Raw genomic sequence first — 57,671 nt, 5'->3', positions numbered from 1 at the left:
CATGTTGCCTATGTGCGTTTTGCCTCTGTTTATCAGGACTTTCAGGATGTAGAAGCATTTCGTCGCCATATTGAATCCATGCAAAATGAGAACAATAAATAACATGTCTGAATATTCTGATCTTGATTATATGCAACGTGCGATTGCCTTGGCACAACAAGGACAATACTCGACCAAACCAAACCCGAATGTGGGCTGCGTGATTGTTAAAAATGGTCAAATTGTCGGAGAAGGATTTCATCCACGTGCAGGACAACCCCATGCCGAAGTGTTTGCATTAAGACAAGCAGCCGAACAAGCCAAAGATGCAACGGCTTATGTGACTTTGGAGCCTTGTGCGCATTATGGTCGGACACCGCCTTGTGCTGAAGCTTTGGTCAAAGCAGGGGTGAAAAATGTCATCATTGCTTGTTTAGACCCAAATCCGTTGGTGGCTGGAAAAGGCGTTGCAATTTTAGAAAATGCAGGCATAGCGGTTCGCTCGGGAGTATGCGATGAGCAGGCACGTCAGTTAAATTTAGGTTTTTTAAAGGCAATGTCTAGCCAAATGCCGTATGTGCGTTTAAAAGTTGCATCTAGTTTGGATGGACGAACGGCAATGGCATCGGGTGAGTCCAAGTGGATTACAGGTGAAAAAGCACGGCAGGACGTACAGCATTGGCGCGCAATTTCGGGTGCAGTTATCACGGGTATCCAGACAGTATTAGCCGATGACTGTCAGTTAAATGTACGTGCTTTACCCAATGTCGAGCTTGATCAGATAGTACAACCGAAACGTGTGATTCTGGATCGACAAGGGCGGTTGCCTTTAAATGCCAAAATTTTGGCACAAGCTCAAGATGTGATGGTGGTTGGCCCATTCAGACAAGAACTGGCAGATTTAGGTGTAACACAATTTGCAGATCAGCCTTTAGCGACACTTTTACAAACATTATGCCAACAACACCATATCTATGATGTGTTGGTGGAAGCTGGGGCGACTTTAAGCACAGCCTTTTTGCAACAAGGTCTGGTCGATGAAATGATTCATTACATCGCACCGACGTTGTTAGGGCAATCCGCTCGTGCCATGTTCCAAGCAGATTTTCAAACTTTGGCGCAACAACAACGCTTTAGACTCAAAGATGTGACCCAGTTGGGCAATGATTTGCGTTTAAGCTTAACGCCACAACAAGAGTCACTATGAATTCAGAGACAACGGTTTATCATAAACGTCGACATGCAGCCCGAACAACAGATGAATACCTGTTTCATCAGCTTGTGCCTTATTTAGGGAACAAGAGACGTTTGTTGCATTTGATTTTAGAAGCTCTTGAATTAACTGGAACACTCAACAACAAGTCAAACCGTGCGCCTATTTTTGCGGACTTTTTTGCAGGCAGTGGTGTTGTTTCGCGGTTGGCACGTCAAAATGGTTACCGAGTTATTGCCAATGACTGGGAACCGTATAGTCACGCCTTGAATCATGCGATTTTATCTTGTGTTGAAGCCCCTAAATTTAAAGAACTGGGCGGATATCAAAAAGCGATTGATTATCTAAACCGATTGCCTCTTGTCAAAGGTTGGGTAACACATAACTTATGCCCACGTAATGACGAAGAATATGACCCTGCACGAGACCGTTTGTTTTTTAAACGCCGTAATGGGATGCGGATTGATGCGATTCGTCAGCAAATTGCAACTTGGCAAGCACAAGGCGCAATTGACGATGTGGAAATGAGTGCATTGCTTGCACCGTTGCTATATTCGGCAAGTTTTGTGAGTAATACCAGTGGTGTATTTAAAAGCTTCCATCATGGTTGGGGTGGGAAAACCCAAACAGCATTGGAGCGTATCGAGTCATTACTCTGGTTAACACCAAGCCGTTTCTGTGAAACAGGAGATTTAAAAAATCCGATGGCAGAAATGTGGTGTGTTGATGCACAACATCTTGCAAATCAGATGAATGGCTTTGAAGTTGATGTGGCTTATCTGGATCCACCCTATAACCAACATGCTTATAGCAGTAATTACCACGTGTTGAATTCACTGACCTTGTGGGATCAGGTCGATTTACCACCGCCAGATACGAAAGGCTTTAAAAGCGGGATTGACCGTGCGTGGCGCAAAGAACGCCCTAGTCCGTATAACTCATCCAAACATGCTAAAGAGGCTTACGAAACGCTACTGTCGACTATCAATGCACGTTATATTTTGACCAGTTATTCAACAGATGGAAATATCGAAGCCAAGGATTTGTTAAAAGCAAATCTGGAAAGAGGGCATGTGACATTATTAACGCAAGATGTTCCGCGTTACCGTGTTAGTAAGCAACGTCAGTCGGAACGGGCACGTGTGCTAGAGTTTATTGTGATTACCGACACACATACCAAGTCTGGACCACCATTACGGCAATTGCTTGGGCAACTGTATCATTATGCCGAATTGGGCGGTGTAGATACGTCTGGTGTCAGCACCCAATTGGCACTTTGGTAAATTTGAGAGCGTGAGCAAATGTTTACAGGCATTATAGAAAGTGTAGGTCAGGTTGAAAGCTTGCAGCAGTTAGGTGGCGATGTGCGTTTGCGCATTGGCACAGATCTGGACATGTCCGATGTTCATTTAGGTGATTCGATTGCAACCAATGGTATTTGTTTAACGGTCATTGAATGGGGACAGGGTTGGTATAGTGCCGATGTTTCACGTGAAAGTCTGAATCGAACCACGCTAGGGCAATGGCAAGTGGGTCAATCTGTGAATGTCGAGAAAGCCATGTTACCGACGACACGTTTTGGCGGACATATTGTCAGTGGCCATGTCGATGGTGTTGGCGAAATTAGCTGTGTCCGTCATGATGCACGGTCATTATATTTTGAAGTGACTGCACCTGTAGAACTGGCAAAATATTTGGCTGAAAAAGGTTCGATTACAGTCGATGGCATTAGTCTGACCATTAATCACTTGCATGGAAATGTATTGAGTTTAAATCTGATTCCGCATACAGCCGAGCGTACCAATATTGGTTCGTGGAAAATGGGCACAAAGGTCAATCTGGAAGTTGATATTTTGGCACGTTACATTGAACGCTTATTGTTAGGCGAAAAAGCCGCGACTCAATCGAAAGAGTCAAAGCTGAGCATGGCATTTTTAGCAGAAAATGGCTTTTTAAAATAAAGCCAAAACCTCGGGGCAAGTTTCAATTTGCCCCGAGGTTTTTATTTTAAAGACTTATTTTTTATCTTGTTTGAGAAGATAAGCAATCTCTTCCTCAGCTGCTTGTTGAAGCTTTAAATTAAAGCCTTTGACCGCAGCTTCAATTTGTTCTATTAAACTTTCGGCTTCAAGTTCTAGACGAATTTTTAGATTATCCAATGCTTCTTGAAGTTCTGGCGTGACCACAGTGGCAGGCTTGGGTTGAACTTTAGGGATATTGACTGCAACCTGCTGGATCTGATTTTTTTGATAGCGTGTTGCATAGTCTTGAAATTCAGACAGTACCTGTTGTTGCAAGTGCTGTAGCGTTTCAGTTTGCGTATGCTGCTGCTGTTGCTCATCTTGTTGTAACTGCCGAGCAAATTGTTGTTGTTGCTCGCGTTTATTGGCAAGTGACTGTTCTAGTTCTCGTTGCTTGCGAAGACGCGCTTCTTCAATGAGTTGTGCTTTGAGATCCGCATAGGTGTTTTCAATGGTGGCATAAGACTCAAGTTGAGCCTGCTTGTTGTAACTTAACCAAGTATCCAGACGTGTGTCATGATTAAGTAATTCACAAATACGAGTGAGATCGTTCAAATAAGTTTGACGAACGGCTTGTGGGGCATTGAGCCAACGCTTTTTAAAATCTGCTCCAACGTCTAAAGCCACTATTTCACTCCTATGAATCTTCAATTCAATCTTTATAGTTTAAAAGTTCGGGGAGTTAACCCCAGTTTTCGATAGTGTTTAAATTTCTCGCGACCCACTATTTTAGTCGATTCCTCATTTTCAACAATTTCAATAATGTGTTCAAACGTATCTTGAGGTTTAAGTGCCTGTTTACTGAAATTGAAAATAATCCATTGACCCGCTTTAGGTAAATGTTCGGAAATACAAATACTTCCTTGCAGATCGTGAATTCCATGTGGAATAAAACTGCTCGGATCAAAACTCCACAATAAAGTATCTAGCTGTTTTTGCTGTGCAAAATCGTCACAAAACCACCAGATTTTTTTGGGTTGTTTGAGTATTTTACGACATAAACGACAAGCACTGTAGGCTTGTCGTTCAGGACTGTGTTCAAACAAATAAAAACTAATATCAGTCATGTTGACTACGATTAGCAATGAATTGCATGAGTAAAGGAACAGGGCGTCCTGTTGAACCTTTATTGGCACCAGATAACCAAGCAGTTCCTGCAATGTCAAGATGCGCCCAGCGGTAGTCACGGGTGAAACGCTGTAAGAAACATGCCGCTGTGATCGCTCCACCGTGTGGCCCACCGATATTGGCAATATCGGCAAATGGTGAATCTAGCAATTCTTGATAATCATCCATGACAGGTAAGCGCCAAACACGGTCAAAACTTTGTTCGCCCGCAGTTTGAATTTCCTGAGCCAAGTCATCATCACTTGAGAATAAGCCACTTACGACTTTACCTAAGGCAACCACACAAGCGCCTGTTAGCGTGGCGATATCGACCACTACAGCAGGGTTAAAACGCTTGATATAGGTAAGCGTGTCACATAAAACCAAACGACCTTCGGCATCGGTATTTAAGATTTCAACGGTTTGACCACTCATGGTCGTCACAATATCGCCCGGACGAGTCGCCTTGCTTGATGGCATGTTTTCTGCTGCTGCAATAGCACCCACAATATGAATTGGGAGTTTCGCTTCGCATAGTGCACGAATTGTGCCTAATACCGAGGCAGCGCCACACATATCGAACTTCATTTCATCCATGTTGGCACTTGGTTTGAGTGAGATGCCACCAGTGTCAAAAGTAACGCCTTTACCGACCAAGACCACAGGGGCTTCTTCACGATTTGGCAAATATTCAAGGGTAATGACGCGGCCTGCATGTGCAGAACCTTGACTTACGGCAAGGAAAGCATTCATGCCCAAGTCAGCCATTTGTTGTTCATCTAGCACGGTAACTTTGAGTTGGTCTGGAAATTCGTCTGCCAGTTCTTGCGCCAATTTTGCCAGATATTCTGGATAGCAAATATTGCCTGGACGATTGCCTAAATCACGTGCCAGATTTTGTCCTGATTGGATTGCATGAATTAACTCGATTTGGTTTTCAGACAAGGTACTGCCAATCAGGTGAATGTGTTCAAGTTGAGCCTCATTTTTTTTCGATTTGTACTCATCAAAAGCATAATTGGCTTGAGTCAGTGCCAAGGTAAACACATAATGCAATGACGCAGGCAGATGCGTGATATCAAGGTCAAGCGTTGCATATTTTCTCTGTGCAAGCTGAATGATACTTTGTGCCAACTTTGCCATTTTGCTGGCATTCAACTCATCGTCCTGACCTAAACCGATAAAACTACAAAATGGATAATGTTGATTTAGCCCAATTAAAGGTAAAATCTCATTTAAATTAGCTTTGTATTGAGTCGCTTCAATCAAAGTCGCAAGTTGAGGCAGTGCTGCGGTAAATTCTTTTGATTCGATTTGTTTTGCATCTGTTAAAACAATCAAGGCAGAACCAGAGGTCTGGCTGGTTTTTAAAGAAATTTTCATGCGCTGATAAATGCCTGTAGATGTAGATAAATATAGAGTTATTGAAATATTACACTTGATCACGTTGTAATGTGCAAGATGAGGATAGCTTTTTTATTCTACATATTCGGTTAAACTACGCAGTTATCTTGATTCTATACGTAAAATAGACGCATGGTTTCAAATTTCATTGCATTTAAATTTTAAGGAAGTTTCCTTTTGATTATTCGGCGTTATTTAGTCAAACAGGTTATAGAGACCTCGCTCGTTGTGATTGCTTTGCTCACATTAATCATGATGGGTGGGCGATTGATCAAATATTTTGGTATCGCAGCCCAAGGGCGATTGGATGCAAGTATCCTCTTTAGCATCGTTGGCTATCGTTTGCCCGAATTTTTGACCTTGATTTTGCCGCTTGGCTTTTTCATTGGATTAATGCTGGTTTTTGGACGTTTGTATATCGACCATGAAATGGCGGTACTCAATAGTAGTGGGATCAGTCGTAATCATCTTGCACGACTACTATTGCCATTAACCATTGCTTTTCTCGCACTTCAAATGATCCTCATGGTTTGGGTTTCACCTTGGGGCTTACGTCAATATGAACAACTGTCGAGTACACAAGCTGTACGCACAGGGTTTGACTTGGTGCGCCCAAAAGAGTTTGTTTCTTCGGGGGTTTACACTATTTATGCCAGTGATTTATCGGAAGACCGTAAAAATTTAAAAGACATTGTGTTTTATCAACGCGCTGAAAAAGAAGGGAAACCGAATGTGGTGATTTTGGCTCGTGAGGCAACTCGTGTCGAAATTCCAAACGACCCTGCAAGTGTTGTTGACCTGATTGATGGTCGCCGTTATGAGCTTTATCCTGGACAACCACGTTATACCCAAGCCGAATTTCAGCGTTATCGTTTAAGAATTGAAAATAATAAAGAAGAAGATGTCACAGGTACTCAGGCTGAAGCGATGCGGATTTCACAACTGTGGGAAAAACGTCAAGACCCTGTGATTGAGAGTGAGTTAGGATGGCGTGTTTTTGTACCATTTGCCATGATTGTTGCTTTAATGTTGGCTGTTGCATTGTCTGAAGTTAATCCACGTCAGGGGCGTTATTATCGCTTACTGCCTGCAATCTTAATTTTTGCCAGTTTGATTGTGGCATTAATGGCGATTAAGACACGTATTACCCGTGCCGAGTTGGGAATATGGGCATACCCAGCAGTCTTATTTACTTATGCTATTGTTACGTTATTTTTCCTGCGAAAGCCAAATTTAACGGCTAAGCTCAATTTAAAATTGAATAAGTGAGGTTGTATTAATGTTCGCACGACGCTTAATTGCAAAACATGTGACGACTACAGCCACCTTGGCAATGTTGGGCACAACGGCTGTTTTAGGGCTTTTACAGGCACTATTCACTTATTTGGCAGAGTTAAGTGCTCTTAAAAAAGGCTATACCGCAGTAAAAGCACTTGAATACGTTTTTTGGAATACACCACATTATTTGTATGAAATTCTACCAATTGCAGCATTAATTGGTGCAGTGATTGGTTTAGGGACACTTGCATCGAACAGTGAACTGATTGTGATGCGTTCAGTGGGCATTAGCTTATGGCGCATTGTGGGCTGGGTTATTCGTTCTGCCTTACTTTTGGTTATTTTATCTTTTGTATTGATTCAGTGGGTTATTCCCTATACCAACGAGCGCGCTGACAGTATCAAGAAACAGCAAGAAGTCAGTCGTTTAGGTGAAGTTCGTGGCTACTGGACACGAGAAGGGCAGCGTTTTATTTATATTGACTATGCCAACTCACAAGGTGAGTTACGTAATATCCAAATTTTGGATTTCGACCAAAATTATCGTCTGAAAGAAGATTTGCTCGCTGAAAAAGGCAGCTTCGGTCAACAAGCCGAGTGGAATTTACAGAACGTACAGCAAACCCAAATTCAACCGACAGGGGATGCAACACTGACACGTACTGTGCAATTACCTGTTGCATTGGCATTACAACCGAAATACGTACATATGGTAACGGCTGACCCTGATGAACTTGCACCGGGTCAATTGGTTTCATTCATGCGTTATCTTTCAGCGTATAGCCAAGTGCCGAAAACCTATCAATTGGCATTTTGGCAAAAAGTCGCCATGCCATTTTCAGTCATTGCATTGGTGGTTATTGCCTGTTCATTTATTTTCGGGCCGTTACGTCAACAATCGATGGGGTTTCGTTTAGTGATTGCATTGTTTGTGGGACTTGGTTTTTATTACATGCAAGACTTTTTAGGATATGCAAGTCTGGTGTATAGCCCATCGCCTGCTTGGTTTGTCTTTGTTCCGATTCTACTTATTTTTATGGTAGGTGGATATTTGCTCAACCGAGCCAAGTAATTTCTTTGATTAGGCGAGCGATAAGCTCGCCTAATTGCAATAGAGAATTGTATAAAAATTCGGTAAGATAACCCCCACTCAAGTCACAACAGAAAGAGAATAGAAAATGACGGATGCGAAGGCAGGTAAAGTTCCTCATGTCTTGGTGATCATGGATGGTGTTGGTCATCGTGAGGCTGTAGAAGATAATGCTTTTTTAGCAGCAAAAACCCCAAATCTTACAGCGATGCAAGCACATCACCCGCATAGTCTTATTTCTGGTTCAGGTGAGGACGTTGGCTTACCTGATGGACAAATGGGAAATTCTGAAGTTGGACACATGAACCTCGGAGCAGGTCGTGTGTTGTATCAGGACTTTACCCGTATTACAAAAGATATTCGTTCAGGTGCTTTTTTTGAGCACGAAGTCCTCATTGATGCAGTAGAAAAAGCTAAAGCTGCCAATGGTGCAGTCCATATTATGGGCTTGTTGTCAGAAGGTGGTGTGCATTCACATGAAGACCAGATTGTGGCAATGTGTCAATTGGCGTTACAACGTGGCGCACAGGTTTATTTGCATGCTTTTTTAGATGGTCGTGATACCCCGCCAAAGAGCGCAGAACCTTCATTACAAAAACTTGATGCACTATTTGCCCAATATCCAAACCAAGGGCGTATAGCGACCATGATTGGTCGTTATTTTGCAATGGATCGTGATAACCGTTGGGATCGTGTAGAACAAGCGTATCGTTTAATCACTGAAGGTGAAGCTGTTCGTGTGGTTGCTTCGGCTGAAGAAGGTCTACAACAGGCGTATGCGGCAGACGAAAGTGATGAGTTTGTAAAAGCGACTCGCATTGGCGATCTTGCAGCCGTTCAGGACGGTGACAGTGTGGTCTTTATGAATTTCCGTGCAGACCGCGCGCGTGAACTGACTCGTGCATTTGTTGAGAAAGATTTTGCTGGTTTCACGCGTAACGTCGTGCCAAGACTGTCTAAATATGTGATGTTAACCCGCTATCAGGCAACCATTGATGCGCCTGTCGCTTATATGCCAGAAGCATTGCACAATACGCTAGGCGAATACCTTTCAAACCTAGGTAAAACACAGTTGCGTATTGCAGAAACTGAAAAATATGCACACGTGACCTTCTTTTTTAGTGGCGGGCGTGAAGATGAGTACCCGGGTGAAAAACGCATCCTGATTCCATCTCCAAATGTTGCAACTTATGATTTAAAACCAGAAATGAGTGCATACGAAGTCACCGATCAATTGGTGAATGCAATCAATTCAGGTGAATATGATCTTTTGGTTGTGAATTATGCCAATGGTGATATGGTCGGACATACAGGTGTTTTTAACGCAGCAGTCAAAGCAGTTGAAGCTGTTGATACCTGTTTAGGTCGTGTTTATGAAGCAGTTATGGCACAAAAAGGTCATATGCTCATTACAGCCGATCATGGTAATGTTGAACAAATGCAAGACTACGACAGTGGTCAGGTACATACACAACATACAACAGAGTTAGTTCCTTTTATTTATGTTGGCCCAACCCAAGCTGAAATTGCTGAGGGTGGGGTATTGGCAGATGTTGCACCAACATTATTGCATTTGATGCAATTGCCAATCCCGACAGAAATGAAAGGAAAAAACCTGATTACATTAAAAGGATAAAAGGTGAGTGGATGGGTCAAATCGTAAAACAGCTTCTATTTGGAATGTTGCTTTGTGGCTATTTGAGCCATCCTGTATTTGCGGCGAATAACGATCATCCGTCTGTAGAAGCAGATTATGATACGGATGAAGCAGATAGCCATAATAATGATGAAATCCCCATAGAGGCGATACAAAAATTTGTTCAGATTTATGGCATTGTCAAAGATAACTATGTCAGTGAAAAATCGGATGATGCACTTTTTGAGCAATCTATTAAAGGTTTGGTCGGTGGACTAGACCGCTACTCACGTTATTTATCTCCTGAAGATTATCGACAACTGGTGCAATATACTGAAGGGGATGTTGCCTCGGCCGATTTCGATTTGACGTTTGATAAATCACATCGTCAATGGATGATCAGCAGCCTTCGCGATGATGCGGACTCGGTTAAGTTAGGGCTACGCAATGGCATGGTGGTTTATAAAATTGATAATCAGGAACTGAAAGATTTAAACCATGAACAAGTGCGTAATTTACTTTATGGTTCTGTCGGAACGGTACTGACGGTACAAACCAGTTTAATTGGGCAGCCAATTACAGTGGTTCGTAACAAAAAAGTTGAAGTTGAAGTGTCGGCTGTAATGTTACACAACCAAGTGTTAGTCATTAAAGTTCCTGTATTTCAACAAGAAACAGCCAGTGAAATCAAAAGTATTATTGAGCAGTACCCAGAAAGAAAGCTCAAAGCAATTTTAATTGATTTAAGAAACAACCCCGGTGGATTACTGTCTGCCGCTGTGGAAACTGCCGATTTATTTTTAAATAATGGGGTGATTGTGACCACGAAAAGTCGTTCGGAAGGTAATCAGACTTTTCAGGCACTTCCGGGAAGTGAGTTTAGTAAAGTAAAGCTTGGCATTTTAATTAATGGACGTTCAGCTTCGGCCGCAGAGGTCTTTACTGCGGCACTCAAAGAGCATAACCGTGCATGGGTTATGGGTGAAAAAAGTTATGGAAAAGGTGTGGTACAAAAGCTATTTCCATTGCCGAGTGGTGCTGCGCTACAGATGACTGTTTCCCACTACTACACACCCAAAGGTAATATGATTGATGGGCAAGGGATTCAACCAAACCAAATTTATGCGTTGCCTATCGATATGAAAGACGAACTGTATATCGACAATGTGGTTGATTTATTGCTGAAGCACAAATCATAAGTGAGAACTCTTCCAAACTGGTTTAATCGCTGGTTGGAAGAGTTCTATGCTATGCGTTATTCATTGCTCTGATCATCATCAAGGCCAAATTTTTTCAGCCGATAACGTAAAGAACGAAAAGACATTCCCAACTTTTTCGCAGCAAGGGTACGGTTCCAGTGTGTTATTTCAAGTGCATTGATCAGGATATTTTTTTCAACTTCTTCAAGATATGCCTCTAAGCCTTCTTCGGGTAATTTTTGTTTTTTATTTACGGCTAAAGAAGACTGTATCTCCATTGGTGATGTTGCGATGGTTGCGTCTGTGGCGTGTAGCATGCTAGAACGACCACCTTGTAAATGTGCAATATCAATTTTTTGATCATCACACAAGGTGATGGCACGTTCAATCATGTTCCTGAGTTCTCGTACATTGCCTTTAAACGGCTGTTGCATCAGAAATTGTTGTGCAGAAGTTGTCAGTTGTTGGGGAGGTATTTCCCACTCCTGACAGATTTTCCGAATAAAATGTTGAGCCAACTCTAAAATATCTTGTCCACGTTCACGCAAAGGCGGTAGTTGGACGTCAATGACATGTAAACGAAAGAATAGATCCTGACGGAATTTACCTTGTTGAATCATGTTTTCAAGGTTCTGATGGGTCGCGCTGATAATACGAAAATCGACAGCAATTTCGGTATCACCTCCAATTGGGCGAATCTTCTTTTCCTGTACCGCACGTAGGAGTTTGACTTGCATATTAATCGGGAGTTCGGCAATTTCATCCAGAAACAAACTGCCGCCATGCGCAGCCTGAATTAACCCCTGTTTGTCGTGGGTTGCATTTGTAAAACTTCCTTTTTTGTGCCCAAATAGTTCGCTTTCCATCAGTTCAACAGGAATTGCGCCGCAGTTAATGGCAATGAATGGCCCGTTGTTACGGTTGCTGAGTCGGTGAATCAGATTGGCAACCACTTCTTTTCCTGTTCCTGACTCACCTGTAATAAAGATGGGTGCTTGCGTTTTGGAAATTTTACGTAATGTTGTTTTGAGCTGCTGCATAGGCATAGAATGCCCAATCAGCATCTGTTCATCCAGCTGATTACCTTCAACCACAGGCGTTTCATGTGGAACAATGGCCTTTTCGAGAAGTTGCTGCAATGCTTCAGGTAAGATGGGTTTACTAATAAAATCAAAAGCACCAGCTTTTAATGCATTGACTGCAATTTCCATATTGCCATAGGCTGTAATGACGGCAATGGGTGTATTGGGATAATACTCAGTGACGTATTGGACTAAACTAATGCCATCAGCATCGGGAAGATTGAGATCTGTCAGGCAGGCATGAAAATGCCGGGATGCAAGTTTTTGCTTGGCTTGAGCCACATTATGTGCAAGCTCAGCATTAATCCCCATGCGTTTTAAGTTCATTTGCATAAGCAAACAAAGATCCTGTTCATCATCGACCAGAAGAACACAAGTAGGTTGCGTTATCATAATTCCCCAAAAATATTTATTGTGCTTGAATGACGTTGCATTCGATTCGGAAACAAGTTCCGTTTTGTAATTTGCTATAGGTTAATTTTGCCTGATTTGCTTCACAAAAACTATGAGAAAGATATAAACCTAAGCCAGTTCCTTTGACTTCTGTGGTAAAAAAAGGCGAAAACAGTTGTTTAACCTGATTTTCAGGAACACCTTGCCCAAAGTCGACCACATCGATATAGGCATCATCGTCCAGCACATAGCCGTAAATGTGGATATAGTCATATTCAGGTGAGTTGTGACGTAACGCATTTTGAATCAGATTAATCAGCACTTGACGCAGTTGTGCTTCATCAAAAGAAATATGGATGTCATTGCGAAGGTCGATTTGAACCTGATGGCGAAATTCATATAAATCTTCGGTAATGAGACGTGGCAAAAAATGATTTAAGTGAATATCGATCGGTAATGTTGCCTGATTGTGTGCCATATTTAGGGTTGAATGAATGATTTGATCAATACGTTGGGATTGGCGTTGAATCATCTGGTGGAGCATTTGGGTTTGCTCGGCATCGGCATCTACAATCAGACTATTGGCCTGTACGATACTGGCGAGAGGATTGCGAATCTCATGTGCGATACTGGCAGAAAGTTGTCCTAATGCGGCGAGTTTAAGTTGTTGCACATGTTGGTTGAGTCGCTGGGCATCTTGCATGATCAGTAGCGTGAGCATGGATTGAGGAAGATTGAGTTTTTGTACCCGAATTAAAATACTGTTACGGGTAGATGGCATCTCAAAAACAAAGCGTTCCCCTTGTTGGAGTTGCCGTTGCTGTAAATAGGCATATAGTTCGGGCTGTAAAGTGCTAAGAGGCGTTTGCTTAAAAATAAGCATGGTTGGCATGCCAAATAATGCATGTGCAGCAGGGTTGCTTAATACGACATCTTGTTGTTCATTTAAAACCAGATATCCCATATCAATTTGTTCGAGAATATAACGATTGATATTTTGTAGTCGAATCAGTTCCTGAGATTGCTCAATGTTTAGATTTTCTAATAGTCTGAAGCGTTGAACCGAAAACTGTGCAGCAAGGTACATGACAAAAAATAAGAAGGCTAGAAGTACACTGTTACCGATATTGCGTAGATCGGTAAACGCGAGCCATGAACCAAGAAAATGTAAATATAAAACCGCAATGATGGAACATAATGTGAGGACTAAGGCCTGCCGTTGACTGAGCAGTAAACTGGCCATGAAAATAGTCACGACAAACAGTAGGCTAATATGTAAATTTGGTGTACCAATAGCAAAGTTAAGACTGGTAAAGCAAATAATATCAACGGTGTTCAGTAAAATGAGCTGTTGTGATAATCCTGTTGGAAATATTTGTAAAGTTACAAGTTGTAGCAACCCCAAAAGGCAGTAAACAATCAGTGTGAAAAAATATAAGCTTTGATGCTCATAATTTTCTTTTATCTGTGAAAAGGTGAGCAGAAAAATCAGTAGTAAGCTAAAGGCAATAATAAGACGATAAACACTATACCAGACTCCCAAACGGTATAGTGTCGCGTGCTGTTTTTCCAAATTGATCGTCATACGGATTGGTCAAATCATGGTTTGATTAAACCATAACGCATTGCCAAATGCGTTAATTTGACATCACTATCAATTTCGAGCTTTTCAAAAATACGATAACGGTAAGTATTCACCGTTTTGACACTGACAAAAAGCTTATCAGCAATCGCTTGGGCACTATGACAATTGACCACCATCATCGCAACTTGCATTTCCCGTTCCGATAACAGGTCAAATGGAGATTGTTGAGTTTCGGAAAGGTAAGAGCTGGCAAGTTGTTCAGCAATATCTGCACTGAAGTATTTACCACCTTGCATAACCTTATTAATGGCACGTACCATTTCTTCAATTGGAGCGCCTTTGGTGATATAACCTTTTGCACCTGCTTTTAGCAATAAAGACGGATAAGGTTCTTCTGCTAAGCCACTTACGGCAATCACGCGCGTATCGGGTACAACCTGAAGTAAACGTCGAGTTGTCTCTACACCGCCAATACCTGGCATATTGACATCGAGTAAAACAATATTGGGGTGATGTACTCGCGCAAGCGTAAGTGCTTCTTCGCCAGATTCAGCCTGACCAATGACATTAAGATCGGCATGGTCGGCTAGCATACGACAAATGCCAGTACGTACCAATTCATGATCATCTACCACTAAAACTGAAATCACCGTCAGATCTCCCATAAAAAAATCGGGTTTTTTGTTACATAAAGCAAATTAGGCTTGCAATCAAACCACAAAATTAGCAATGCTACTCTAAAATATAACTTAAAAGTCGTGCACAATTACTGAACTTTATATAAGTTACACGATTGTGCAAATGTAAGGCATATTCGTGGTAATACGCAAATGTATCTTACCGCCACAGAGTTGAGTGTAATATCGTGAAAAGTTTAAAGAAATCTTTAGTACATGCGCTGAGCATGTCAATGCTTATCGGTTTTAGTGCCAATAGTTTTGCTGAACTGGTCGTGAATAGTGGCTCTGGGGGCGCATCCCAAGCAAAAGCATGGACGACAGCAGATGCACAACAATATTTTAATGAGGATGATGATTCTGAATTGTCTCCGCAAGGTAGTACCAGCATTTCTACTTCTTTAAGAAGAGGTGCTGCGGTTCATACGCCTAAAACTACACCAAGTGTAGGGCAGGTTTTTGATACACGTTATTCAAATAATGCACCTGCAATTAGTGCAGGTTCAGCTTTGGTGATGGATGCGCACACGGGTGAGGTTCTGTATAGTAAAAATAGCAGCATGTCTCGTCCAATTGCATCGATTACCAAGTTGATGACGGCAGTCGTAACAGCAGATGCTCGTTTAAATATGTCTGAAACCATCACTTTACAGCCTATAGACTTTGATGGTCCGAAAAAAGCAAGTTCAACTCTGCGTGCAGGCGATAAGATGAACCGGGCTGAGGTATTGTTGGTTGCATTGATGAAATCTGAAAATCCAGCCGCTGCTGCATTGGCACGAACATATCCAGGTGGAAAACCTGCATTTGTTGCAGCAATGAATGCAAAAGCACGTCAGTTGGGCATGGTATCTACCCATTATTATGAATCTACAGGCTTAGATCCACGTAATGTTTCATCGGCACGAGACCTTGCAATTCTGGTCAGCGAAGCCTCGAAATATGGTGTTATTCGTCAGTTTTCATCTACTCCACATTATGACTTTAACTTGGGATATCGTGTGTTAAAGTCAAATAACACCAACGCTTTGGTGCGAAATGGTGCTTGGAATATTAATTTGTCTAAAACAGGCTTTATTAATGAAGCAGGGCGTTGTGTGGTGATGCATACGACGGTCAATGCACGACCTGCTGTTGTTGTGTTATTGGGTGAGCCGACAACACAATCTCGTAATAGTGACGCAACGAATCTATTGACTTGGTTAAATAATTTGCCAAAACGAATTTAAGCAATTTGTCGATGTTTGAATTTAAAAGAACGAGTTAATGCGCTCGTTCTTTTTCATTTTTAGGGGGGCATGAACGCTACTAGTTGGGGTAGAACTTTAATAATAAGCTCTTTGAAGTTCTTTTTTGCTTTGCTAATCCCCTTAGTAAAATTTCTCACATGGGATAAAAATAAGAGAATTGATGATCATTTGAAATTATTTTTCTAAGATAGTCACCGTTTTGGCACGAAATCTTAGAGGTAATGATGTGGCTAAGTTAGATAAAGATGAGTGCGGGAAAGTTTTGATTTAAAAGTTTGTTATAAATCAAAAAGAAAAAGGCACCTATCTTTCGATAGGTGCCTTTTGAATTTGGAGCGGGAAACGAGACTCGAACTCGCGACCCCAACCTTGGCAAGGTTATGCTCTACCAACTGAGCTATTCCCGCATATTGAGCAGTTTTTACTAAAACTTACACTTAAAAAACCAAATCTGGAGCGGGAAACGAGACTCGAACTCGCGACCCCAACCTTGGCAAGGTTATGCTCTACCAACTGAGCTATTCCCGCGTGCTGCATATATTACCTTAATTCATTCAGGAATCAAGAAGTTTAAATAAAAACTTGATTCGATTGCATAAAATACCAACAAATTGATATTTTTTGCTTAAATAAAGCCCATTTTAAGGCATGGAATCAGCAAAATGGACAAGAAATGATTGTTTATAAGAAAAAAATTCAATTCTTGATATACTTTAAAAAATGGAAAATTTAGAAATGAGAGAGCCAATGAGTCTAGAACAGCAGCTAATTGAACGCTTACAAGCATTACACCCTACACATTTGGCGGTGATGAATGAATCTTCAGGTCATGGTGGGTATTATCCTGGCAAAGAGTCACATTTTAAGGTGATTATTGTGGGGGATGTATTTGATGGGTTACGTCTGGTACAACGCCACCAAAAAGTTTATAGCCAAGTAGGAGACCTACTAGCGGCTGGTGGAGGCGCAATTCATGCACTAGCGATCCATGCGTATGTGCCAAATGAATGGGATGGAGAAGCACCTGCTAGCCCTGAATGTGCACATGCACCAAAAGCGTAGGCAAATCTTATGGATCATTTCTCTATTTTAAAAATTGTTCATGGTACGGCAGTATTTCTCTTTTTTATTACCTTGATCTTCCAAAGCCTGATTTTATTTAAAACCAAGCTGCAAGATATTTCAAACTTGCCTTATCGCCGTGTATTCATGGCCTTACAGCATAGTTTATTTACGATTTTGCTTGTGACAGGAGGAAGTTTGCTTTATTTGAAAAATTTTCAGGTAGAGCATTGGTTTTATGCCAAAATTATTTTGTTCATTGTTTTGATTTCTTCGGTGATTAAAGCTTTTAAAAGACAAAGAAGCCAACAAATTTTGCTTGTGCAACGAAAAGGAGGCATGGTGCTGGCATGGATTGCATTCATAGCCATTCTTTGTCTAGTAAAGTTTAAACCTGCACTTTTTTAGTAAATGGATTGTTATTACAAATCAGTACGATGATTCTATAAACATTATTGCAAGATTGTATTAACGTGATGGGAAGTAAGAAAATAGGGTATTTATTTTATGTCTGTTTGGAAGCTTATTTTGCCTTTAAGCACGGTACTATTTCTGAGTGCATGTGCAACGACAGCAGTGAAACCGACTTATGTTTCACCAACCCAATATCAATCCTTGAACTGTGGACAGTTACAGGGTGAATATAATCGATTACAGCAATATTTAGACCAAGGTGTCCAACCTGCAAAACGTACAGGCATGGGCATTGGGCTTGGCTTAGGTGGTGGCTGGGGACGTGGAGGATGGGGCTTTGGGCCTTCTCTGTCCGTGAACTTAGGACAGTCATCGAACACCAAAAGAACTGAAATCTCTCGTTTAATGGGGGAGCAGGATGCAGTTGTGCAAGCAGCTCGATTTAAAAATTGTCCAATTATTGTCCGTCGATCAGTAAAATAATAGAAGAATATAAAAGGTCGAAGTGTTTAAGCTTCGACCTTTTACAATGCGTGATTAGATATTATTTACGACGTTTATTACGGATAAATTCAAAAACTGCTGGGAGTAGACTAAAAATAATAATCCCGAGCATGAGGTGACTAAAATTGTCTTTGACAAAAGGGCGCGAACCAAAGAGATATCCTACAGTGACGAATGAAGCGACCCAAGCGAAGCCTCCCATTGCATTAAACGCCAAGAATGACTTGTAATCCATTTTTCCTGTACCTGCGACAAATGGTGCAAAGGTACGAATAAAAGGCATGAAACGCGCAATGATAATGGTTTTACCGCCATGTTTTTCAAAAAAGGCGTGTGTTTTAATGAGGTGTTCTTTATTAATAAATCTTAGATTCATTTCGAATACACGTGGGCCAATATAACGCCCTAGGTGATAATTTACGGTGTCACCTAGCACAGCCGCAGCAAATAATAAAATAATCAGTAACCATGGGCTCATGACCCCTGTAGACGCTGCTAAAGCGCCAGCAGCAAAGAGTAAACTGTCCCCTGGTAGAAATGGCATAACGACAAGTCCAGTTTCTACAAAAATAATCAGGAACAAAATCGCATAAACCCATACGCCATATTGACGGATAAATTCTAATAAATGTAAATCAATATGTAGGATAAAGTCGATCAGTTCCATGGTAACCGCACAAGTAAAATAGTTAATCGATGCTAGCAGTCTGTATTTTGAAAGTCAGTAACAATGCTGCTATTTTTTAGCTAATATTTTTTGAAATGGAATTAATGTTTGATATAGATTTGTCCATTAATAATCATTTTCCATTTGCCTTGTTCCTGATAGGGGAGTTTGTTGATTTTGAAGGAGGTTGCAAAGTCTCCTGTACCTACCTGAATATGTTGATTATCTAGTTGTGTAATTGGTGCTTCAATCTCAGATTGATAATTGGATTGCTCTGCAAGACTTGCAGTTTTTACTTCTTGGTGTTCAGTTTCAATATATTTCAATTGACCATCTTTTAAGATGATGAGTTTATGTTGTGGATTTTCCCAATAACCAACCATATCTGCTTTCTCTGTAAGCAATGGATTGGTTTGTGTACAAGCAATGAGTGGAAGTGAAGCACCACAAATGATGAGGGCAAATAAGCGCATCTCTATCCTCTTCGTGTGAAAAGTCCTAAATTCTGTATGATAAAAATAACTGAATAATAAACAATGGATTTTTTGATATAAAAATTTATTTTATTGCATTTTTTAAGTTGCCGTTAAGACAAAAAAAGGATGCGCAAGCGCATCCTTTTTGAATGTTCGATTCTAAATTAGATTAGAAACGTACAAGAGCATTTAGACCATATGTATCTGTATCTAAAGTGTTGCCGTTTTTAGCATTTGCTTTTACATAAGATGCGCCAACAGCGATTGCTGGAGTAATGAAGTAATTTACATTAGCACCCCAAACATGATCAAAGTCAGAATGAAGGTTAGATGTATCAGCAAAAGAAACACCAACGCTTAGAGCAGGGTTCAAATATAAATCAGTTTTTAAACCGTAAGCACCGCGATCGTTATTGAAGATACCTTTTGCTTCAAAACCAAGCGCCATGTTTGTATTGTCGATAGCACCTACGTATTTTGCACGTGCTGTAACGAAATCTTTATGATCGCCGCTATAAGTTGCTTCGCCATAAGTCTTAGCAATGCCATAAGTCAAGATATCAGTTGTATCTAGAGCAATAGGGTTTGCACGTGTATAACCTACAGCAACCAAGAAGTTTTTAGTTGGTTCAGCACCAACTTCAAGTGCGTAACGGTCGCCATTGTCGTCAGGAGAAATCGCGTTTTTACCATCTAAATGAGTGTGGTTATAAGACGCACTTGTATAAAGTGGTAAAGAACCTGTATATGGTGTAGTGAAGTAAGCTTCACCTTTTACACCAAAACTGTTGTCTTGGTAGTTGAAGTTCGGGTTGCCTTCAGGACGGCTATAGTTAAATTCGCCGTAGTGGTAGCCTAGTGATACGTTAGATGCTTTATTTAAGAAAGCTGCTTCAGCTAAAGGACCTTTAGATGAGTCAACATCTTTAAAGTAGTAAGTACCTTTCAAATCACCAGTATAGTTTTTGTTGTTCGCAGAACTATTGATGTCTAAATATTCAGACTGACCTTGAACTTCTACTTGGTATGCATGTGCACCAGTCATTGCAAATAATACAGCCGCAGCTAAACCGATTTTTTTCATGTTAATTTCCAAATTATCTCTATGGACATACCGCCTATTCTATTGTTACAAAATATTAAGTCAATGAATTTGGATGAATTACAATGTTTCAAAATTGTAGTTGTTTTTAACATAGTTGAAACAAACGTTAAAAAAAGTCATATTATTGAACGATAATTCTGCAAAAAATACTGTTTTAACAAGGCATTATAAGAAACAATAAAAACGTTAAAAAAACATTTGTATAAAAAGTAATCTGTTGGTTATTAAAAATACAAATCAGTATTATATTTTTTATTTGTATAAACTATAAAAATGTTTTGTTAAATGAAAATCATTGTATTTTAGTGTTGTGTAATGTGTCAAATCTTTCTTTATTGTTGTGATTTTTCTTCAAAAATGGGGTTGGTCTGTAAATATAATTAAAAAAAAGGATCAGGATATTTTTTTTCCTGATCCTATTTATTTTATTGTTTTAACAATGGTTTTAAGAAATGTCCTGTATGTGACTGCGGGTTTTCTGCAACCTGTTCTGGGGTGCCTTCAGCAATGATTTGTCCACCTCCAGAACCACCTTCAGGACCGAGATCCACAATCCAGTCAGCCGTTTTAATGACATCTAGATTGTGTTCAATGACAATGATGGTATTTCCCTTGTTACGCAGCTCGTGCAGGATGTCGAGCAATTTGGCAATATCGTGGAAATGGAGACCCGTTGTTGGCTCATCCAGAATATACAGGGTTTTACCTGTATCTCGTTTTGCCAATTCACGCGCCAGTTTGACACGTTGTGCTTCCCCACCTGAGAGCGTGGTTGCAGCTTGCCCGAGGCGAATATAGCCAAGTCCAACTTGAATCAGGGTTTCCAAACGACGATGGATTATGGGAATGGCGCTAAAAAACTCTGCTGCATCTTCAACCGTCATTTCTAAGACATCGGAAATATTCTTGCCTTTATAGCCAACTTCCAGTGTTTCGCGGTTGTAGCGTTTACCATGACATACATCGCATGGCACATACATATCAGGTAAGAAGTGCATTGCAACTTTAATCATCCCATCGCCTTCACAGGCTTCACAACGTCCACCTTTGACGTTGAAGGAGAAGCGACCTGCGCTATAGCCTCGTGCTTTGGCCTCAGGCGTCTGTGAAAATAGCTCACGAATAGGGGTGAAGAGTCCAGTATAGGTTGCAGGGTTAGAGCGTGGTGTACGACCAATGGGGCTTTGGTCGATATCAACCACTTTGTCGAGGTATTGCAAACCATCAATGGAGTCAAATTTTTCAGCCGTTTGAGTGGTTGCACCATTGAGCTGTGTTGCTGCTAAAGGAAGCAGCGTTCGGTTAATCAGGGTTGATTTTCCAGAGCCTGAAACACCTGTGACACAGGTCATAATGCCAAGTGGAATGTGTAAATCTACATTTTTCAGGTTATGTCCACAGGCACCCGAAAGCTTGATTTGTTTGTCTGGTTCAGGTGGGGTTGTCCGTTCGGGAATCGCAATTTTGAGCTTACCTGACAGATATTGTCCTGTTAATGAATTTTTGTTTTTGATCAGTTGCGCAGCGGTTCCCTCAGCAATAATTTGCCCACCATGGACGCCAGCACCCGGGCCAATATCAATAATATAATCAGCCGCACGAATCGCGTCTTCGTCATGTTCAACAACTAAGACTGTATTGCCCAAATCACGCAGGCGAATTAGGGTTTGTAAAAGTCGATCATTGTCACGTTGATGCAGTCCGATCGAAGGTTCATCTAGAACGTACATGACTCCCATTAAGCCTGCACCAATTTGTGAGGCCAAACGGATTCGCTGTGCTTCACCACCAGATAGTGTTTCGGCAGAACGGGCAAGGCTGAGATAGTTGAGTCCTACACTGACTAGAAAATGAAGGCGTTCACGAATTTCTTTAAAGATTTTATCGGCAATTTCACCTTTAGCACCCTCAAGATTTAAGCCTTGATAGTAGTTTTCAGCATCACCAATCGACATTTGGGTGATTTCACTAATGGTTTTATCTTTAACACGAACATGGCGTGAAATTTCATTTAAACGTGAACCACCACAAGCATCACAGGCTGCATTTGAAAGATATTGAGCAAGGTCATCGCGGACATAGTTGCTTTCAGTTTCACGATAACGACGTTCAAGGTGTGGCAGGATTCCTTCAAAGGCTTGAATACGTTGATGATTGCGTCCACGTTCATCAATATAGCTGAGGTCTATTTTTTCACGGCCTGTACCATATAAAAATTTCTTTTGTGTATCTTTGTCTAGTTCATTCCACGGTGTATCTAGGTCAAAGGCATAGTGGTCAGCGACTTTTTGTAGCATCGAGAAGTAATAAGGACGTTGTTTGTCCCAACCGCGAATGGCACCTTGATGAATAGATAATTCTGGATTTGGAATCAGTTTTTCGGCACTAAAGTGGCTGCGTGTCCCCAAACCATCACAAACAGGGCAGGCACCAAATGGGTTGTTAAACGAGAAAAGACGTGGTTCTAGTTCACCTACGGCACGTTCACATTTCGGGCAAGAGTGTTTTGCTGAAAAAACACGGTCAGGTTGTTCATCGTTCATCCATGAAAGCACGGCAATGTCACTGCCGAGGCGTAACGCTGTTTCAAAGGATTCTGCAATACGGTTGCCTAGGTCTTCACGGACTTTAAAACGGTCAACCACAACTTCGATGGTGTGTTTTTTCTTTTTATCGAGTTCGGGAGGTTGATCAATATCCAGAATTTCCCCATCGACACGGGCACGAACAAAACCTTGTCCTTGTAATTGTTCAAAAAGCTGGCTGTATTCACCTTTACGCTCGCGCACTACTGGGGCAAGTAACATCAGAGCAGTACCTTCTGGGAGCGATTTTACTGCATCAACCATTTCAGAAACGGTTTGTGCCACCATTGGCAGGTCATGTTCTGGGCAATATGGTGTTCCGACCCGTGCATAAAGTAGGCGAAGATAGTCGTAAATTTCGGTGATTGTCCCCACGGTTGAACGTGGATTGTGACTTGTTGATTTTTGTTCAATGGCAATGGCAGGTGATAACCCTTCGATCGCATCGACATCAGGTTTTTCCATTTGTGATAAAAACTGACGAGCATATGCAGATAACGATTCAACATAACGACGCTGACCTTCTGCATATAAGGTGTCAAATGCCAATGAAGACTTACCTGAGCCCGAAAGTCCCGTAATGACCACAAATTTGTCACGTGGGATATCGAGTGACACATTTTTTAAGTTATGGGTACGTGCGCCTCGAATACGGATATGACTTAGGCTCATAGGGAGAAGAATCCTGTAGATCTGATTGATTTAAGTAAAGAAGCCTAGTGTATATGGAGATGAAGCAAAAATGTTCAAGTTGATACAAAAATGATGATCAGTAAAAAAAAGCACAGTGGTGAAACTGTGCTGAGGAGTAAATCATGGCAAAACAGTGCTGTGTCTGAGTTAGCAGGCGACAGAAAAGGTGTTTTCAAATATGGACTCGACTTCTTCAAATCGTAACTGACACGGCTGTTTGGCAAATTGAAATGCGTAATGAATCACGTGTTTTTCTAATTGGGAAAGAAACTCATCGTATTGTTGTTCAAAGTGTTCAATATCTAAAAGATCAAAATGGGACGGGCGATTGCAGTTATATTTGGCAATAAAATCAAGAATGAGGTTTTGAATCATTCGATTGGTAAAATAGAGCAGGTAGGTTGCAGCCGAACCACAGTGCAAACAACCTTGATTAAGATAAACTTCTTCATTGGTTAACCAACATTTTCGGAGTGTAATCATGGCGCGTATGGCTTCAGTACCTTGAGTATCATATTGCATGGCTTTTCTCGTAAATGGGTGTTGGAAATAATCTCTGAACCGATCCTTTAAATAATAACGATTATCATTACTGATTTATAATGTGAGATTTCACCTCAAAAATCAAGTTTTTTTTATTAGGTTGGTATTAACTGTGGGACGGAGAGATTTTTTCATTTCTTTTTTAAAAATTTTCACTATTCAGCAATGATTTATGGCATTTTATTTAAGCTTTTATAAATGGATAGGGTTCATGCTGGGACTGTTTTTTAAATGCTTACTGGGTGCAGCGGTTGTTTTATTGATTTCGATTTTGTCAAAGAGTAAGGCATTTTATATTGCAGGATTAGTTCCACTGTTTCCGACTTTTGCTTTGATTGCGCATGTCATTGTGTTTCAGCAAAAAGGTGCTGAAGCTTTACAGAAAACAGCATTATTTGGATTATGGTCACTGATTCCTTATGCCGTTTATTTGCTTATGGTTTATGTATTGGCAACCAAAATGCCGATGTGGTCATGTTTGGGACTTGCAACCGCGTGTTGGATAGTTGCCGCTACGGGCTTGATTTATGGCTGGCAGATGTTTCAGCATTAAAAGATTAAGAGAAAGAAAGCCCTTAATCTTCTAAATTTGACGATATTTATGACGACTGAATAATGCGATTTCTAAGTATACGTTCGACCAGATGAATCATTTTATTTCGAGAAAGAATACGTGGCAGTTGAGCGGTTAAATAGTTGCTACATCCCACAATAATTGATGTTTTATCTTTATCTAATGCTGCAACTGTGGCTGAAACAACTTCCTTGACGCTAGAACTTTTCATACCATTCGTATTGGCATTTGCGACTTGGGTAAAATTGGTTTCAGTATTGCCCGGACAAACCGCTAAAAATTTAATACCCGAAGAGACATATTCACCAGCAAGGGCTTCGGTAAAGTGTAATACGTAAGATTTGCTCGCCCCATAAACAGCAATATAGGGGAGAGGTTGGAAGGCACCTGTAGATGAAATATTGATTACGATGCCTTTTTTTGTGGCAAGCATATGAGGTAAAAATAAATAGCATAAAGACGTTAAACTATTCATGTTGAGCGTCATCATTTCTTGATAGGTTGCAACAGATTGGTCTAGAAATTGAGTCCATTTTCCAAATCCAGCATTGTTAATTAAAATTTCTACGGATAATTTTCGTGCCTGTACCTCGTCAAAGAGCATTTGTGCTGAATTGTGTTGAGCGAGATCTAAAACAATGACGTCAATAGTGACATGATATTTTTTTCTAAGTTCATTGGCTAAGTCATGCAACTTTTGCTCGGAACGTGCGGTTAAAATTAAATGAATACCTAAAGAAGCAAGTTTTTCAGCATAAGCCTGACCTATTCCTGAAGATGCGCCTGTAATTAATGCCGTTAAATTTTTAAATGTAGAAAGATGCATACTCATTTTATCAATCCGTAATAAACCAAGTCATTACGATAAACCTTGCCCTTAAGGGCAGAGTCAAGCATTAATTTTAAATGCTATTTTTAAATTTTAATGATCTGTTTCAGCAGAAATATGACGGGTCACATAAGTATTGGTAATCTCGTCTTCAAGTTGTTTTAAATTGTCCTGCAAACGGTTTAATGCTTCTTTTTGTTCAATAATTTGTTGATTCTTTTTCTGAATAAGTTGCCGTGCAATTTCTACAGGAAAATGCTTATGTTTATATTTTAAAGCAGAGAGTTCATGCAGTTCCGCTAGGCTAAATCCAACAGTTTGGGCTAAGCGAATCATTTTGACGGATTGGACATCAATCTCGGTATAAATACGATAATTGCCTTTTCTTTTTGCAACAGGCAACAAACCTAATTTTTCATAATGTCGGATGGCTTTAGGAGTTGCCCCTGTTAAAGATGAGAGTTCTCCAATATACATATTTTCCTCAATATTTTTTAAAATCGATCATTTAGCCAAATATGTCTATGATCCAGTTTCTTTTGTTATTTAATCATGAATGATTAAAGTCAACACTTTGTTTTTATGACGAATATTCTCCCCCAAAGATGATGCTGACCTTCTGCATATAAGGTGTCAAATGCCAATGAAGACTTACCAGAGCCCGAAATGACCACAAATTTGTCACGTGGGATATCGAGTGACACATTTTTTAAGTTATGGGTAGTGCACCTCGAATATGGATATGATTTAGGCTCATAGGGAGAAGAATCCTGTAGATCTGATTGATTTAAGTAAAGAAGCCTAGTGTATATGGAGATGAAGCAAAAATGTTCAAGTTGATATAAAATGATGATCAGTAAAAAAAGTACATGTACCACACAGTGATAAACACATTTTCAGAAAGGTGGAGTTGAGCATTTCTAATTCTTAGGCGGTGGTGACTTCGTTTTAGAAAGTTCCAGTAAGTTTTTTCAAACTTCTGAAAAAAATCATCAATCACGCAGAATAATTGGGTACTATCAAGCATAAGGGCTAGGGTTATGAATTTGTGTCTGGTAACTCAACTAATGGCTCTAGTCCCTCTCTTTTTCAAGTCAATTTCTTATCCGTGATTCGGGTTATTTATTTTAATAATTCATAAAAATGAAATAATTCTTATTTAATTTATTTTGAATAAGAATTTTAGGTTTTATTTCTTCAATAAACCTAGTAGAGAGATTAAAATGAAAGATATTGAAATTATCCATTCAAATACGTCAGGTCTTCAATCACTTTCAACGGAAGATTAAAGAATCAGGATGTAGTTTTTGTTGTGATATGGATATTATTGACATTGGTTTTGTTTAATTTTAACTCACAAAAAGTACGACTAAACTTCAATATAAATTTTATACAAGATTATGGATTTCAATATATCATTGAAAGAAATGATATATCACAATATTATGAATTACTAAATATCATATTTAAGGCTTACCTACATATTATTTGTGCATACTATGAAATTGATTTTTTGGGATACAGATACCATGATCATCGTAAAAACAAGATACCCACAGAATGCTTAAAATTTGAAAATGACTTTGACTACCCTTATAAAAATTCAGACTATATAATCTAATAGATAATATTTAAAAATATTCAAAATAGCGAAAATATTATGATTTTAAAAAATATAAAAACCACAACTAAACCATTAATTATAGCAAATATCTTAGGTTCGTCAGGTGAGTTTTTAAACATCATCATTTGTCTTTTATTTTCACCAAAATACCAATCAATGTTCACTTATCAATATAGAGCAAATTTTGTATTAACTGCACTATTAACATCCATAACTATTGCAACATCTATACGAAGTTACAAGTATTTTTCAGATCAAAAAAAATATCAGTACACACTTGAACTTGCAAGGCATAAAAAGCTATGTTATTGCATTGCAATAATATCAACAGGCGTAATGATATTACTCACATGGCTATATATTTTAACAGCGAATATTCAAGAGATGTCTATCTCTGTTATTTGGGAATATGCCATCTTATACATTCTAGCTGGTATCATTACTTGCTTTTCACAAACAGCTTATCTCGACCTATTAGCTAGGAAAAAAGCAAATACTGTTAAAAAAATCAGTTTCCATGCTTTTTTTATTAACTTATTTTTAAGTTTACTACTCTCATATTATTTAGGAGTAATTGGAATAGCAATTGGTTTTCTAATATCTAGATTTTACAGTTGTATCTCTCTTAACAAAGAAAAAAAATTATCACTAAAAAATATTAAAAATATTCCTGATTTTATATCTGATAAATCATATATCCAGGATTCAATAAATACACTCTCTACCCTTATAATTGGAGTTGTAACTACAATTTTAATTTATATCCCAATATCTAAAGATATTGTTAATGCGAAAATTTATGGACTTACAATAGCTATTTCAGCAGCTTTCAATGGGATTTTTTTAGCTATTGGCACTGGAATATCAACTAACTTTTATTCTTTATTAAAGTTAAATATACAAAGCAGGCAAGCTGAAAAAAAACAAACCGATCTATGGATTATGAAATTTTCAATTCTGCTATCATTTACTGCTTTCTTACTATTTTTAACAATCAGTATAATAAATAATATAGCCCCTATTAATATAATCTTATCAATTGGAATTTTATTTTTCTTAACCAATATAATCAATAATTTTTCCACAACTCAAAGTAAAGGCTACATCAGAACTAGTGGTCACACTTTATTTAACTTAAAGATGAGTTTAATTATGTCGCTATTGAGAATAATTCTCATAATTCCTGCATACATATTCCTCAATGGATACATTTTTTTAATTGTTTTTTATATCATTTCATTCATACCCTCGCTTATCTATTTTATAAATATAAACAAAAAAACTATAAATATATTAAATACAAACCAAGTCACTTAGGATTAATAAGAATGCTTGAAAATACATTAAATCCAAACAAGTTAGATATATACAGCAATAATAACACAAAGTATATATCACATTTAAAACCTCAAATTCTAAATTTATCATGTTTGAACCCCATTTAAAAAATATAAGGGTTATTAGAAACAGTAAAGTTTGTGAGGAAGGTGTATATCGTGAATATGATGGTAGCTTCAATATAAACACATTACTTAATCTTTATTCAAAAAAATAAAGTAACCATTTACATTCACAGCAATCAAATAAACCTACTGCAAATAATTATCCTTGATATATTGCACCAATCGCATTGGTTTGATTCTTGAGTTGCCAATTATATTGGTTCAAGCACGGGGTTCTCTTTTTAGAATATCCCCTCGGTCTATGCTTATGGAACTTAAATCCACTTTCGTCAATATAAACAATAGGATGGCTGGCCACTAGCTTGATGAGTTTTTTGTGGGATTGTTCTCTGAGTTCAAGTTTGTTTGCGGATGACGTAAGGTCTTTTTTAACGTTTGTTTTGATTGCACATATAACTGTTTTTCAACAACAAGGTGCAGAAGCGTTACGCAAAACAGCACTATTTGGTTTATGGTCACTGATTCCTTATGCTATTTATTTGATTATGGTTTATGTGCTGGCAACGAGGATGTCGATGTGGTCTTGTTTAGGGCTTGCAACCTTGTGCTGGTTAGTGGCTGCGGCAGGTTTGATTTATGGTTGGCAGATGTTTCAAAACTAAAAGAAGAGCGCTAATATTAATTTCAGCTTAATTTTTTATGAAAAATAGATAAAAAATATCCTCATTTGAAAGCAAAACCCGCATAATAGGCACAAATTTTTAATCTCATAATTTGATGAAAATAGGCTCCTGTAAAGATGAAGCATTTTAGATTTTCCATCTTTTTTTCGATGGTGTGTTTGGCACTTGCAGCATTTTGGGGCTATACCCATGGGCCTGATGCAGGTGTTTCGACCATGCTCAAAGCACTTTCCATAACCGCAATTCTTGCGATTATGGAAGTGTCTCTTTCTTTTGACAATGCTGTGGTGAATGCATCTATTTTACGGGGATGGAATCATTATTGGAAAATGATCTTTCTGACCGTTGGGATTTTAATTGCTGTCTTTGGAATGCGTTTGGTTTTCCCAATTGTGATTGTTGCTATGACGGCAAACATGGGCATGGTTGATGTGGTTCAAATGGCGCTGAATGACCCTAAAAATTATTCAATGCGTTTGATTGAGCATCATGCAGAAATTTCAGCTTTTGGCGGTGCTTTTTTACTTTTGGTCTTTTTAAACTTCTTTTTGGATGAAGGGAAAGACACGCATTGGTTCAAATGGCTTGAAAAACGAGTCGCGAATTTAGCCAATGTTCCTGCCATGTCCGTATTTTTGACGCTGATTGGTCTGCTGATCATGGCCGAATATATTGATGAAGCCAAACGCTTAGCTGTTGTGCTTTCAGGGATCTGGGGCATTGTGATTTATATCGGTGTGCAAGTGATTGGTCATTTGTTGGGTGGAGAACCTGAAATTGATGAAAATGGACAAGCAATCGCACATGATGCCAGTGGTGCTGCAACGGGTGTTGTCAAAGCAGGCTTGGGTGGTTTTTTATATTTAGAAGTTTTAGATGCTTCGTTTAGTTTTGATGGGGTGATTGGTGCGTTTGCTATCACCAATGATGTCGTTATTATTATGCTAGGGTTAGCTATTGGTGCGCTCTTTGTACGGTCAATGACCATTTATTTGGTCGAAAAGGGCACGCTTGATGCTTATATTTACTTAGAACATGGTGCGCATTATGCAATTGGTGCTTTGGCATTGATTATGCTGGCAAGCGGTACAGGGGTACATATTCCAGAAGTGGTAACGGGATTAATTGGAGTGGCCTTTATTGCATGGGCAATCATTGCATCGATACAATATAACAAACGACAGGTCTCGCTCGATTAAGCCTATTTTCAGGAAAAAACATAAATGATGGGGTACAATTGCAGTATCCCATTTTTTTTGTGCTTCATTGCACCGCATCACTGGGCGTTGGTCTGTCACCAAGATGATTGGTAGACGAATGATCAACACCAATGGATTCGCTATTTGACGTTATTAGAGACCACAGATTGATATGATGAATGCTTTAGAACGACGCTCCACTTTTGCTTTAAGCAGTATTTTTGCACTACGAATGCTGGGGTTGTTCATGATTATTCCTGTTTTTTCCGTAGCAGGACAGTCATATCAATATGCAACACCTGCATTGCTCGGTTTGGCGGTTGGCGTGTACGGTTTAAGTCAGTCTATCCTTCAAATTCCGTTTAGCTTATGGGCAGACCGTTTTAGCCGTAAACCATTGGTGATTATCGGGTTATTGCTTTTCGCGATTGGCGGTGCAATTGCGGCAATGTCACATACGATTTATGGTGTGATTTTAGGTCGTGCAGTGGCAGGTGCTGGAGCTGTTTCGGCAGTGGTAATGGCGTTGCTTGCCGATGTCACCCGTGAAGAACAACGCTCTAAAGCCATGGCAGTTATGGGAATGAGTATTGGCTTATCATTTGTGGTGGCCTTTAGTTTAGGGCCTTGGCTAACCAGTTTAGTTGGTATCTCAGGTTTATTTTGGGTGACGACATTGATGGGGCTATGTGCCATCTTTATGTTGTTTCTAGTACCAAAAACGACCCGCCATCATCGTAATTTTCAACAAGGCTATTTACCGCAATTAAAAGCGGTATTGAAAATGCCCGATTTAAACCGCTTACATGTTTCTGTGTTTTCGCTGCATCTTTTGCTGACAGCCATGTTCATTTATGTACCATCACAACTGATTGAATATGCAGGCATTCCTTTATCTAAACATGGTTTGGTGTATTTGCCATTGCTATTGATTGGCGTATTACTGTCATTTCCAAGCATTATTGTGGCGGAAAAATATCGCAAAATGCGCGGGATTTTCCTTTTTGCCATTACAGGTGTGGTGCTGGGGCTTCTGATTCTTATTTTTGGTTATACCTCTAAATATGTGATTTTGCTTGGATTAGGTCTGTTCTTTGTCGCCTTTAATGTCATGGAAGCTTTATTGCCATCATGGTTGTCAAAATCTGCACCGATTCAGTCCAAAGCGACAGCGATGGGGGTCAATGCAAGTGCCCAGTTTTTAGGTGCATTTTTTGGTGGGACTTTGGGTGGTCAACTTTTAATGTTACATAATACGACAGTAGGTTGGAGCATTTTAACGGTCATCTCAGTCGTTTGGTTATTGATTGGCTTGGGTTTAAAACAACCACGTTATTTATCATCCGTGATTTTAAAACTCCCTGAGCAAAAACAAACAGACGAATGGACTACCCAGTTGCTTGCAATTCATGGTATTGAAGAAGTAGTTGTTATGCCTGATCAACAAATTGCCTATGTGAAGTTAGACAAAAAGCAATTAAATGAAGATGGGCGACAACATTTAACGCACTTGTTGGGTAAAGAGCTAGTCATTTAAGCACAACTCTTATAAAGTAAAAGACAAAGAAGCATAGGAAGATAGTAGCGAATGCGTGGTGTAAATAAAGTTATTTTAGTGGGAACTTTAGGTCGAGACCCAGAAACCAAGACTTTTCCAAATGGAGGCTCTTTAACGCAATTTTCTATTGCAACGAGTGAGTCTTGGTTAGATAAAAATAGTGGTGAAAGAAAAGAACAAACTGAATGGCACCGTATTGTATTGCATAATCGTTTAGGTGAAATTGCACAACAATATTTGCGTAAAGGTTCTAAAGTGTATATTGAAGGTTCATTGCGTACACGTCAGTGGACTGATCAAAATGGTCAGGAACGATACACCACAGAAATCCGTGGTGAACAAATGCAAATGCTTGATTCGGGTCGTGGTCAGGCTGATCAAGGCGAGACAGGCGGTTATAACCAACCACGTTTTAATAATAACCAAGGTGGAAACTTTGCTGGTAACAACAATAATGGTTACGGGCAACAAAACACGGGTTATCAAGGCGGTGGATATAATAACAATGCTGGTCAACAAGGTGGTTATGGAAATAATGCACCCCAAGGTGGTGGCTTTAGCCCAGCACCAGCAGCGAAACCTGCACAACCTGCTGCGCCAGCACCAGCCGATTTAGACGATGATTTACCGTTCTAAGATAGATGTTGAATAATGATTTAACAAAAGCCTGACACCCGTCAGGCTTTTTTATGCTTAGATTTAAAGAATGATGTTGGTCAATCACTTGAATACTATTGTTTGAATAAAAAAAGCCCCCGATCAAGTGTCGATAGGGGGCTGTAAAGTGAGAATGGTTGAAACCAATAGGTTTAACCAAAACGTCCAGTAATATAATCTTCTGTTTGTTGTTGTTTAGGGTTGGTAAAAATCTGGTTAGAGTGATCTAACTCAATCAATTCACCTAAGAACATAAAGCCTGTGTAATCTGAAATACGCGCTGCTTGTTGCATGTTATGCGTCACAATCAGTACGGTATATTGCGCTTTAAGTTCTTCAATTAGTTGTTCAACTTTCGCAGTCGAGATTGGATCTAGCGCTGAAGTTGGTTCATCTAACAATAAAACTTCAGGTTTTAATGCAACTGCACGAGCAATACATAAACGCTGTTGCTGACCACCTGAAAGACCTAAAGCACTTTGATTGAGTTTGTTTTTAACTTCATCCCACAAAGCAGCATCACGCAATGCTTTTTCTACACGGGCATCCATGTCGCTTTTAGACAGTTTCTCAAAATGACGAATTGCATAAGCAATATTTTCATAAATGGTCATTGGGAATGGAACGGGTTTTTGGAACACCATGCCAATTTTAGCGCGTAGTTGATGCGTTGAAATATGATCTGCAAGGATATTTTCACCTTCAAAAATCACTTCACCTTCAGCACGAAGTTTAGGATAGATATCATAAATTCGGTTAAACACGCGTAATAAGGTCGATTTACCACAACCAGAAGGCCCGATGAGAGCAGTTACCCGATTTTCAGGAATGACCATGTTGATATTTTTAAGTGCTTGTGTGTTGCCATAGTAGAAATCTAAATGGCGAACATCAATTTTAGCCACTTCTTGTTGAGGAGATTGTTTCATGGGTTCATTAAAAAGCGCAGATGATGGTGGTGGTGCATACGTAGATGCACCCTGATTTGTGTTGGCCTGAGACGCTGAGACAGAAAGATTCATTAGAATTTATCCTTTTTAAGGAGTATCGCACGCGATACAATGCCGAGTACGAGGACAAAGAAGGTCATAATAAAAGCCCCTGCCCATGCGAGCGCATGCCAGTCTTCATATGGACTCATTGCATATTGGAAGATCACGACAGGCACGTTTGCCATTGGTTGGAATAAATTGCTTGACCAGTACTGGTTGTTCAAGGCAGTGAAGAGCAGAGGAGCTGTTTCACCTAAAATACGGGCAAGTGCAAGTAAAATGCCGGTAATAATCCCTGAAAGTGCTGCACGATATAAAACCTGCTGTACAATTTTCCACTGAGGAAGACCAAGCGCTTGAGCCGCTTCTCTCATGGTATTTGGAACAAGTTGTAGCATTTCATCCGTTGTACGTACGACGACGGGTAGCACTAGAAAAGCGAGAGCAACTGTTCCTGCCAATGCAGAAAAATGCCCCATTTGTCGAACCATTAATTCGTAGACGAATAAGCCGATCACAATCGATGGTGCTGAAAGTAAGATGTCATTAATAAAACGAATACAAAAACCAAGCTTGGTACTACGTGCATATTCAGAAAGATAAGTTCCTGCTGCAATACCTACAGGTGTTCCAATCAGTACCGCGAGGGCACTCATCAAGATACTACCGAAAATGGCATTGAGTAAGCCGCCTGTTTCACCCGGAGGAGGGGTCATTTGTGTAATCAGGCTTAGATGGATAGCGGGTAAGCCATTTTTTAGGGTTGTCCATAAAATCCAGACAAGCCAGAACATGCCAAAAATAGCAGTAAAAAGTGAGAGTACCTTAGCCAGAAAGTTTTTAAATTTCCTGATTTTCCACAGTGTATTTGGATTAGACATGATTACACTCCCTCACGACGTGACAAGCGGGTGAGCATGAGACGTGCCAGCGCCAAAACAACAAAGGTGACAAGAAACAGAATAAAACCAAGTGCTAATAATGATGATAGATATAAACTAGAGTCTGCTTCGGTAAACTCATTGGCAATCGTTGCTGAAATCGAGTTACCCGGTTCGAGTAAAGACAGGCTTAGTTGGTGTGCGTTTCCAAGGACGAAAGTAACCGCCATGGTTTCACCCAGAGCGCGGCCCAAACCAAGGAATATGCCACCTAAAACAGATGAACGGGTATACGGTAAAACGATATCCCAGATCACTTCCCATGTTGTGTTTCCGACCGCATATGCAGACTCAATGAGTTGGGTTGGCACAGTCGCAAAAACTTCCCGCATGATGGAAGATACAAAAGGAATAATCATAATGCTCAGGACAATACCTGCAGTGAGCATCCCCAAGCCAATAGGTGGGCCTTGAAAAAGCGCTCCGATGATTGGCCATGACCCCATATGGTCATTCATCCATGGATATACATGGTCTGCCATAAACGGAACAAATACAAATAAACCCCACATCCCATAAATAATAGAAGGGATTCCGGCTAACAATTCAATTGCGATAGAAATAGGAGAGCGGATCCATGTTGGAGCGATATTGGTAATAAACATGGCAATACCAAAACTTACAGGTACTGCAATAATCATTGCAATAAGTGAAGTAACGAGCGTGCCATAGATTGGAACAAGGGCGCCAAATTGTTTTTGTACAGGATCCCAAGTTTCATTCCATAAAAAAGATAATCCAAAGGTCTGAAATGCCTCTTTCCCACCCATCACCATAGATATTGCAGCTGCAAGCATGCTTACCAATACAAAAAGTGCGCAGCTTTTGACGGTTAAGCGGAACAGCCGATCATTTCGCTGGTCTGTAGTGTCAGATTTGCTTTTCGTTTTCATCATCGAAGGTCTTCAATCTATTAAAAAAAAAGATTGAATCCGACAGAAATGACTTCTGTTGGATTCAATAATATGCATCTATCAAGTTTTACTTAATATTTTTAGACCAATAGCCTTCGATTTGTTTTACGAGATTGCCTGGTAGAGGAATGTAATCTAAAGTTTTAGCATCTTTTTGACCGTTTTCTAAAGACCATTTAAAGAATGCTAAGGCTTCACGGCTTGCTTGAGCTGATTTACCTTGTTGATGCATGATTACAAATGTAGTTGCCGTGATCGGCCAAGATTGTGGACCTGAAGCATTGGTAATGACGTTGTAAAAGTCAGGAGATTTTGACCAATTTGTTCCAGCAGCCGCAGCTTGGAAGCTTGCAGTGTTTGGTAGAACAAATTTACCTGATTTGTTTTGCAACGCAGTGAAGCTCATTTTGTTTTGTAAAGCATATGCTAATTCAACATAGCCAATTGAGCCTTTGATTTGTTTTACGTAAGCTGCAACACCTTCGTTACCTTTACCGCCTACACCTGTTGGCCATGAAATTGATGTACCTTCACCAATTTTGCTTTTCCATTCAGGGCTTACTTTAGACAAGTAGTTTGCCCAGTTGAATGTTGTACCTGAACCATCAGAACGGTGAACAACTGAAATGCGTTGGTCTGGTAAACGTAAAGTTGGGTTTAGACGTTGAATTTCAGGTGCATTCCATTTATTGACTTTACCTAAAAAGATGTCTGCCAAAACTGGACCAGTTAAACGTAGGGCACCAGGACGGACACCTTCAACGTTTACAACAGGAACCACACCACCAATAATCACAGGGAACTGTTTTAATCCAGCTGCTTTAAGATCTTGTGGAGTCAATGGCATATCTGAAGCACCAAATGTTACTGTGCCAGCTTTGATTTGTGCGATACCACCGCCAGAACCAATAGATTGGTAGTTAATTTTGTTGCCAGTTTTCGCATGGTAAGTTGCAGACCATTTTGAAAGTACTGGGTAAACAAATGTTGAACCTGCTCCAGTAATGTCGGCAGCGTGTGCGATACTAACAGCTAAAGTGATAGGTGCAATTACTGCTGCGTAAAGTGCCGACTTTAGTGTTTTTTTTGAAAAATAAGTCATAAATAGTCCTTGTGTTTGATCATTTTTTGTTTGATTTTATCGTCTCGAACAAAAATGCGAATAAACGGAATTGGCTTTAAATTAAGCTTGCTTTATGACAAATTCATGACTGAAATATTTCTGTTTTATGAATTAGAAAGTTTAAATCAATGGTTTATGCGCTAGTTTGTTGTAATATCGTGTTTTATTTTAAATTTTTATAAAGATTTAAATGCCATAAAAATGGGAATTTTTTATTCCCATTTTCATGCTTTGAAACAATTTATGATTTTATGCGTAATAATCGCAGTCCATTGGCAACAACCAATAAACTTACACCGACATCGGCAAAAACAGCCATCCACATCGTCCCAATATTGGCAAAAGTAAGCAGTACAAACAGAAGTTTGATACCTAAAGCTAAAACAATATTCTGGATTAAAATACGATGCGTTGCTTGAGATAACTGAATAAATACTGGCAACTTACCTAAGTCATCATCCATCAATGCAATGTCTGCTGTTTCAATTGCGGTGTCGCTGCCCATCGCACCCATGGCAAAACCGATATCCGCACGGGCGAGTGCAGGGGCATCATTGATACCATCACCGACCATGGCAATTTTCTGGTTTTGTGCAAGACTGTGGATAACTTCGAGTTTATCCTCAGGGAGTAATCCACCTTTTGCAGAGTCAACACCCACTTGTTCAGCAATCACCTGTGCAGTATGCGGGTTGTCACCACTGAGCATCAGGGTTTGAATGCCCATCTGATGCAATTTTTGAATCGCATCTTTACTGCTTTGTTTAATGGTGTCGGCAACGGCAACAATGGCAAGGACTTGTTTTTGGTTTGTTAATAGAACAACCGTTTTACCTTGTTTTTCAAGCTGTTCAATTTGTTTTTCAAGGTCAACAGAACAGCGGTCTAATTCATGAATCAGACGATGATTGCCTAACCAGTAGGTTTGACCTTGTATTTCAGCTTGTGTGCCGCGTCCAAGTAACGCTTTAAAATCTTGAAGTTCAAGTTGCGTTTCTTCACGGTGTGCCTGAGCAATCGCTTGTGATACAGGATGGTCGGAACGGTTCGCCAAGCTTGCCAAAAGTGGGCGAATTTCGTGTTCATTACCGTCACATACAATGAAATCGGTGAGTTGCGGTTGTCCGTGGGTAATGGTTCCTGTTTTGTCGAGTGCGATAACTTGAAGTTGATGTCCTGTTTCTAAAAAAACACCGCCTTTAATTAAGATGCCTTTTCGTGCTGCGGCAGCCAGTCCACTTACCACAGTCACAGGAGTAGAAATCACTAAAGCACAAGGGCAGGCAATCACTAGTAAAACCAGTGCTTTATAAATCCATACAGACCAACTTGCAGCAAACAACAGTGGTGGAGCAATTGCGATGATGACCGCCAAGACAAATACAACAGGGGTATAAATTTGTGCAAAACGATCTACAAAGCGTTGGGTAGGAGCTTTTTCGCCTTGTGCTTCCTCGACTGCATGGATAATTCGAGCCAGTGTCGTATTCTCTGCATTGGCCGTCACGCGATATTCAAATGATCCAGTCTGGTTAATGGTGCCTGCAAATATTTCATCATCAACATTTTTTTCAACAGGCAAGCTTTCACCTGTGATAGGTGCCTGATTAATATTGGAGTGTCCTTGCGTAATCACACCATCCAGACCAATCTGTTCACCCGGTTGCACACGCACGATGGCACCAATGGCAACATCTTTGGCATCAACACGTTGCCATTGACCATCTTGCTGAAGCACCATCACTTGTGCGGGCATTAAATTGACCAATTCGCCAATGGCATTTCTGGCACGGGCAAGTGATTTGGCCTCAATAATTTCAGCAATGGTAAATAACACCATCACCATCGCCGCTTCTGGCCAAGAACCAATCAGTACTGCACCTGTCACAGCAATGCTCATCAGGGCATTGATGTTAAGGTTGCCATGACGAATTGCAATCCAGCCTTTTTTGTAGGTTCCAAGTCCCGAAAGCACAATGGCAATCAGGCTACAGCCAAGTACCAGCCACATTGACAAATCTAGCCAACTGGCCATTTCTGCAAAAGCAGCCAGCACAGCCGCAATAATGAGCGGTGTTAATGGCTGTTTTTTTTCCGTTTTGGGTGCAGCAAGTTCGCCTTGCACATCGGGCAGTTCTGGTTCAAAGCCCAGTTCTTTGATGGCACTCACGATTTTTGGCAATGTGTCAGGTTCGTGAACCACTGTGAGGACACGTTGAATTAGGTTGAATTCCAGACTTTGAACGCCGTCAAAATGTTGGAATTTTTTACGAATAAGACCTTCTTCGGTTGGACAATCCATTTGCATAATGCGAATAGCTGTCCGCTGAAAACCATTTTCTATCTGGCTTTCGGGTAAATCTGTGGCTGGCGTTTCATGAACGGATTCATGTTTGCAGCTGCAACAGCCACCGGTCTTGACCGGTTTGAATGGCGTGTTCATTGTTTATACTCATATCCTGTTATACTACTATTTAACACCCTAAAGTAACTATAGACTCAAGTGGTAAAATGAAAATAGGTGAACTCGCAAAACAAGTTGGCTGTTCTGTCGAAACGATTCGTTATTATGAACAGGAAGGTTTGTTGCATAAGCCTTTAAGAAATAGCCAAAACAACTATCGGCAATATGATGCAGGTCATCTTGAACGTCTGCATTTTATTTGCCGTTGTCGCTCTTTAGGAATGACGCATGAGGAAATCCGTCTGTTACTTTCAGCACGGGCAGAAAACCGAAACTGCCAGATTGTGAATGAACTGGTCGAAGGGCATATTCAGCATGTTCAAAAAAGAATTCTTGAATTGCAGGTACTTGAGCAAGAATTGAATGTACTTCGGGAACAATGTCAGGGCGTGACCAATACCGAATGTTGCGGTATTTTGCGGGAACTGGATAAGTCAGAACAACATGCCGAGCATCGGGATATTATTCATTCCTCACAAATTTGTGGGCATAAGCATTAAAAAAAGCGATGTTGTGGGGAACATCGCTGAGTACAAGGAACGGCTTTTTTAATTATTATCTGGGATTATTGATCCATCGTTTTACAGAGTGAGCAGATCGCACCGTCATGTTTATGGGAGAACATGATGTCTGGGCGTTCATAGTCTTGGTCACAGACCACACATTGGTAAATGGTTGCGACAGGTGTACCTTCCACATCGTAACGAGGTTCATTGATGCCGTCATTTGCTGACTTGATGTAGTATTTGCCTTTGGTGACAAGCCCCATGATTGGTGTGAGAACAAAAGCAACAATCAGTGCAATTAAAGGTGAGTATGCCGCCAAGAAACTTCCGAGTAATCCAAAGAATGCTGCGATAGATAAGCCTGCTGCAACAAGGAATGACACCATACCGACAGGGTTAATGTTGTAGAGCATGTCACGGCGATATTCAGGTTCTTTTGGCGATAACTTGAGGACGTATTTGTTAATGGCAATATCGGTTGCAACTACCACAACCCATGCAATGGCAAAGTTAGAGTAGAAACCCAAGATTTTACCTAATACAGCAAACATGTTGCCTTCCATAAGTGCGAGTGCAATGGCAAGGTTGACAATCACAAACACAATACGACCAGGGTAATGTTTGCTGATACGTGTGTATGCACTTGTCCATGCCAAAGAACCTGAGTAAGCATTGGTCACATTAATTTTGATTTGTGAAATCACCACCAAAATCACGGCAAGTGCCAGTGCTGCCCAACCCGGAATCATGTCGTGAAAAGCGGCATTGAATTGTTGAACTGGTTCAGTGCTATTTACACCCGGAACTTTGGTAAGTAAATAAAAACCAAGGAATGCACCAATAATTTGTTTGATTGCGCCTAATACCACCCAGCCTGGTCCTGCTGAAATCACAGCTGCCCACCAAGATTTACTGTTTTCTTTGGTTTTTGCAGGCATAAAACGCAGGTAATCAATTTGTTCGCCAATTTGCATGATCAGTGATAAACAAACCCCAGCGCCAAGCATAATTGCCGCCATATCGACAGTTGCATAACCTTCTTTGCCCGAAAATGCTGCAAACTGACTGACCAAATTCGGTTCTTTATGAATGAGGTAGGCGACAGGCCCAACCATTAAAATAAGCCAAATTGGGGTTGTCCAAACTTGAAGTTTACTCAAGGCTTTCATGCCATAGATCACCAGTGGAATCACCATAATGGTTGAGACCAGATAACCTGCCCAAAGTGGAATGCCTAAACCCAGTAATAAACCTTGCGCCATGATGGAACCTTCAAGCGCAAAGAAAATAAAGGTGAAACTGGCAAAAATAATACTGGTGAGTACCGAACCGAAATAACCAAATCCAGCCCCACGGGTAATTAAATCAAGGTCGATGTTATAACGTGCAGCGTAATAGGCTAGTGGAATACCTGTTAGGAAAATAATAATTGCTGCAAACAAAATCGAAAAAATCGCATTGGTTGTCCCATAAGACATGCCGATACTGGCACCAATTGAAAAGTCTGCCAAATAAGCAATGCCCCCTAAGGCAGTAATGGCAACAACTTTTGGACTCCAGCGACGGAAACTATGAGGTGCATAACGTAATGTATAATCTTCTAATGTTTCATCTACGGCTTTGCGTGAACTACGCTCGTCTGTGAGTCCGACATTTGGATGTTCTGATACGCTCATAACATCGACCCTCCAAAATGATTTTAATGATTGGCGTTTTAACGAATAAAGTCAGTGTGTTGGGCAAGTGAAAAATTAGAAATACGTTATTTTGCGTATATCAAACTATTCTCTAAAAAAGATATTTAAAATCATATTGTTAAAATTAAATAAAACAAATAAAAAGAGCGAAAAAGATAAAATATGGCATTTTATGCCGAGTGGTATAAAACAGATGAAGCAAGGTTTTGGATGAATACTGTATGATGATGAGACCCTCTGCATAGTCAGCAGCCTATCTGTGACCAAGCCCCATGATTGAACAACCTAAACCGAAAATTGCGCCACAACGTGTGATTCGTTCAAGGCGGGATTACAACACGTGGGTCGCTAACGAAAGTATCGAAGATTATGCGCTGCGTTATGCGCCCGAATCTGTGCGCCGTTGGCGGTTGAAAACTATTACCAATACTGCATTTTCGACAGTCAGCTTTATGGCCATGGAAGCCATTGGCGCAATGATGTTGTGGCAATATGGTTTTCACAATGCAATTGCGGCTTTGCTGGTGGTCACTTTTCTGATTTTTTTAACAGGATGGCCCATTAGTTACTATGCTGCAAAATATAATGTTGATATTGATTTACTGACCCGTGGGGCTGGGTTTGGTTATTTAGGTTCAACAATTACCTCTCTGATTTATGCCAGTTTTACCTTTATTTTATTTGCCTTTGAAGCCTCAATTATGGCAAAGGCACTTACGTTGGCATTTGATCTACCAATCGCTGTAAGTTATTTGCTCTCTGCATTAATTATTCTACCTCTGGTCATTAAAGGCATTGGTTTTATTAACAAAGTTCAAGCATGGACACAGCCGATTTTTTTAGTCCTGTTATTTTTTCCGTGGTTGTATCTTGTTTGGAAACACCCTGAAATTTTCTTAAAAATACAGCAATTTAATGGCGTTCAGTCGGGGAATAATCAGTTCAATATTGTCTATTTTGGGGCATCTTGTACGTTACTTTTTGCTTTTATTACCCAAATTGGAGAGCAGGCGGATTATCTTCGGTTTTTGCCAAAAATTAAACATAAACAAGGACAATGGCGTTTAGCTGTATTTTTGGGTGGGCCAGCATGGGGAATTTTTGGTTTTTTAAAAATCTTCATGGGGATGATGTTGGTGGTGCTGGCACTACAATATGCAATTCCTGTGGCACAGCTTGATAATCCGACCTATTTGTATTGGATCACGTATCAGCAATTCATTTCTTCACCACAAATCGCCTTGCTGTTGACCGTTTTATTGGTTTGTTTGGCGCAAATTAAAATCAATGTCACCAATGCGTATGCGGGTTCCTTAGCATGGTCGAACTTTTTTGCACGGTTAACGCATAGCCATCCTGGGCGCATTGTCTGGCTTATTTTTAATGTATTGATTGCCGTTTTGCTTATGGAAATGGGGATTAGCCATGCGGTTGAACGAATTTTAGGGCTCTATAGCAATATTGCTTTGGCGTGGATTGGGGCTGTGGTTGCTGACCTAATCATTTGTAAACCACTCGGTTTAAGTCCCAAAGGGATTGAATTTCGCCGTGCGTATTTATACGACATTAACCCAGTAGGTGTCGGGGCACTGTGTATTGCCTCTGTTATTTCAATCTTGAGTTATTTGGGTTTTTTTGGCATTGGGGCAAAAGGTTTAGCTAGTTTTATCGCATTGGGCTGTTCAATGCTATGCGTTCCGCTCATTGCTTATTTGACCAAGGGTAAATATTACATTGCACGGCAGCCTGAAAAAATTGCGAATACAGCCGTAGCAACCTGTGTGGTCTGTGAGCGTGAATATGAGTTGGCAGACATGGCGGGTTGCCCTGCTTACAGTGGTCAGATTTGCTCATTATGCTGTTCACTCGAGGCACGTTGTCATGACTTATGCAAGCCAGAAGGTCGTTGGTCAGCACAGCTCAAAGCGTTCAGTTTACGTTATTTGCCGACCTCGTGGGCACAGCGTTTAAATACGCGAATCAGTTTATATTTATTGATTACGTTTAGTTTATCTGTAGTTCTGGCGGTTTGTTTGAGTCTGGTTTATCTTCAAGAAAAAGCTTATCTTGAATCGGTCAATGTGGTGGTTACACCACAGCTTTTGACTTTATTTTTGAAAATTTACAGCATCTTATTTTTGTTGATAAGCGTTGCTGCATGGTGGCTCGTGTTAAACGATGAAAGCCGCCGCAATGCGGAAATCGAAACACAACAACAAACCCAATTATTAATAGAAGAAATTGATGCCCATGAAGTGACTTCACAACACTTGCAAGATGCCCGAATTCAGGCTGAAAAAGCCAATGAAGCAAAAAGCCGCTATGTGGTTGGAATTAGCCATGAACTCAGAACACCATTAAACAGTATTTTGGGCTATAGCCAACTGTTGCAAAAACAAGAACAGCTTTCCGAACAGGGGCAAAAAGCATTGGGGGTGATCAGTCAAAGTGGCCAATATCTGACATCGTTGATTGATGGATTACTCGATCTGGCACGGATTGAAACGGGCAAAATTTCCTTAAACATGGTGGATATACATTTTCCACATTTTATTGAACAAATCATTCAAATGTTCCGTCCCCAGTTTGAACAAAAGAAACTGCAATTTATCTGTGAGATTAGTGATCATCTACCGAGCTATGTTCGCAGCGATAAAAAGCGTTTAGAGCAGGTATTAATTAATCTGTTGGGCAATGCGTTAAAATTTACCACCTATGGCACGATTACATTAAAAGTTGAATATCGTTTTCAGACTGCTTATTTTGAAATTCTGGATACAGGTTGTGGCATTGCGCAGGGAGATTTAGAACGAATTTTTAATCCTTTTGAACGGGGCAGTAATGTCATTCAAAGTGGTTTTAGCGGGACAGGTTTAGGCTTACCAATTGTGAAACTACTGGTTGATTTATTGGGTGGACAGCTCACCGTCACGAGTCAGTTAAATCAGGGTTCACAATTTAAAATTAAGCTGTATTTACCTTCAAAAGAATTAGTGCATCCCATTCATAATGTGCATGCTAACCAGATTGTTGGATATGTTGGGCAAAGCAAACGAATTTTAGTGGTTGATAATGAGGCGGTTGATCGGGGGCTGATTGCTCACTTTCTTCGACCCTTGGGTTTTCAGATTCAAGAAGCAGAGTCTGGAATTGATTGTTTAAGACAAGTGCCTGTGTTTCAACCTGATCTGATTTTAATGGATCTGAACATGCCGTTGATGGGTGGATGGGAAACAGCCCGACTGTTACGACAAAATAACATTACCAATGTGCCGATTTTAATTATCTCTGCCAATGCAAACGAGCGTGAAATTAACCCGCAAGATGCGGTACTCAGCGAAGATTTTATGTTAAAGCCAATCGACCTGAATCTGTTACTGAGTAAAATTGGGGATAAATTAGGTTTAACTTGGATAGATCATCAGGCTGAAATACCGACTCAACCAATGACTGAGCATGAAACCTCTGCTGAACATCAGCATACGGACATTGAGCAAGCTCCACATCTTGTATCTGAAATATCGTTCGTTACCTTGACTGAAGCACTGCAAACCTTAGATGATTTGATCGGGCAAGGTTATATTCGAGGGATACAGCACGCTTTGCAACAATATCGGCAGACTTTCCCAGAACACCAAACTTTTTGGCAGCAGATAGAATTTGCTGTGCAAAAATTTGATTTGAAACATGCACAAAATTTACTTCAGGAACAGCGAAAAAAATGAGTTCTTTGTCTGCAACTTCTGAACAAGCGGTCATTCTGATTGTGGATGATGTGCCTGAAAATTTAGGATTGTTACATGAAAGTCTGGATCGGGCGGGGTATCGGGTATTGGTCACAACCGATGGGGTGAGTGCAATAGAAATTGCACACCGTTGCCTACCCGACATGATTTTGCTTGATGGCAATATGCCACACATGGATGGATTTGAAAGTTGTACCCAGTTGAAGGCCAGTCCGATTACCCAGTTTATTCCTGTTATTTTTATGACGGGTCTTTCAGAGACAGAGCATATTGTAAAAGGCTTTCAAGTCGGGGGCGTGGACTATGTTACGAAGCCTTTAAATATTGAAGAAGTCTTGGCGCGGGTGAAAACCCATCTGGCACATGCCAAGTTATTGCAACAACAAAAGCAAGTGATTGATGCAACTGATGTGGCGATTTTAGCGCTGGATGTACAAGGTAAAATTGCATGGCAAACACCAAAAGCCAAGGCACTTTTAACGCAATATCTGCTAGAACCTACAGGTTTTGAGGCAGGTTTAAAGCAATGGTTTCTAGAGATTCAGCAAGATAAAGATGACAGAAAACGTATGAGCTGTATCTATTCTACGCCACAGAAACAGTTACAACTGACATTATTGATGCCCTATCAGACACAAAACAACAGCTTCAAAAATTATCTGGTACAGATAAAAGTATCAAATCCAGCACCAAGCGTTGTGGATATCTTGAAATATTGTCCACAACTGACACAGCGTGAGGCAGAAGTATCTCACTGGCTGATTTTGGGAAAAACCAATAAAGATATTGCAGAAATTTTGGAACTCAGCCCACGTACCGTGAATAAACACTTAGAACATATTTTTGAGAAATTATGTGTTGAAAATCGGACGGCTGCGGTGGCCTACATTAATAGTTTGGTACAAAATATCTAAGCGCTAAACTGCAATAAATCCGTATATATTTTCATTTCATGCTGAATAGCATTCAATTTTACGTGTTTAATTTATACAAATTTTAATAAAAAATAGGAAAAACAATACTTTGTTGTTTTTGTGAGTGAAATTAATGTTTTTAGACAAAACATGAAAAATACTATCTAATAATATCCAGAGCAAAAATGATAATTGGATAAATCTTATGAGCAATACAACAGCACAAGCACATCAACAATATGCTGGTTTTAAAGCGGATCATGTCGGAAGTTTTTTACGCCCGCAACGGATTAAACAGGCACGACTGGATTGTGCAGCAGGCAAGATTGATCGGGCTGAACTCACACAAATTGAAAATGAAGAAATTTTAAAACTGGTTGAACAACAAAAACAACATGGGGTTCATGCCATTACCGATGGTGAATTACGCCGTGCATGGTGGCATTTTGACTTTATGGAAAACCTTGTGGGCGTTGAAGGCTTTGACCAGCAAGAAGGGTATAAATTTAATGGTGTTGAAACCAAGCCTCACCAAGTCCGTATTGTTGGAAAAATTGATTTTGATGAAACACATCCACATTTAGAACATTTCAAATTTTTAAAAGTAGCCGTGGGGGATGATCCACGTTACACCGCAAAAATGACCATCCCAAGTCCCAACATGTTTATGCAGCGTAAAATTCGTTGTGCCAATGAGATTTATGCCAACGATTTACAAGGTTATGCAGAAGACTTAGGAAACGCCTATAAAAAAGCGATTCGTGCCTTTTATGAAGCGGGGTGTCGTTACTTACAAATCGATGATGTCTATTGGGCATTTTTGGTGTCACAGCAACGTGCTGAAGAAGAAAAACAATTTGGTGTATCAACCCAAAGTTTAGCTGAAGCATGTGTCAAAACCCTCAATATTGCGTTGCAGGACAAGCCCGAAGACTTAGTGATTGGCATGCACATTTGTCGTGGTAACTTCGTTTCGACTTGGATTTATGATGGTAGCTATGACAGCATTGAAGATTATATTTTCCAGAAGTTAGACAATATTGATCGTTATTTTCTGGAATATGACAATGAGCGTTCAGGTGGTTTTGCACCTTTGGCGAAATTAAAAGGACGCAATGCCGAAGTGGTTTTGGGTTTGATTACTTCAAAAGTAGAAGCCCTTGAAGACAAACAGGAAATTGTGCAACGTATTCGTGAAGCCGCTCAATATTTACCGTTACAGCAACTGGCACTTAGCCCGCAATGTGGTTTTTCTTCAACCGAAGAAGGCAACAAAGTGGCTTATGATGCACAGTGGAAGAAGCTTGAATTGATTAATGAAATTGTGGCTGAAGTTTGGGGACAGTAAATCTGTTTTTAATTTCAACCAACAAAAAATAGCTAAAGGAGATGGGGGTAGAAATATCCCCCGAAAAAGGATTTTTCTATATAATGCGCTTTTGTACGATGTCCAGTCGTTTGCCAGCGCATTTTATATGTCTCAGCTTTCCGAATATACTCAGCAATCTCAGTTTTGTATCCTGCTTGAGCAAATCTTATCTTCATCCACAGCGAGTGTGACACCAACAGCACAGCTTGCGGGTTTTCCGTGTGTCATTGCCTGTGCAGACCGCGTGCATGCCGATGATGACCCATCACCTCTAGCTTTAGCACAGGCCTTTCCAAAAGAAAGACCAAAGCTGCTGCATTTTTCAGGAAAGGCTCGGGATATTCAGGATTTAGATGACTTTTTACGGCAGGCTGAACAACAACAGATTCAGGATATTTTACTGCTCAGTGGCGATAAACTTAAACAACATCAATTTGGTGAAACACAGCCTGAAACACGGACACGTTATTTAGAATCCGTCAGTGCGCTGATGTATGCCAAACAGCACTTTCCAGATTTGTCGTTTGGTGTGGCGTTTAATCCATTTAAATACACGCACAGCGAAGAACAGGCACAGTATTATAAATTACAAAAAAAACTTAAAGCAGGTGCAGATTTTATCATTACCCAATTGGGGTATGACTTAGATAAGTTATTTAAATTCCAACAGTTTTTAAAAGATAATTCCGCCAAAACTGCTTTTTTTGCCTGTGTCATGCCGCTAACGTATCGCCGTGCAAAGTTTATGATGGAGCAGCAAGTAGCGGGCATTGAAATCGCACCGCATTTGCTAAATTTACTGCAGGATGAATGGCAACAGGACAAAGAGCATGCTGAACAGCGTGTGTATCAACGTGCCGCAGTGCAAATTCGGGTGTGTCAGTTGCTGGGGGTTGCAGGCGTTCATTTGTCAGGGTGTCAGCAACCCAGTCATCAATCCAAATTAGAACAGGCGCTAAATCGTGTTCTAACGTGGGATATGGAAACCTGTTTAGCGGCTTGGCAGGAGTTAAATGCGCTTAAAACGGGCAAAGAGTTACAGCCGACATTGCGCATCCCAATGCAGGAAGATGTACCGTCAGTGATGAAATATCATACGATGTCTGCCATGCATACTTGGTTGTTTAGCCATCCTTTGGCACAGCGTTTGGGTGGTTTTGTGTTCCGTCAGGCCGTTTGGCAAAAAAACTGGGCGGAAAAGTCAATTTTAGCGGTTGAACATGCCAGTAAATATGCGTTGGTGGGGTGTGAAAGTTGTGGTCAATGTCGTTTGGCGGAAACACTTTATATTTGCCCTGAAACGTGCCCGAAGGGTTTAGCAAATGGCCCATGTGGTGGAACGCGTCAAGATCGTTGCGAGTTTGGAGATCGTGAATGTATTCATAGCCGTAAACTGCGTCTGGCAGAAGCGGTGGGTGAACAACATGTTTTACAAGATGAATTGATTCCTGCTGTCCCACGTCAGTTACGCCAACATAGTTCATGGATAAACTGGTTTAATCCTACAGTAAAAACATAGACTTAGTGGCGAAATGTGTGGTCTGTAAAAGAATGTAAAACAACCGTATTATGGTAGTTTTTAATAAGGCGTTTACAGATCAGATCACGCATAATAAAAAATTATGTTCTAAAAAATGGATAAGACATTGGAAATAGCAGTCATTGGTAGTGGCATGGCTGGGCTTGCTGCTGCAAGAATCTTAAAAGAAGCAGGACATCAAATTACTGTTTTTGAGGCATTGTCTGGGCGTGGTATGGATAGCCATACCATCGAATTTGATGGTGGTATGATCGATGCGCCATTGCGAGTCATGAATCCTTATCTTTGGAAAAATACCTTAAGTTTAGCGACGCATTTAGGTATTAAAACTTTCCCAGTACGGACATTTATGTCGTGTAGCTGGTTATTTGAAGATAAGACTGAAACATGGCTGACGACCTCTCGCTCACCAATTGGCAATTTCCCGATTATCAATAACCGTAAAGGTTTACAACAATACGGTATACGTCTGGTCAAAGGAATGTTGCAACTTAAAACTGCAATTCACCGTTTTTTTAAATCAAAACATCAAAATATCACCCTCACAGAATTTATTAATAAAAATGAAATTGAGGAAGTGTTCTGGAATGGCGCAGTGATGCCTGTGCTTTATACCATTTGTACCTGCAACCCAGAAACCATTGGCGAATGGCCAGCAAAACCACTTTTAGTGTTTTTAAGCCAACTGACCAATGGCGTTGAATTGTTGCGTTTACAAGGGGGAAGTCCTGCTTTTGTCAGCAAACTGATAGAAGACATTACCGTGCATAGTGGTGCGGCTGTAACCAATGTTGAACTGCAAGGCGAACAGGTGCTTGTGGAAAATGCAGCAGGAACAAAACAGTTGTTTGATCGGGTGATTGTGGCAACACCAACCAATAAGATTGAAGACTTTATCAATAAAGAACAGTTTGCTGAAGATTTGGCGCTGCTTAACCAGTTCCGTTTTGAAGAAGGCGACTTGGTGATTCATACTGACCCAACGGTGATGCCACCGAAGCGTAAAGATTGGTCAGTACTGAGCTATATGATGGATCGTAAATTTACCCGTCAGCAATTTACGGTGTGGATGAATGCGATTGAGCCAAGTTTAGTGGGTAAAAATCCAGTATTCCAGACATGGCGTCCTGTGACACCAATTGACCCGAAAAAAGTTATTTCTACTGTGAAACTCAGCCGTGCCGTGGTTAATGCACAAACAGTCGAAGTGAATCAGGAACTTCTACGCCGTCAGAAAGTGCCAGGACGTAAAGTTTATTTCTGTGGTTCATGGTCATGCGATGGATTACCAATTTTGGAATCTGCGGTGACGTCTGCTATGCAAATTGCCAAGAATTTAGGCGCACCTTTACCTTTTGTCGGTTTAAAACCAAAAGTGGAAGTTGCACCTGAGCTTGGCTATTAAGACATGACATAAATGACCTCTAAACGGCATTTATTCAAAAAAATCCCTCAACATAAATACGCCATTAATGCCGCATTGTTGGGGGATTATTCCACTTTGGCATGGAATAATTTGGGATTGTGGATAAATACCACAAGTTATCCCCAAGCCTGTGAAAACCTAGCGAAATATTTGGCAACATCGGTCAAGCTGACAGCACAAGATAAACTGCTTGATCTAGGCTGTGGACAAGGGGCGAGCCTTCAACTTTGGCAAGACCATTTTCACGTTGCAAATTTAGCAGCCGTAGAATTACAAACTGCCTGTGTAGAAAAAATTAAAAAACAATCACTTCCAGCATTAAAACAGATTCATCAAGGTTCTTTTTTAGCATTACAGCCTCAACAACTGAGTGCGCCATTCGACACCGTATTATGCATTGATGCACTTTATCATCATTCACTCGCTGATTTTTTAAACGTGGTTCAGCCACTTTTAGCAATAAATGGACGAATTGGTTTTCATTATTTGATGCTCAATGAAGCATGGAAAACTGCATCAGCATGGCAAAAAATCCAATATCGTTATTTACTCAAATGTGCCGATGTCGCACTGGATCAACTTCTGGATCGGCAAAGCTTAATGGACATGATGACGCAAGCAGGCTTTCATCAGGTTCAGATTGAAAACCTGAGCCAGCCTGTATTGGTTGGTTTTGCAAATTATGTTGATCGGTATCTGGCAAAAGACACGTTGCAGGGGATTGATGGCTTTAAAATTCGAATGACAGCAAAGCTATGCCAGCGATTAGCACAGGAGGGTTTGATTGATTACGTTCAAATCACGGCACAGCGATAATACTTAAAATGAATGGGATTTGGGTTTAAGCCATTGGATGATTTTCATACCAAAAACATTGATACATAAACCTAAAATAATGACGAAAGCGCCCATAAATTGTTGGGGGGAGAGATGTTCACCTAAAACGCTAGAGGCCGTTAAAATACCCACAACAGGTACAAGTAGGGTCAGTGGCGCAACTTTCCATGTTTCATATTTATTCAGCAAATATCCCCAAAGGCCATAACCAATCAGTGATGCAACGCCTGCAAGATAGAATACCACCAGAAAATCTCTAAGCTGAAAATGGAGCAAACTCTGTGTAATTGCTGTCTTGCCTTCAAATAACCATGAACAAATAAAAAAAGGCAAAATGGGGATGAGGGCACTCCAAGCCACTAAGGACAAAGTTTCCACTTGGTAATTTTTTAAAATGATTTTATTGCTGATATTACCAATCGCCCATGAAAATGCAGCCGCCAAAAGCAGCAGCAATGGCACAAGTGGCACACTGGTTTGGGCGGCATTTGCTGCTTTTGCATCGGCTAAAATGAAAATACCACAGGCAGCAACCAAAATGCCTAAAAAATGATGTAGCTGAATTTTTTCAGAAAGAAATATTGCACCAAGTATCAGGGTAAAAAAGGCTTGTGCCTGTAAAATAAGTGATGCCAGACCCGCAGGCATTCCCAGATGAATAGATAGAAATAACAGTGCGAATTGCCCGAAACACAAACTCATGCCATATAGACAAATGAGTTTAAATGGCACATGTGGACGTCGGATAAAGAAAATTGCAGGAAAGGCCACCGCAACAAAGCGCAAACACGCCAAAAATAAAGGAGGAATATCTTCGACACCGAATTTGATGACGACAAAATTAAATCCCCACGCCATAATAATGAGCGCTGCGAGGAATATATCTTTGACCGCCATCCTTATTCTTCCTTAAATAAATGCGAATGCATAAAAATTAAGATCATTGTAGGCAAAAGATTGAAAAAACCGCAAGAATAAATGGACGTAAAAAAGCCCCTAAATTAAAAAATTAGAGGCTTTTTCAAATTTTATGGTGCCGACACTCGGATTCGAACTGAGGACCTACTGATTACAAGTCAGTTGCTCTACCAACTGAGCTATGTCGGCAACGTGGCGTGAATTCTACAGCAATCTTGAAAAAGTTCAAGCGAAAAAATAGCCACTTGGATATAAAAAGAGGCTTTTAAAAAACCTCTTTTTATTTTCAGTACTTAGAATGAGTAACGAAGACCAAAAGTGAGGTCTTGTGCATCCACTTTGATTCTATTTTCAACATTTATTGTATCAAATTGGCTATTGCGGTAGTGGAGGGTATTTTTAGATTCCCCCATATTCAGATAGCGATAGCTTAAGTCTAGACTTAAATTAGGGTTAATTGCATACGATACACCTGCACCTACAGCCCAGGCAAAATGAGAGCTTTTATCTGAGGCATTATTATTTTCAATGGTTGTGGAACTACTTGCTATTTCAGCAGCAGTTTCAAATTTGGTATATGCAGACCCTAAACCAACAGAGAGATAAGGCGTAAATTTAGAATGATTGATAAAGTCGTAATAACCATTCAACATAAATGTTTGGCTAGTGACATTATTCTTATTTTTCATTTCTGTGATATTTATACCGCTAATCGTCAGTGCAGGGGCACCTGTAACTGTTGAATTCAGATTCACTTTATCATGATATGCATATTCAAATTCTAGGCGGATTGGAACATTGTATGCAGGTAAAAAATTAACACCGTATGCAATGTTTCCAGTAAAGGCTGTTTGATGGTCTTTACTCAGTTTTACACTTTCTGAATCTGAAGTAGTAGATGATGTTGATGCAGGTGTATAGGTAAAGTCAGCTTTACTTGAATAGCTACCAATAGAACTTGCACCTAGTTTGGCAGAGACATAAGCGGACTGTGCAAGTGTTGTTGCATGGCTAGAGAAACTGATCCCCGAACAAGAGAGTAGAACGGCTGTAAGTAGTTGTTTTTTCATTTTAACCTTTCATGGTTTGTTTATAAGAAATTTAATAGAAGCGTATTTTACAAAAAATATACAAATAATCAATTTTTATTTCATTATTGGTTAAAAATAAAAAAGATGGCATTGCGCCATCTTTTCATTAAGAATCTGTAAACCTTTAAAGACGCATTTCAATGCCTTGCTTGGCTAAGAATTGTTTTGCTTCAGGAATCGTATGTTGACCAAAGTGAAAAATGCTGGCTGCTAGAACCGCATCTGCTTTACCTTTTAAAATACCATCTGCCAAATGCTGTAAATTACCAACCCCACCTGAGGCAATTGTTGGAATGGTCACACGGTCGTTAATGGCACGCATTAAAGCTAAGTCATAGCCTGCTTTGGTTCCATCGGCATCCATACTGGTAATGAGGAGTTCGCCTGCACCAAAGTCTGCCATTTTTATCGCCCATTCAATGGCATCAATTCCTGTTGGTTTGCGACCACCATGTGTAAATATTTCCCATTTGTTGTCGCCCGTTTTCTTGGCATCAATGGCAACAACGATACATTGCGCACCAAAGCGCTGGGAGGCTTCTTGGACAAATTCGGGATTAAACACCGCAGCAGAATTGATACTGACTTTATCTGCACCTGCATTGAGCAGGAGTCGAATGTCTTCGACTTTGCGTACACCACCACCTACAGTTAAAGGTACAAAAACACTTTCAGCCATGCGTTCAACGGTACGATAAGTTGTATCACGACCATGATGCGTTGCGGTAATGTCTAAAAAGGTGATTTCATCTGCACCTTGCTCGTTGTAACGACGAGCAACTTCTACAGGGTCACCAGCATCACGAATATCAAGGAATTGTACGCCCTTTACAACGCGTCCATTATCGACATCTAGGCAAGGAATGATTCGTTTTGCAAGCATAATGGCATCCGATCGGTGGTTTTATATAAAGAAACTTCCCATGAAGGGCTTTAAATTTGATCAACTTACTGTATTCTATCAAACTTATTTTGTTTCACGCAGGTTTTCTATGTCTGTTTATACGCCTTTAAATTTAGATGAAGTACAGCCATTCGCTGCAGCTTATGGCTTGGAAGTCGTGGAGCTGGTTCCAATTCAAGGCGGGATTCAGAATACCAACTATTTTATCATTTGTGCAGACCAACAACAGTATGTTCTTACGGTATTTGAAAATGAAACCGAACAAAGTGCGGGAGAAATTGTGCCTGCATTGCAACGTCTGGTAGAAGTTGGCGTACCTGTTGCCGCACCGTTAACGCATAGTGGTAAAGCTATCCATTATTTAGTTGGGAAACCTGCCCAGATTGCGCCACGTGTTTGGGGCGAGCATCCAGACGTGACAACAGTAGAACAGGTGAAGGCGATTGCTCAGGCACAAGCAAAGCTGCATGTTGCCTTGGCAACGTTTCCACTGATACGTGAAAGTAGCCGCGGTTATGTGTATTGGACAGACATCGGAAATCTGTTACAAGCAGAAATGAATGAAGATGATGCGGCTTTAAAAGCACAAGTTTATGCGATTTTTGATGCTTACCGTCAGCAGCACCCAGACCGCCCACAAGGTTGGATTCATTCTGATTTATTCCGAGATAACACCTTATATCAAGGTAATACCCTAACAGGTATCTTAGACTTCTTTGAATTAAACTTTGATGAATTACTGTTTGATATTGCGATTACCATCAACGATTTTTGTACCGAATATCCAGATGTCACTTTAGATCAGACCCGTGTCGAGGCGTATTTAACCGCCTATCAGCAGGTTCGTGCGTTAACCGCAGATGAACAAGCATGTTTCCAAGTTTATCTTGCGATGGCGGCATGTCGTTTCTGGTTCTTGCGTTTAAATGTTGCACGTCTAAATCGTTTAGGTGGGCGTGGTGGCGAAAATGTCTTTTTGAAAAATCCTGCGGAAATGCGGGCGATGCTGGTTAATCGTTTGCAAAACGTGGCTCAGCTTGGGTAACCCATGCGAGATCAAGGGCGGCTGATCGAATGGTTTGATGAACAAGGGTATGGCTTTATCCAACCCAACGATCAGCAAAAAGAGCGAGTTTTTCTACATATCAAAGATTTTGCACAGCGTGGTCCACGTCCTATCGTGGGCTGTGCTTTGGATTATTTGGTGATTGTTGATGGAAAAGGGCGGTTTCGTGCAACACAAGTGGTGTATTTAAAAGCACACCAAACCGCACATTCAAATCGTTCAAAGAATATAAAACCATCATCACATAGCTCAATCAAAATGGATGTTATGCCTATTTTGATTGTCCTGTATGTTTTATTGTTGGTCGGAAGTTGCCTGTCAGGTAAAATTCCTGATTTCTATTTGGCTTTATTTTTAGTGATCAATGCCTTGACCTATGTGTTGTATCTGAAAGACAAAAAAGCGGCGCAGCAAAACCAATGGCGAGTTCAGGAACAAAGTTTACATCTATTCTCTTTACTTGGTGGTTGGCCGAGTGCTTGGTTCGCACAACAACAACTACGACATAAAACACAAAAACAACCATTTAAGCAGATTTATATCTGTACCATAATCCTAAACATAGGGCTTACATTGTGGTCTATTTTTAATTAAGATAAATTGAATGTGTTAAAATAAAGGGATAACAATGAGAGATGACGATCAGTTCCAGTCCGACAAAACCTTAACCTTCGTATTATATATCTTGTACATTGCTGCCATTTTTTCAGCAGGAATTTTGGCGGTTATTGCATTAGTCATTAACTATTTAAAAAAAGATTCAGTGCAAGATACTATTTTTGAAAGCCATTTCAATTGGCAGATCAGCAGTGTCTGGTGGTACATCGCGTGGAATATTATCGGCGTGTTGCCTTTTGGCTTTTTATTCTTTACAGGTGATGACGTAAATCTATTTGCTGGCGTTGCATTACTTGCCTTTATTTTTTGGCTTGCAGTAATGTTTATTTCTTGGGTCTGGATTATTTACCGAGCAATAAAAGGGCTGTTGGCATTAAACGAAAACCAGCCAGTCGTATAAATTAAATTTTTACATGAATGAAAGGTGGGGCTGGATTACCCCACTTTTTTTGTGACAAAAATAAGGCTTAAAAATGGTGCATATCAGGGTCGTACAAGAAATATTTGCACCAATAGGGGAAACATGAACAAAAGTAACTTAAGATTACCTGTGCATTCATATCGTCAAAAAAATGGCTGGATCATGCTGGACATTATCCAGCGTATCAATGCTTATCTGAGATACATCACGACGAGAATTGCAAAAACACCATACAGGCCACTTACTGCAACTAATGAGCGATCATTGACCGCACCGCGGCGGAATAAACTCCATAGAAATACAATCGCCAGTGCAGTGATAATACCTGATGCTAATAGCAACGTATCAAAACGCCATGGAGTGAAGAATATACCCAATGCACTCGGTATGGTGGCCTGAATCATCATGGCACCAGAAATGTTAGCTAAAGCTAAACGCTCTTTACCTTGGCGCACCCAAATCAGCGCATTCATAATCTCAGGTAACTCGGTGGCTACAGGACTAAGTAACAAAGCAACGATGTGAGGGGGCCAGTTTAGTGTTGTACCAATCGCTTCAAGCTGAGCAACGAAAGTATGTGACGCGATGCTAATCACAACTAAAGCCAGCAGGACTTGTAAACCAGCCCATCCCATTGATGGTTCTGCTGTATTTGGACGAAGCTTGAGAGGTTCAAGCTCTTCTTCATCGGAAGATGTGTCAGCCTCTTTAATTTCACGCCAAACATAGGCTGCATAAGCCGCTAAAAATAGAACGCCTAACAAAGGTTTGATGGCAAACGCGACTAAACCAAGTGCTACTTTTAATACAAAAATGGCAAGGAAAGAGACTTGGTCTCGACTTAAACGGGTGTAATCAACTTGTACCTGATGTGAAGCTCGAGCCAACTTTTTACGATGAAGGATTAATACCAGACCTACTACAGCGTAACCCAAGGTAGCCAGAACCAGTGGACCACCCATTGCGGCTCCGACACCAAGGTCTTTTTGTTCAGGGGTATTACCAAATACGACGGCCATGAAGGTGACCGCACTTTCAGGTAGCGCTGTACCAAAAGCTGCGAGTACTGAGCCTACTGCGGTTGCACCAAGATTAAGACGCTTACCAAACCATTCAATTCCATTGACGAAATATTCACAGGCTAGGTAAATTGCCGCAGCGGACAGAAAGAATAAGATAAAAGTAAGGAGCATATAATAGTTCCAGCCGGGCGAATAAGAAACCATTGGCACGACAACGACCCTCGCCCGACTAGCAAGGTATGTTGCGGCCAAAAGTCTCGCCTAGCTCATACTGTATATACAGTGGCTGAACACGCCATGAGATACTTATCTCAAGTTTGTTGACGTGGTCTTCCTAGTTGGGTACTAGGAATGGCTACTCCCTAATGACAATGCTGGAGATTTTACCAGTGATTTCATCACAACGCTACAGAGATGATCCGACAAAATGATCAGGAACTCTAAAATCGATAGAATCTTTTAAAGCTTTCTTCATTCACTAGATCTAATGTATTTCTACACATAATCATTCAGTGTTATTGAACATAAGGACTAGAGTTATGAGTTTTATGTAGTAATTCAACGAATGGTTCTAGTTTTTGTCTTTTTAAAATCTACTACTTATCCATGATTTTGGTTAAATAAACTTACATTTTAATAAAAATAAATTTACTTTTTTAATAATTTAGTATT

The 57,671-nt window shown here is 40.2% G+C and carries 51 protein-coding genes, 3 tRNA genes, 1 pseudogene and 1 riboswitch (1 of these 56 running past the window's edge); of the genes and pseudogenes, 28 read left to right on the top strand and 27 right to left on the bottom strand.

Features of this window, described 5'->3' with window-relative positions:
* The 4 genes in view from nrdR to ABDV70_RS10035 are tightly spaced (at most 18 nt apart) and all read left to right on the top strand, a layout consistent with a single transcriptional unit that may run on beyond the window.
* On the top strand, window positions 1–102 hold the 3' portion of the coding sequence (gene nrdR, locus ABDV70_RS10050) for a transcriptional regulator NrdR (protein ID WP_343597463.1). The gene continues 360 nt to the left of window position 1, outside the view; the window shows 102 of its 462 coding nt (coding positions 361–462); the start codon falls outside the window, past its left edge; the stop codon is at window positions 100–102.
* A gap of 1 nt (window position 103) precedes the next feature.
* Window positions 104–1,186, top strand: a complete 1,083-nt coding sequence (ribD, locus tag ABDV70_RS10045; RefSeq protein ID WP_343597462.1) for a bifunctional diaminohydroxyphosphoribosylaminopyrimidine deaminase/5-amino-6-(5-phosphoribosylamino)uracil reductase RibD — start codon at window positions 104–106, stop codon at window positions 1,184–1,186.
* Entirely contained in the window at window positions 1,183–2,475 is a 1,293-nt protein-coding gene (locus tag ABDV70_RS10040) for a DNA adenine methylase (protein WP_343597461.1), read from the top strand. The genes ribD and ABDV70_RS10040 overlap by 4 nt, the downstream gene beginning before the upstream one ends.
* 18 nt (window positions 2,476–2,493) lie before the next feature.
* Complete coding sequence (locus ABDV70_RS10035; RefSeq protein WP_343597460.1) at window positions 2,494–3,153, top strand: riboflavin synthase; 660 nt, start codon at window positions 2,494–2,496, stop codon at window positions 3,151–3,153.
* 54 nt (window positions 3,154–3,207) lie between these two features.
* On the opposite strand, the gene ABDV70_RS10030 is transcribed toward ABDV70_RS10035, so the two are convergent.
* Genes ABDV70_RS10030 through ABDV70_RS10020 form a run of 3 tightly spaced genes read right to left on the bottom strand, consistent with a single transcriptional unit; the run spans window position 3,208 to window position 5,703 of the window.
* The gene (locus ABDV70_RS10030; RefSeq protein ID WP_343597458.1) at window positions 3,208–3,840 is read right to left on the bottom strand and encodes a hypothetical protein; all 633 of its coding nucleotides are present in this window, start codon (window positions 3,838–3,840) and stop codon (window positions 3,208–3,210) included.
* Window positions 3,841–3,872: 32 nt separating this feature from the next.
* Entirely contained in the window at window positions 3,873–4,280 is a 408-nt protein-coding gene (locus ABDV70_RS10025; protein WP_343597457.1) for a DNA polymerase III subunit chi, read from the bottom strand.
* Window positions 4,273–5,703: a leucyl aminopeptidase gene (locus tag ABDV70_RS10020; protein WP_343597456.1), complete on the bottom strand. Its 1,431-nt coding sequence runs from the start codon at window positions 5,701–5,703 to the stop codon at window positions 4,273–4,275. Before ABDV70_RS10020 ends, ABDV70_RS10025 begins: the two co-directional genes overlap by 8 nt.
* Window positions 5,704–5,901: 198 nt before the next feature.
* Between ABDV70_RS10020 and lptF the strand changes: the two genes are divergently transcribed.
* The 4 genes from lptF to ABDV70_RS10000 all read left to right on the top strand — a co-directional run bounded on the left by lptF (window position 5,902) and on the right by ABDV70_RS10000 (window position 10,927).
* Window positions 5,902–6,993: an LPS export ABC transporter permease LptF gene (lptF, locus tag ABDV70_RS10015; protein ID WP_343597454.1), complete on the top strand. Its 1,092-nt coding sequence runs from the start codon at window positions 5,902–5,904 to the stop codon at window positions 6,991–6,993.
* 10 nt (window positions 6,994–7,003) lie between these two features.
* The gene (lptG, locus tag ABDV70_RS10010) at window positions 7,004–8,074 is read left to right on the top strand and encodes an LPS export ABC transporter permease LptG (RefSeq protein WP_343597452.1); all 1,071 of its coding nucleotides are present in this window, start codon (window positions 7,004–7,006) and stop codon (window positions 8,072–8,074) included.
* A gap of 106 nt (window positions 8,075–8,180) precedes the next feature.
* Window positions 8,181–9,728 (top strand): 2,3-bisphosphoglycerate-independent phosphoglycerate mutase, encoded by a 1,548-nt coding sequence (gpmI, locus tag ABDV70_RS10005; RefSeq protein WP_343597451.1) that lies wholly within the window; start codon window positions 8,181–8,183, stop codon window positions 9,726–9,728.
* Window positions 9,729–9,739: 11 nt separating this feature from the next.
* Complete coding sequence (locus ABDV70_RS10000; RefSeq protein ID WP_343597450.1) at window positions 9,740–10,927, top strand: S41 family peptidase; 1,188 nt, start codon at window positions 9,740–9,742, stop codon at window positions 10,925–10,927.
* A gap of 56 nt (window positions 10,928–10,983) precedes the next feature.
* Here the strand turns inward: ABDV70_RS10000 and ABDV70_RS09995 are convergent, their stop codons facing one another.
* From ABDV70_RS09995 to ABDV70_RS09985, 3 genes are read right to left on the bottom strand one after another with little or no spacing between them, the layout of a single operon-like run.
* Window positions 10,984–12,402: a sigma-54 dependent transcriptional regulator gene (locus ABDV70_RS09995; protein WP_343597449.1), complete on the bottom strand. Its 1,419-nt coding sequence runs from the start codon at window positions 12,400–12,402 to the stop codon at window positions 10,984–10,986.
* A gap of 16 nt (window positions 12,403–12,418) precedes the next feature.
* Window positions 12,419–13,987 carry an ATP-binding protein gene (locus ABDV70_RS09990; RefSeq protein WP_343597448.1) on the bottom strand — a complete coding sequence of 523 codons (1,569 nt, stop codon included), beginning with the start codon at window positions 13,985–13,987 and terminating at the stop codon, window positions 12,419–12,421.
* Window positions 13,988–14,001: 14 nt separating this feature from the next.
* A complete protein-coding gene (locus tag ABDV70_RS09985) occupies window positions 14,002–14,637 on the bottom strand; it encodes a response regulator (RefSeq protein WP_343597447.1) in 636 nt (211 codons plus the stop codon).
* A 215-nt stretch (window positions 14,638–14,852) separates the two neighbouring features.
* Here ABDV70_RS09985 and ABDV70_RS09980 point away from each other — a divergent pair, with 215 nt between their 5' ends.
* Window positions 14,853–15,893 (top strand): serine hydrolase, encoded by a 1,041-nt coding sequence (locus ABDV70_RS09980; RefSeq protein ID WP_343597446.1) that lies wholly within the window; start codon window positions 14,853–14,855, stop codon window positions 15,891–15,893.
* A 352-nt stretch (window positions 15,894–16,245) separates the two neighbouring features.
* On the opposite strand, the gene ABDV70_RS09975 is transcribed toward ABDV70_RS09980, so the two are convergent.
* Both ABDV70_RS09975 and ABDV70_RS09970 read right to left on the bottom strand, forming a co-directional pair.
* Window positions 16,246–16,321 (bottom strand) — tRNA-Gly (locus tag ABDV70_RS09975).
* A 45-nt stretch (window positions 16,322–16,366) separates the two neighbouring features.
* Window positions 16,367–16,442 (bottom strand) — tRNA-Gly (locus ABDV70_RS09970).
* A gap of 219 nt (window positions 16,443–16,661) precedes the next feature.
* Here ABDV70_RS09970 and ABDV70_RS09965 point away from each other — a divergent pair.
* The 3 genes from ABDV70_RS09965 (at window position 16,662) to ABDV70_RS09955 (ending at window position 17,873) form a co-directional block, all read left to right on the top strand.
* Window positions 16,662–16,976 carry a BolA family protein gene (locus tag ABDV70_RS09965; RefSeq protein ID WP_343597445.1) on the top strand — a complete coding sequence of 105 codons (315 nt, stop codon included), beginning with the start codon at window positions 16,662–16,664 and terminating at the stop codon, window positions 16,974–16,976.
* 9 nt (window positions 16,977–16,985) lie between these two features.
* On the top strand, window positions 16,986–17,384 hold the full coding sequence (locus ABDV70_RS09960; RefSeq protein ID WP_343597444.1) for a SirB2 family protein: 399 nt from the start codon (window positions 16,986–16,988) through the stop codon (window positions 17,382–17,384).
* A gap of 99 nt (window positions 17,385–17,483) precedes the next feature.
* Window positions 17,484–17,873 carry a hypothetical protein gene (locus tag ABDV70_RS09955; RefSeq protein ID WP_343597443.1) on the top strand — a complete coding sequence of 130 codons (390 nt, stop codon included), beginning with the start codon at window positions 17,484–17,486 and terminating at the stop codon, window positions 17,871–17,873.
* A gap of 61 nt (window positions 17,874–17,934) precedes the next feature.
* Here the strand turns inward: ABDV70_RS09955 and ABDV70_RS09950 are convergent, their stop codons facing one another.
* From ABDV70_RS09950 to ABDV70_RS09930, 5 genes are all read right to left on the bottom strand, one after another.
* Window positions 17,935–18,561 (bottom strand): DedA family protein, encoded by a 627-nt coding sequence (locus tag ABDV70_RS09950; RefSeq protein WP_343597442.1) that lies wholly within the window; start codon window positions 18,559–18,561, stop codon window positions 17,935–17,937.
* Window positions 18,562–18,662: 101 nt separating this feature from the next.
* Complete coding sequence (locus ABDV70_RS09945; protein WP_343597441.1) at window positions 18,663–19,034, bottom strand: hypothetical protein; 372 nt, start codon at window positions 19,032–19,034, stop codon at window positions 18,663–18,665.
* Between the two features lie 172 nt (window positions 19,035–19,206).
* Window positions 19,207–20,121 (bottom strand): porin Omp33-36, encoded by a 915-nt coding sequence (gene omp33-36 / locus ABDV70_RS09940; protein ID WP_343597440.1) that lies wholly within the window; start codon window positions 20,119–20,121, stop codon window positions 19,207–19,209.
* A gap of 446 nt (window positions 20,122–20,567) precedes the next feature.
* Complete coding sequence (gene uvrA, locus ABDV70_RS09935; RefSeq protein ID WP_343597439.1) at window positions 20,568–23,399, bottom strand: excinuclease ABC subunit UvrA; 2,832 nt, start codon at window positions 23,397–23,399, stop codon at window positions 20,568–20,570.
* Between the two features lie 168 nt (window positions 23,400–23,567).
* Window positions 23,568–23,942, bottom strand: coding sequence for a hypothetical protein (locus tag ABDV70_RS09930; protein ID WP_343597438.1), 375 nt, complete (start codon window positions 23,940–23,942; stop codon window positions 23,568–23,570).
* Window positions 23,943–24,174: 232 nt separating this feature from the next.
* On the opposite strand from ABDV70_RS09930, the gene ABDV70_RS09925 reads away from it, so the two are divergent.
* Window positions 24,175–24,516: a GlpM family protein gene (locus tag ABDV70_RS09925; protein ID WP_343597437.1), complete on the top strand. Its 342-nt coding sequence runs from the start codon at window positions 24,175–24,177 to the stop codon at window positions 24,514–24,516.
* A gap of 46 nt (window positions 24,517–24,562) precedes the next feature.
* Here ABDV70_RS09925 and ABDV70_RS09920 read toward each other — a convergent pair whose 3' ends face one another.
* From ABDV70_RS09920 to ABDV70_RS09910, 3 genes and pseudogenes are all read right to left on the bottom strand, one after another.
* Window positions 24,563–25,369 (bottom strand): SDR family oxidoreductase, encoded by an 807-nt coding sequence (locus ABDV70_RS09920; RefSeq protein ID WP_343597436.1) that lies wholly within the window; start codon window positions 25,367–25,369, stop codon window positions 24,563–24,565.
* Window positions 25,370–25,459: 90 nt separating this feature from the next.
* The gene (locus ABDV70_RS09915; RefSeq protein WP_343597435.1) at window positions 25,460–25,843 is read right to left on the bottom strand and encodes a MerR family transcriptional regulator; all 384 of its coding nucleotides are present in this window, start codon (window positions 25,841–25,843) and stop codon (window positions 25,460–25,462) included.
* Window positions 25,844–26,237: 394 nt separating this feature from the next.
* Window positions 26,238–26,393, bottom strand: a pseudogene (locus ABDV70_RS09910) (IS982 family transposase); the annotation flags it as partial.
* A gap of 633 nt (window positions 26,394–27,026) precedes the next feature.
* Here ABDV70_RS09910 and ABDV70_RS09905 point away from each other — a divergent pair.
* The 5 genes from ABDV70_RS09905 to ssb all read left to right on the top strand — a co-directional run bounded on the left by ABDV70_RS09905 (window position 27,027) and on the right by ssb (window position 32,469).
* The gene (locus tag ABDV70_RS09905; protein ID WP_343597434.1) at window positions 27,027–28,307 is read left to right on the top strand and encodes a hypothetical protein; all 1,281 of its coding nucleotides are present in this window, start codon (window positions 27,027–27,029) and stop codon (window positions 28,305–28,307) included.
* Between the two features lie 451 nt (window positions 28,308–28,758).
* Window positions 28,759–29,055, top strand: a complete 297-nt coding sequence (locus ABDV70_RS09900) for a GlpM family protein (RefSeq protein WP_343597433.1) — start codon at window positions 28,759–28,761, stop codon at window positions 29,053–29,055.
* A 137-nt stretch (window positions 29,056–29,192) separates the two neighbouring features.
* Window positions 29,193–30,275 carry a DUF475 domain-containing protein gene (locus ABDV70_RS09895; RefSeq protein WP_343597432.1) on the top strand — a complete coding sequence of 361 codons (1,083 nt, stop codon included), beginning with the start codon at window positions 29,193–29,195 and terminating at the stop codon, window positions 30,273–30,275.
* A gap of 172 nt (window positions 30,276–30,447) precedes the next feature.
* Entirely contained in the window at window positions 30,448–31,812 is a 1,365-nt protein-coding gene (locus tag ABDV70_RS09890; protein WP_343597431.1) for an MFS transporter, read from the top strand.
* Window positions 31,813–31,863: 51 nt separating this feature from the next.
* Entirely contained in the window at window positions 31,864–32,469 is a 606-nt protein-coding gene (ssb, locus tag ABDV70_RS09885; protein ID WP_343597430.1) for a single-stranded DNA-binding protein, read from the top strand.
* A gap of 173 nt (window positions 32,470–32,642) precedes the next feature.
* On the opposite strand, the gene pstB is transcribed toward ssb, so the two are convergent.
* From pstB to ABDV70_RS09860, 5 genes are all read right to left on the bottom strand, one after another.
* Window positions 32,643–33,419, bottom strand: coding sequence for a phosphate ABC transporter ATP-binding protein PstB (gene pstB, locus ABDV70_RS09880; protein WP_343597514.1), 777 nt, complete (start codon window positions 33,417–33,419; stop codon window positions 32,643–32,645).
* A 92-nt stretch (window positions 33,420–33,511) separates the two neighbouring features.
* On the bottom strand, window positions 33,512–34,363 hold the full coding sequence (gene pstA / locus ABDV70_RS09875; protein WP_343597429.1) for a phosphate ABC transporter permease PstA: 852 nt from the start codon (window positions 34,361–34,363) through the stop codon (window positions 33,512–33,514).
* Between the two features lie 2 nt (window positions 34,364–34,365).
* On the bottom strand, window positions 34,366–35,319 hold the full coding sequence (gene pstC, locus ABDV70_RS09870; RefSeq protein WP_343597428.1) for a phosphate ABC transporter permease subunit PstC: 954 nt from the start codon (window positions 35,317–35,319) through the stop codon (window positions 34,366–34,368).
* 85 nt (window positions 35,320–35,404) lie between these two features.
* Window positions 35,405–36,439 (bottom strand): phosphate ABC transporter substrate-binding protein PstS, encoded by a 1,035-nt coding sequence (gene pstS, locus ABDV70_RS09865; RefSeq protein ID WP_343597427.1) that lies wholly within the window; start codon window positions 36,437–36,439, stop codon window positions 35,405–35,407.
* 262 nt (window positions 36,440–36,701) lie between these two features.
* Entirely contained in the window at window positions 36,702–38,903 is a 2,202-nt protein-coding gene (locus ABDV70_RS09860; RefSeq protein WP_343597426.1) for a heavy metal translocating P-type ATPase, read from the bottom strand.
* Window positions 38,904–38,971: 68 nt separating this feature from the next.
* Between ABDV70_RS09860 and ABDV70_RS09855 the strand changes: the two genes are divergently transcribed.
* Complete coding sequence (locus tag ABDV70_RS09855; RefSeq protein ID WP_343597425.1) at window positions 38,972–39,424, top strand: Cd(II)/Pb(II)-responsive transcriptional regulator; 453 nt, start codon at window positions 38,972–38,974, stop codon at window positions 39,422–39,424.
* A 65-nt stretch (window positions 39,425–39,489) separates the two neighbouring features.
* Here ABDV70_RS09855 and ABDV70_RS09850 read toward each other — a convergent pair whose 3' ends face one another.
* Window positions 39,490–41,106 (bottom strand): allantoin permease, encoded by a 1,617-nt coding sequence (locus ABDV70_RS09850; protein WP_343597424.1) that lies wholly within the window; start codon window positions 41,104–41,106, stop codon window positions 39,490–39,492.
* Window positions 41,107–41,399: 293 nt separating this feature from the next.
* Here ABDV70_RS09850 and ABDV70_RS09845 point away from each other — a divergent pair, with 293 nt between their 5' ends.
* The 6 genes from ABDV70_RS09845 to ABDV70_RS09820 all read left to right on the top strand — a co-directional run bounded on the left by ABDV70_RS09845 (window position 41,400) and on the right by ABDV70_RS09820 (window position 50,938).
* Window positions 41,400–44,852, top strand: coding sequence for an ATP-binding protein (locus ABDV70_RS09845; RefSeq protein ID WP_343597423.1), 3,453 nt, complete (start codon window positions 41,400–41,402; stop codon window positions 44,850–44,852).
* A complete protein-coding gene (locus ABDV70_RS09840; RefSeq protein ID WP_343597422.1) occupies window positions 44,849–45,787 on the top strand; it encodes a response regulator transcription factor in 939 nt (312 codons plus the stop codon). The genes ABDV70_RS09845 and ABDV70_RS09840 overlap by 4 nt, the downstream gene beginning before the upstream one ends.
* A 205-nt stretch (window positions 45,788–45,992) precedes the next feature.
* Entirely contained in the window at window positions 45,993–47,135 is a 1,143-nt protein-coding gene (locus ABDV70_RS09835) for a 5-methyltetrahydropteroyltriglutamate--homocysteine S-methyltransferase (RefSeq protein WP_343597421.1), read from the top strand.
* Window positions 47,136–47,262: 127 nt separating this feature from the next.
* The gene (locus tag ABDV70_RS09830) at window positions 47,263–48,675 is read left to right on the top strand and encodes a methylenetetrahydrofolate reductase C-terminal domain-containing protein (protein WP_343597420.1); all 1,413 of its coding nucleotides are present in this window, start codon (window positions 47,263–47,265) and stop codon (window positions 48,673–48,675) included.
* A gap of 127 nt (window positions 48,676–48,802) precedes the next feature.
* A complete protein-coding gene (locus ABDV70_RS09825; protein WP_343597513.1) occupies window positions 48,803–50,101 on the top strand; it encodes an FAD-dependent oxidoreductase in 1,299 nt (432 codons plus the stop codon).
* A 12-nt stretch (window positions 50,102–50,113) separates the two neighbouring features.
* A complete protein-coding gene (locus tag ABDV70_RS09820) occupies window positions 50,114–50,938 on the top strand; it encodes a methyltransferase domain-containing protein (protein WP_343597419.1) in 825 nt (274 codons plus the stop codon).
* Window positions 50,939–50,941: 3 nt separating this feature from the next.
* Here the strand turns inward: ABDV70_RS09820 and ABDV70_RS09815 are convergent, their stop codons facing one another.
* The 4 genes from ABDV70_RS09815 to hisF form a co-directional block, all read right to left on the bottom strand.
* Window positions 50,942–51,856, bottom strand: a complete 915-nt coding sequence (locus ABDV70_RS09815; protein ID WP_343597418.1) for an EamA family transporter — start codon at window positions 51,854–51,856, stop codon at window positions 50,942–50,944.
* 134 nt (window positions 51,857–51,990) lie between these two features.
* A tRNA-Thr gene (locus tag ABDV70_RS09810) sits at window positions 51,991–52,066 on the bottom strand.
* 104 nt (window positions 52,067–52,170) lie between these two features.
* Window positions 52,171–52,947 carry an outer membrane beta-barrel protein gene (locus ABDV70_RS09805; RefSeq protein ID WP_343597417.1) on the bottom strand — a complete coding sequence of 259 codons (777 nt, stop codon included), beginning with the start codon at window positions 52,945–52,947 and terminating at the stop codon, window positions 52,171–52,173.
* A 145-nt stretch (window positions 52,948–53,092) separates the two neighbouring features.
* Entirely contained in the window at window positions 53,093–53,854 is a 762-nt protein-coding gene (hisF, locus tag ABDV70_RS09800; RefSeq protein WP_343597511.1) for an imidazole glycerol phosphate synthase subunit HisF, read from the bottom strand.
* A gap of 106 nt (window positions 53,855–53,960) precedes the next feature.
* On the opposite strand from hisF, the gene ABDV70_RS09795 reads away from it, so the two are divergent.
* Genes ABDV70_RS09795 through ABDV70_RS09785 form a run of 3 tightly spaced genes read left to right on the top strand, consistent with a single transcriptional unit; the run spans window position 53,961 to window position 55,956 of the window.
* Window positions 53,961–54,917, top strand: coding sequence for a homoserine kinase (locus ABDV70_RS09795; RefSeq protein WP_343597415.1), 957 nt, complete (start codon window positions 53,961–53,963; stop codon window positions 54,915–54,917).
* 3 nt (window positions 54,918–54,920) lie between these two features.
* Window positions 54,921–55,532, top strand: coding sequence for a DUF1294 domain-containing protein (locus ABDV70_RS09790; protein ID WP_343597414.1), 612 nt, complete (start codon window positions 54,921–54,923; stop codon window positions 55,530–55,532).
* Between the two features lie 34 nt (window positions 55,533–55,566).
* Window positions 55,567–55,956 (top strand): hypothetical protein, encoded by a 390-nt coding sequence (locus ABDV70_RS09785; protein WP_343597413.1) that lies wholly within the window; start codon window positions 55,567–55,569, stop codon window positions 55,954–55,956.
* 212 nt (window positions 55,957–56,168) lie between these two features.
* Here the strand turns inward: ABDV70_RS09785 and ABDV70_RS09780 are convergent, their stop codons facing one another.
* Window positions 56,169–57,170 (bottom strand): sodium:calcium antiporter, encoded by a 1,002-nt coding sequence (locus ABDV70_RS09780; RefSeq protein ID WP_343597411.1) that lies wholly within the window; start codon window positions 57,168–57,170, stop codon window positions 56,169–56,171.
* 60 nt (window positions 57,171–57,230) lie between these two features.
* A riboswitch (yybP-ykoY riboswitch) is annotated at window positions 57,231–57,377 on the bottom strand.
* Window positions 57,378–57,671 lie beyond the last annotated feature (294 nt).

This window comes from Acinetobacter sp. (genome assembly GCF_039596015.1).
GTDB lineage: Bacteria > Pseudomonadota > Gammaproteobacteria > Pseudomonadales > Moraxellaceae > Acinetobacter.
Note: the sequence above shows the minus strand (reverse complement) of the source record. Positions and strands in the feature narration are given on the sequence as shown.

What these genes read in the sequence shown, in the direction of transcription:
- ribD (WP_343597462.1), top strand. Translation starts at nt 104, where the DNA reads ATGTCTGAATATTCTGATCTTGATTATATGCAACGTGCGATTGCCTTG.
- ABDV70_RS10040 (WP_343597461.1), top strand. Translation starts at nt 1,183, where the DNA reads ATGAATTCAGAGACAACGGTTTATCATAAACGTCGACATGCAGCCCGA.
- ABDV70_RS10035 (WP_343597460.1), top strand. Translation starts at nt 2,494, where the DNA reads ATGTTTACAGGCATTATAGAAAGTGTAGGTCAGGTTGAAAGCTTGCAG.
- ABDV70_RS10025 (WP_343597457.1), bottom strand. Translation starts at nt 4,280, where the DNA reads ATGACTGATATTAGTTTTTATTTGTTTGAACACAGTCCTGAACGACAA.
- ABDV70_RS10020 (WP_343597456.1), bottom strand. Translation starts at nt 5,703, where the DNA reads ATGAAAATTTCTTTAAAAACCAGCCAGACCTCTGGTTCTGCCTTGATT.
- lptG (WP_343597452.1), top strand. Translation starts at nt 7,004, where the DNA reads ATGTTCGCACGACGCTTAATTGCAAAACATGTGACGACTACAGCCACC.
- gpmI (WP_343597451.1), top strand. Translation starts at nt 8,181, where the DNA reads ATGACGGATGCGAAGGCAGGTAAAGTTCCTCATGTCTTGGTGATCATG.
- ABDV70_RS10000 (WP_343597450.1), top strand. Translation starts at nt 9,740, where the DNA reads ATGGGTCAAATCGTAAAACAGCTTCTATTTGGAATGTTGCTTTGTGGC.
- ABDV70_RS09995 (WP_343597449.1), bottom strand. Translation starts at nt 12,402, where the DNA reads ATGATAACGCAACCTACTTGTGTTCTTCTGGTCGATGATGAACAGGAT.
- ABDV70_RS09990 (WP_343597448.1), bottom strand. Translation starts at nt 13,987, where the DNA reads ATGACGATCAATTTGGAAAAACAGCACGCGACACTATACCGTTTGGGA.
- ABDV70_RS09965 (WP_343597445.1), top strand. Translation starts at nt 16,662, where the DNA reads ATGAGTCTAGAACAGCAGCTAATTGAACGCTTACAAGCATTACACCCT.
- ABDV70_RS09960 (WP_343597444.1), top strand. Translation starts at nt 16,986, where the DNA reads ATGGATCATTTCTCTATTTTAAAAATTGTTCATGGTACGGCAGTATTT.
- ABDV70_RS09955 (WP_343597443.1), top strand. Translation starts at nt 17,484, where the DNA reads ATGTCTGTTTGGAAGCTTATTTTGCCTTTAAGCACGGTACTATTTCTG.
- ABDV70_RS09950 (WP_343597442.1), bottom strand. Translation starts at nt 18,561, where the DNA reads ATGGAACTGATCGACTTTATCCTACATATTGATTTACATTTATTAGAA.
- ABDV70_RS09945 (WP_343597441.1), bottom strand. Translation starts at nt 19,034, where the DNA reads ATGCGCTTATTTGCCCTCATCATTTGTGGTGCTTCACTTCCACTCATT.
- omp33-36 (WP_343597440.1), bottom strand. Translation starts at nt 20,121, where the DNA reads ATGAAAAAAATCGGTTTAGCTGCGGCTGTATTATTTGCAATGACTGGT.
- uvrA (WP_343597439.1), bottom strand. Translation starts at nt 23,399, where the DNA reads ATGAGCCTAAGTCATATCCGTATTCGAGGCGCACGTACCCATAACTTA.
- ABDV70_RS09930 (WP_343597438.1), bottom strand. Translation starts at nt 23,942, where the DNA reads ATGCAATATGATACTCAAGGTACTGAAGCCATACGCGCCATGATTACA.
- ABDV70_RS09925 (WP_343597437.1), top strand. Translation starts at nt 24,175, where the DNA reads ATGCTGGGACTGTTTTTTAAATGCTTACTGGGTGCAGCGGTTGTTTTA.
- ABDV70_RS09920 (WP_343597436.1), bottom strand. Translation starts at nt 25,369, where the DNA reads ATGAGTATGCATCTTTCTACATTTAAAAATTTAACGGCATTAATTACA.
- ABDV70_RS09915 (WP_343597435.1), bottom strand. Translation starts at nt 25,843, where the DNA reads ATGTATATTGGAGAACTCTCATCTTTAACAGGGGCAACTCCTAAAGCC.
- ABDV70_RS09905 (WP_343597434.1), top strand. Translation starts at nt 27,027, where the DNA reads ATGATTTTAAAAAATATAAAAACCACAACTAAACCATTAATTATAGCA.
- ABDV70_RS09900 (WP_343597433.1), top strand. Translation starts at nt 28,759, where the DNA reads ATGAGTTTTTTGTGGGATTGTTCTCTGAGTTCAAGTTTGTTTGCGGAT.
- ABDV70_RS09895 (WP_343597432.1), top strand. Translation starts at nt 29,193, where the DNA reads ATGAAGCATTTTAGATTTTCCATCTTTTTTTCGATGGTGTGTTTGGCA.
- ABDV70_RS09890 (WP_343597431.1), top strand. Translation starts at nt 30,448, where the DNA reads ATGATGAATGCTTTAGAACGACGCTCCACTTTTGCTTTAAGCAGTATT.
- ssb (WP_343597430.1), top strand. Translation starts at nt 31,864, where the DNA reads ATGCGTGGTGTAAATAAAGTTATTTTAGTGGGAACTTTAGGTCGAGAC.
- pstB (WP_343597514.1), bottom strand. Translation starts at nt 33,419, where the DNA reads ATGAAACAATCTCCTCAACAAGAAGTGGCTAAAATTGATGTTCGCCAT.
- pstA (WP_343597429.1), bottom strand. Translation starts at nt 34,363, where the DNA reads ATGTCTAATCCAAATACACTGTGGAAAATCAGGAAATTTAAAAACTTT.
- pstC (WP_343597428.1), bottom strand. Translation starts at nt 35,319, where the DNA reads ATGATGAAAACGAAAAGCAAATCTGACACTACAGACCAGCGAAATGAT.
- pstS (WP_343597427.1), bottom strand. Translation starts at nt 36,439, where the DNA reads ATGACTTATTTTTCAAAAAAAACACTAAAGTCGGCACTTTACGCAGCA.
- ABDV70_RS09860 (WP_343597426.1), bottom strand. Translation starts at nt 38,903, where the DNA reads ATGAACACGCCATTCAAACCGGTCAAGACCGGTGGCTGTTGCAGCTGC.
- ABDV70_RS09855 (WP_343597425.1), top strand. Translation starts at nt 38,972, where the DNA reads ATGAAAATAGGTGAACTCGCAAAACAAGTTGGCTGTTCTGTCGAAACG.
- ABDV70_RS09850 (WP_343597424.1), bottom strand. Translation starts at nt 41,106, where the DNA reads ATGAGCGTATCAGAACATCCAAATGTCGGACTCACAGACGAGCGTAGT.
- ABDV70_RS09845 (WP_343597423.1), top strand. Translation starts at nt 41,400, where the DNA reads ATGATTGAACAACCTAAACCGAAAATTGCGCCACAACGTGTGATTCGT.
- ABDV70_RS09840 (WP_343597422.1), top strand. Translation starts at nt 44,849, where the DNA reads ATGAGTTCTTTGTCTGCAACTTCTGAACAAGCGGTCATTCTGATTGTG.
- ABDV70_RS09835 (WP_343597421.1), top strand. Translation starts at nt 45,993, where the DNA reads ATGAGCAATACAACAGCACAAGCACATCAACAATATGCTGGTTTTAAA.
- ABDV70_RS09830 (WP_343597420.1), top strand. Translation starts at nt 47,263, where the DNA reads ATGTCTCAGCTTTCCGAATATACTCAGCAATCTCAGTTTTGTATCCTG.
- ABDV70_RS09820 (WP_343597419.1), top strand. Translation starts at nt 50,114, where the DNA reads ATGACCTCTAAACGGCATTTATTCAAAAAAATCCCTCAACATAAATAC.
- ABDV70_RS09815 (WP_343597418.1), bottom strand. Translation starts at nt 51,856, where the DNA reads ATGGCGGTCAAAGATATATTCCTCGCAGCGCTCATTATTATGGCGTGG.
- ABDV70_RS09805 (WP_343597417.1), bottom strand. Translation starts at nt 52,947, where the DNA reads ATGAAAAAACAACTACTTACAGCCGTTCTACTCTCTTGTTCGGGGATC.
- ABDV70_RS09795 (WP_343597415.1), top strand. Translation starts at nt 53,961, where the DNA reads ATGTCTGTTTATACGCCTTTAAATTTAGATGAAGTACAGCCATTCGCT.
- ABDV70_RS09790 (WP_343597414.1), top strand. Translation starts at nt 54,921, where the DNA reads ATGCGAGATCAAGGGCGGCTGATCGAATGGTTTGATGAACAAGGGTAT.
- ABDV70_RS09785 (WP_343597413.1), top strand. Translation starts at nt 55,567, where the DNA reads ATGAGAGATGACGATCAGTTCCAGTCCGACAAAACCTTAACCTTCGTA.
- ABDV70_RS09780 (WP_343597411.1), bottom strand. Translation starts at nt 57,170, where the DNA reads ATGCTCCTTACTTTTATCTTATTCTTTCTGTCCGCTGCGGCAATTTAC.